This is a genomic window from uncultured Porphyromonas sp. (assembly GCF_947254915.1).
Classification (GTDB): domain Bacteria; phylum Bacteroidota; class Bacteroidia; order Bacteroidales; family Porphyromonadaceae; genus Porphyromonas.
Genome location: NZ_CAMYEZ010000002.1, coordinates 1 through 50,448, shown reverse-complemented (window position 1 = coordinate 50,448; position 50,448 = coordinate 1). Strand labels below are relative to the sequence as shown.

Here is a 50,448-nt window from a genome sequence, read left to right as displayed (position 1 = left end):
ATGGGTGGGGTTGCCGTGGGCTGGTACCAGGGTTGCTCGGCAGAGAGGGCGAGCCGGCGACGGGTGCGGTAGAAGTCGCGCACGGCTCGTAGTACGGCTGTGGCGTGTCGGGGCTGCCCCTTGAGGAGGAAGGTGAGGGCGGCGAGCAGGTCTAGCGGCAGGCGACAGAGGAGGATGCGCCTGCGGGCATGCCGTGTGGGGAGGTTCTTGTAGAGCATGCGGAGGTTGTTGCGAAAGTTGAGGTAGCTCTTCCTCGGGCTCCCCATCTCGAGCGTGGCTCCTCCGAGATGGTAGACGACGCTGTCGGGGGTGTAGCGGAGACGACCGCCTGCAAGCCAGAGCCGCCACGACAGATCAATCTCCTCCATGTGAGCGAAGAAGCTCTCGTCGAAGCCGCCTACCTGCCAAAACGCTTCGCTACTGACGAAGTAGCAGGCGCCTGTCGCCCAGAGTATCTCGCACTCCTCGTCATACTGCCCATGATCCAGCTCGACGGTGTCGAAGAGACGACCCCGACAGAAGGGATAACCCCAGCGATCTAGCTCACCACCAGCAGCGCCGGCGTACTCAAACGCTTCGGGCTGGCGGTCACTGCGTAGCTTGGGTTGTACGGCAGCGGAACCCTTCCTCAGCAAAGCTAGCGGACGGTCGCACCAGTGGGGTGAGACACGTACGTCGCTATTGAGGAGACAATAATAAGAGTAGTCGAGCTGGCGAAGCCCTCGGTTGTAGCCTCCTGCGAAGCCGTAGTTTTCGGATAGACGAACGAGCTTGACTTGCGGGAAAGCCTCCTGCAGGTAAGCGAGCGAGTCGTCTGTCGAACCGTTGTCTATGACCACGAGGTCGGCCTGCTCAGGCGGTGTGTGCGCCACGAGGGGCGGAATGTACTCCTCGAGGAGCTTGCGCCCGTTCCAGTTGAGGACGACGATGGCTAGGTCGGGACGGCTCATGGCTTGGTGGTGAAGGTTTGTCGCCGCACGCTCCAATGCGCTAGCTGTGCGGGGGTGATGGCTCCGACGAGCTCGGGGTCGTACGGCTGGGTGACGCGTATATAGTTGTCGGTGAAGCCCTCCATCATCTCGCCGTGGCGTGTTTCCTCCCAGAGAACGGGGCGGACGGAGCCAGCGAAGGGGGCGCAGAAAGCGTTGTGCCGTTCGCTGGAGAGAGCGAGGAGCTCTTTCGTGCGGAGCTTCTTTTCGGTTGTGGGTACAGCGGGCTTGATCTCTAGAGCTTTGGTGCCTTTGCGCTCGCTATAGGGGAAGACGTGCAGCTGGCTCCACGGTTGCGTTTTGAGGAAAGCCAAGGTCTCGGTATGATGCTCGGGCAGTTCGCCTCGCATGCCTGCAATGACATCAATACCGACGAAAGCATCGGGGATCAGCTCGTAGATGAGCTTGAGCCGCTCGGCAAAGAGCGCCGTGTCGTAGTGCCGCCGCATCAGGCGTAGCACGTGGTCGGAGCCAGACTGAAGGGGGATGTGGAAGTGTGGCATGAACTGCGCTGTCTCAGCGACGAACTGAATGATCTCTGGGGTCAGCAGCTCTGGCTCGATGGAGCCGATGCGGTAGCGGGCGATGCCTGCGACTTGCGTCAGTTGGTGGAGTAGCTCTAGGAGCGTTTCGCCTGTGGAGCGTCCGAAGTCGCCGATGTTGACACCGGTCAAGATGATTTCCCTGCCACCTAGCTCAGCGACACGCTCCGCCTGCGCCACCAGTGAGGCGATGGATCCGTTGCGGCTGACGCCACGTGCGGCGGGTATGGTGCAGTAGGTGCAGTAGTAGTTGCAGCCGTCCTGCACCTTGAGGAAGTGGCGCGTGCGGTCGTCCGAAGAGACGCTCGACTCGAAGTGTTGTAGCTCTCGGCGGGCGGTGACGTGTGGCGTAGCTGCTTTCGGCTGGGTGCGCTTTTGGTAAAGCTCGGTGAGGAGCGCGACGATTTCGCTTTTGCGCCCTGACCCGACGACGAGGTCTACACCTGGCATCTGTGCGATCTGCTCGCCTTGTAGCTGGGCGTAGCAACCAGTCACGACGATGAGCGCCTCGGGGTACTCACGGTGCAGACGATTGATGAGACTGCGGCACTTTTTGTCCGCCGTGTCGGTCACCGAGCAACTGTTGACGATGCAGATGTCAGGGAGTACCTCCGTCGTGTGGTGGTGCTCGTCAGAGATGCGCTCCACGCCCACGGTCGCTAGCTGGCGAGCGATGGTCGAGGTCTCGGCATAGTTGAGGCGACAGCCTAGCGTGTAGAAGGCAGCTCGCTTGCCAACGAGTGGATGGAGTCGGGGAGTGATCATAGCGAGTAGAGTAAAACGCCAGCAATGCCCGCCAGGATTATGAGCAGGATCGGGTGAACCCACTTCTTGTACAGAACGAGTCCCGTCACGGCAAAGATGAGGAAGCTGCGGTAGTCGATGAAGTTCTCCGTGACGATGACATTGTCCACCGTGATCGGCGTACCAGCGGGGAGCGTGAGGAGCGTCCAAAGCCCTGGCTGTATCATCAGCATCAGAGCGGCGGCTGCAATGAGTCCGACACTGGCGGGGCGTATGCCGAGGAAGGCGGCATCGACGTAGCGATTGCTCCTAAAAGCTTGGAAGCTTCGGGAGATAATGAGGCAGAGAATGAAGGAGGGAAGCATTACGGCGGTGGTTGCGAGGAGCGAGCCGAGGATGCTGCCACCCGTGACGGAGTAGCCGATGTAGGTAGCGCTGTTGATCCCAATGGGTCCTGGGGTTACTTGGCTGACGGCTACGATGTCGGTGAACTGCTGATTCGTGAGCCAGCCATACTTGTAGACCACTTCGTTTTGGATTAGCGAAAGCATCGCATAGCCCCCACCGAAGCCGAAGATTCCGATCTGAATGTAGACCCAAAAGAGCTGTAAGTAGATCATTGCCTTGCCGTCCTAGTTCCTTCTCATGACACTATAGATGATCCCTCCGAGGGCAGAGCCGAGGATAATCCAGACGGGCGAGACGCCCATGAGCCAGACCAGTAGAGCGGATAGGATCGGTATCCAGACCATCCGCCAGGTGCCTTTCATCGCCCGCCACGTGGTGATGACAGGGATCGCAATCATCGCCACAACTGCGGGACGTATGCCGTACATGACCCGCTGTACCCAGACGTTGTCATTGACCTCTTGGTAAAACATCGCCAAGAGCAGGATGATGATAAAGGAGGGCAAGGTCGCACCAATAGCACAAGTCACCGCTCCGAGATAGCCTTTCAGCCGATAACCGATGAAGATCGACATATTGACCGCAAAGACCCCTGGTAGCGACTGCGACACGGCAAAGAGGTCGATAAACTCCTCGTCGGTCATCCAGTGGTTCTTCTCCACGACGTCATGCTGTATGAGCGAAAGCATAGCGTAGCCTCCCCCGAAGGTAAAGCCCCCGATGCGAACGAATGTGATGAAGAGTCTCCAGAGCATCCTATCCTGTCTCGTCTATAGTCGATTACGTCGTGCGAAGTAGAGGACGAAGAGCAAGTTGAGCACGAGCAAGCCACCGCCTCCGAGGAGGACGTAGAGCTTGGCTCCATCAGCGACGGATAGTGCTACGATCATCCCTACGATGACGAGGAGCATCAGGACGAAGAGTGTCTTATCGAGCCAGTTGAGTGGCTTCTTTTTATTGCGTTTCATAGAGGTTAGCGGTTAGAAGAGTGAGAGCTTGACGTACTTCTTGGGGTTTGCCTTGATGTCTCGGATTAGCGCATCAAGACTAGTCGTGACGCTGTCGATGCGGTTGTAGAGTCCGTCCTCGTTGAGGAGCCTGCCCACGGTACCGTTGGACTGGTTGAGTCGCTGGGTGAAGCTTTTGAGCTCACGAGAGGTGCTCTCTAGATTATTTATCGTCTCCTGCAGGCGTAGCGAGTCAAGCCTAGAGGCAAAGTTCTCCACATTTGCTGAGGTGTGGTCAATGCGCTCCATAATGGTGGGGAGCGAACGAAGCGACTGCTGTAGCTGCGCTGACGAAGCGTTGATATGCTGTGCCGACTGACGCACATCGGCGAGCGTCGGCTCTATGTTTGGATTAGAGAGGATCGTGTTGGCTTGTAGCAAGACGCTATCCATACGGCTAAGGGTGGCAGAGATACGCGGTACGAACTCGCTCTGTAGTTGCTCTAAGCTCACTGCCGATCGCTCAGTGGACATCGGGATGGTGTCTTTTGCATTAATGTAGGCACCCGTCTCTAGCTCTGGTAGTAACAAGTTGACGATAGCCCCGCTGAGAAGTGTCTGGGCGACCTGTACTGTGGTGCCTTGGGGTAGCTGTACCTTGGGATCCAGGGTGAGCGTGAGGACAGCCTGACCATTGTGTGCGTAGTCATACTCAATCTTGCGTACGGAGCCCACCTTGTAGCCATTGACGAAGACCCGCGTAGCCACGTTGACCCCCGTCACATCGTTCATAGCGACATAGTAAGTCTTAGAACGAGCTGAGATGGAGAGTCCCTTGAGGTAAGTAATCCCTAGGTATAGTATGAGTATCGCTAAGAGGGTGAAGAACCCTATCTTGACCGTCTGTCGTGTGAGTCTTTTCTGTGGCATAGTACTCTGAGTCTCTTAGTAAATCTCCTTATCTCTTACGCCCTTGCGGTAGCGTACGATGTAGCAGTCTGGATAGCGCTTGGCTAGTCGCTGCTGAGCTTGGCGCGCCTCGCTGAGAGAGTTGCACTGCTCAGCTGTGTAAATGTAAAGCTTGCCACGCTGCTCCCGCTGTACATCGGTCACATTGCGAAAGTAAGGGTCGCTCGTCTCTAGCGGTTGGCGAGAGGAGGCTATCTGTATGCGGTAGTACTCCTCACTGTCTGAGGACGTGGTACTTTGCTGTGCTGTAGACCCCTCGTCAGGTGCTGACTCGGTAGTCTCCCTTTGGTTCTTTTGCTTCTTGGGACTGGTCGCACGGATATACTTTTTGTAGTATCGAGAGAAGCCGTCGGTGATGCCTTTGGCCAGTTGCTCACGTCCGCTCTGACTGACGAGGTAGTCCGACTCTGCCTTGTTTGTGATGAAGCCTAGCTCTATGAGGATGCTCGGCATGGCGGTCTCTCGTATTACGAGGAAGGGACCTTGCCGCACACTGCGATTGCCTCGTCCTAGCTTGACAAACGACTTCTGCACCTCGCTCGCTATATTGATGCTAGAGGTGAGGTGGACGTTTTGCATAAACTCAAAGATGATGTAGCTCTCCGTGCTGTTTGGGTCAAAGCCCTCGTACGTCTCCTTGTAGTCTTTCTCTAGGAGGATTACTTGGTTCTCTCGCTTGGAGACTGCTAGGTTATCATTAGCACGACGCAATCCCAGTACGTAGGTCTCTGTGCCAGAGGCACTAGGGCTCTGCGCTGAGTTGGTATGGATGCTGATGAAGAGGTCTGCTTTCTTCCTATTGGCAAAGTTGGCTCGCTCTCGTAGCCCAACGAAGACATCTGTTGATCGTGTCATATAGACCCTTATCTCGGGGTGAGCCTGCTCAATATACTTACGAGTCAGAAGTGCTACGGCTAGATTGATATCCTTCTCCTTGCGTCCGAAGGCGCAGGCACCAGCGTCATGCCCACCGTGACCAGGGTCGATCACGACTGTATAAGCTTTACGCTGTGCTAGCAAGCCCAGGGGGCAGACTATCGTGGCAAGAAGTATAGCGAGGGCGAGTTTGACCAAAGACTTCATGAGGTGGCAAATAACTACTGAGAGCAAAGGTAAGAAATATAGCGCAAAGCAGCAGAATCACTATCGACTCCTCATAGACTCTCGACCCACGGGATGCTATGTCTAGAGCTATAAAACAAAAAAGCCTCTCAGTAGTTACCGAGAGACCATCCGAAGTGTTGTATCACTATAAAGTGCTAGGCGATCGTTCGTGAGCCGCATGGGGCTCGAACCCATGACCCCAACATTAAAAGTGTTGTGCTCTACCAACTGAGCTAGCGGCTCGCCCTCACTCTGAGATTATAACGTATGTGCTAATCTCTCTTTGGGCTAAAACGTGGTGCAAAGGTACGAAAAATATAGATACGGCAACAATCCTCCTCATGCGGAGCAGGGCTGACGCATTATAATCTTGCTACTCCACGAACTATGCTTGACAATAAGTCTGGAATATGAGGATTGAGTTTGACTGTGTAGCGCTATAATTGCTGCTACATTTTCGCAAAGTCCGATATCTCCCGAGGAATTTCCCCAATAACTCACGAGAAAATGAAGATTCTCTACGGAGGGACGAAATAAAACTTCGGAAGAATGAAATGAAACTTCGGAAGAAAGATTTCAAAGTTCCGAAGAATTTTTCGTTTCCTCGCTGGATAATCCAGAATATCTACGGATGAATTTCCCGATTTCCTCCACCTTCCGGTTCCTTTCATAGAGGAGTAGATGTATAATGCGTCAGCCTAGATGCGGAGCAGGGCTGACGATAAAGCACCTCAAAATAGAAATTAGTCGCTGTTTTGACGGCAAGGCTTTTTTTAGTAGCTTTGTCACGTCGTAGTAACGATGACGTAATATGCGTAGGGTACTTTTGCATTGCGTCTTGGTAGAGGCGCACGAAGGGCTCCACGAGCTGTTGCTACGGCATCACATATTTCTAGTTAACCTGACACAACTAATCTATGGCAAATAGGACTTATCGTCTACTCTTCACACTAATGGCTCTCTCGTGGGGGCTACTCTTGACAGCGTCTTGCCAGCCGGCGGGTCGGCAGGGAGATGCGGAGCATCCTCAGGCGGATATCCATCAAACTTTCCTCGCCTCACAGCAGGACTACGACCTGCGTGTCGCTGGCACCGCTTGGGAGGCTGGCGACCAGATCGGTATCTATGTACGTCGCACGGCGCAGAATACCACTTGGTCGGCTGAGCAACTACTGCATAACAACCTGCACTACAAGACTACTCGTGGCGGAGGGCTTGCGACCTTCGACCCAGCTGATGAGCAGCAGAAGGTGCAGTGGGACTCTTCGATGAAGTATGACATCCTCGCTTACTACCCCTACAATGCTCAGACGCAGGAGGGCAAGATCGCTTACAGTGTCGCTAATCAGACTACGCTCAAGCCACTCCTTATCTCGGACAATCTCTCCGCCATTGCGTCCGATAATGCAAAGCAACTCGTCTTTCGTCAGGCACTCGCCTCGCTTCGCTTTGAGATGCGCAGTGAGGATGGAGGCTCTCTAGAGGGTGTCACGGTGCGCATCGTCGGTATGCCGACAACAGGTTCGCTGGATCTCTATAGTCGTCAGTGGCAGGTCAATGCTAGCTCTACGGGCGAGATCTCCGTGCCAGTCACCGTCTCGGGTGCTACCGCTAAGGCTACCGCTCTGATCCTACCTATCAAGACGACCACGAGCGAGATGAAGGTACTCTTCACGCTTCCCAACGGACGTACCTACACCTGGCCACTACGTGAGGGTCAGAGCCTCGTCATGGGACAGCAACGCACCCACACCATCACGCTCAAGGACACGGGCACGGGCAAGGTCGCAGAGGTTGGCCGATACTTAGAGCTACCCGCCAAGAAGAATATTCCCAACACGCTGGAGGTACAGCACAACCTCCCGAGCAATCCCTCGGCACGCAACTACTTCCTGCTATATAATACGAAGCTACACCTAGCTCACTATGTGGCTTATCCACTCTACAAGGACCTAACAGATAAAAAAGTTGATCGTACTAATGCTTGGGGCTATGATCCGAACATCTCTAAGGCGTATCAACCAAACTTGAAGAGGTCTTATGTAGAAGACTACTCAAAGGGGCACCAAATCCCTAGCGGGGATCGACTCTCCTCTCGGGCGGATAACGCCAGCACGTTCTACTATTCCAATATGGTACCCCAAAGGCAACCCCATAATGGTGGCATTTGGCAACAGCTAGAGACACATGTTCGCACGCTTGCTGGCGGTGTCGACACGCTCTATGTAGTGACAGGCGTAGGTTTTGACAATACAAACTATAAGTATGCTCATGACACAGAGGGTATGGCTTGCCCGATACCTGATTACTTCTATAAGGTAGTCGTATGGCGAGACAAGCAGCAGCGCTGGCACTCCAAGGCGTGGTGCATACCGCACGAGGGATATTCAGGCGGATATGACGACTACAAGACGACGCTCAAAAAGATGGAGGAGAAGACTGGCTTTGACTTCTTCCCTGCGCTCAACGATGTCAACGTACTTGATAACTAATCCGCAGCCGACCTACTATTATGAATAAGCTACTTACGACAATCTCTATACTACTCGCGACGCTACTCCTCGCTACCTCTTGTACCAAGGAGCAGTCTCGCTGCTCCACTTGCCCCGATGAAGACGGAGCGCAAGCTAAGGACTACATAGTCTTCAAGAGCAACATACGTCTTGGCGACAAGGAGGTGCGCGCCACGGACGAACGCTTTGACGTGAGCGACCAGATCGGTGTCTATGCGCGTGGAGCGGAGGAGCGCAATAACCTGCACTACCACGCCATCCCTGGGGGGCATATAGCGATCTTTCACCCTACGACGATGTCTGATCGCATCTATCCCAGCACTGTCAAGGAGCTTGACTTCTACGCTTACGCTCCGTACCGCACAGACGTTCAGAAGGGGATCATACACTTGAATCTGATCAAGGAGCCGATCGACCTCCTCTGGGCTCATCACCGTGAGGTGGCTCCTCGTGTAGAGAAGAAGGAGTACACGCTCCTCTTCGGGCACGTCCTTTCACGCATCGTCTTCACGCTGCAGGGACTCCCCGCAGGAGTGACACTACAATCAATGAAGCTACAAGGCATGGTCCTCGAGGGCGACTTTGACGTCCTCACGGGCGAACTACGCACACCGTATAGTTCGAAGGAGACCCTCCCGCTAGCGATTAGTGCAGACAAGCACTCCGCCTCGTCTCTCGTCCTCCCGAAGGATGTTGTAGACGCACAGCTACAGCTCACGCTCAGCAATGGGCGCACATACACCAAGGAGATCAAGCAGCTGGGCATCATCAGCAACAAGATCTACTACTATAATATCTCCCTCGATGGACAGGACAAGATCTCCATAGACCTTGTCAATGGACAAATCGTAGACTGGGAGGACGATGGCTCCGTGTCCAACATCGTTGCCACTCCCACCAAATAGCAAATAATCAATAAACACCTAAATAGAACAAGACATGAAGAAACTACTTGTCGGTGCACTAGCACTACTCGCACTCACTGCCTGCAACAAGGACAACAAAGGTGAGTGCCTACAGCAGGAGGCGATGCAGTTTGGGTCAAACATCCCAGCGCTCAACCTCCGTATGGCCGGCAATGCCTTCGAGGCAAACGATGCCATCGGCATCTCTATGACTGGTGACGCTACCGCTACCAACGTAGAGTACAAGACCACCGCAGGAGGCGCTACCGCCACCTTTGCACCCGCCGCTACTGGACTAACCTTTGCCGATGGGCAGACGGTCAACTTCGTTAGCTACTATCCTTATAGCGCTAGCGCTACGACCGATCTAGCTATCGACCTGACCAACAATCAGACCGACGTCCTCTACTCCAACAACCTGACGGGCATCAAGACCGCTAAGGCTACTAATGGAGCTAACCACGTACTGCAGTTTACGCACAAGCTAGCTCTCGTGAGCTTCACCATGACTGGTCTACCCGCTGGTACGACTATCACCTTAGCACAGCTAGAGGGCATCGTCACCACCAGCTCGATGAAGATTGCTGATGGTACGCTCACCAATGGCACGGCAACGGCTACGCAAAAACTACAGCTCGCTGCTGGCACCTTCGCACCAACGATCGTCATCCCTGCTACCAATGCTAATGCTAAGCTCGTCATCAAGCTGAGCGATGGCAAGAGCTACAGCTACACCTTCGCTAGCCTCGCTCTCCAGTCTGGCAAGAACCACAAGTTCAACGTCACCCTCGCATCTGGCGCCATCACAGTAGATCAGGTCAATGGTCAGATCTCTAACTGGGATGTCGTAGATGGTGGCAACGTAACCGTTACTCCCGACAACAATGGTGGTGGCTCGGAGCCAACCCCTCCAGTACCTCCTACGCCACAGCCTCAGCCTGGCAATGCTGAGTTACTCTTCCCAGGAGCTAACTTCGAGGACTTCGCTGCCTTCAAGGGTACGCTAAACAAATTCGGTCTGAAGAACTATGCAACTGAAGCTACTGGTGCTGGTCGCAACGGTAGTAAAGCTCTCCACATCAAGGGTACGCCTAAAGACAATGACTATGTCTTTACCGCTACAAATAAGGAGGGCAAAGACTTCAATGGCAAGACTAAGATCTCATTCTACATCAAGGGTACAGCTGCTGGTAAGAGCATCTCTTGCAATGTCTACACGGGAGGAAGGGCTTATAAGGCCTTTAATATAGGAGATGTCAACAATGCTGATGTCAACGTATCTGTAGCTGCAAACAATCAATACGCAGGTAGCATTACTGCCAACGATTGGGTTAAGGTCACGCTTGACATAACGGGCATCACTCCTGCCAAAACGGGCAATTTATTTGCCTTCAAGGTCGGTAAGGAAGTCGCTTGGGACCTCTACATCGATGACATTACGATCGAGTAGTCAGTCACACCAGCGAGCCTTCGTCGCCTAGCGCGAGAGGTAGCCCGCTAACGAATAAACGTAGGGACGTACGGCATTGCGCTGTATGTCCCTACGTTCGTTTTATCCCGAGGAAATCGGAAAGCGCCACGGAGCAAACGAACATTCCCCACGGAGCTGGGATATAAAAGTTCGGAAGAATGAAATGAAACTTCGGAAGAAAGACAGGGCTGACGCATTATCAGGGATGAGGTCATTGATGGCACTATCAAGGAAATTGAGCAATTCCTCGGTAGGAAATCGGAAATATCCAGCGAGGAAACGAAAAATTCATCGGAAGTTTCATTTCATTCTTCCGAAGTTTTATTTCATTCTTCCGAAGTTTTATTTCGTTCCTCCGTGGAGAATTCTCGTTTTCTCCCTGGAGATTTTCAATTTCCTCGGTAGAAATTGGAATCAACAGAGCTGTAAGAGTAGCTATAGAGTGGCTCTATACCGCTTTGTAGCGAGGATTTAGCCCTATATTCCTCGAAGATCATCAAAGAAGAGTGGATTATAATGCGTCAGTCCTGGTTAGACCACATTGCCACCTAGGTGAAAATGGATTTTTCATAGGGGAGAAAATCCATTTTCATAGGGAGGAAAATCCATTTTCATAGGGAGGAAAATCCATTTTCATAGGGGAGAAACTAGAGTTTCATCGGTGAGAAACTGTTCGTTTAGCGGGAATTTAACCGTCGTTCAGCGGTTAATTCGTATCTTAGCAACGCAGAGAGGGTTATCCTCAGCGCCACTTGTCACGTGACCACCGAGGCGCTAGCGCTGATCGGGAGTAGGGGAGTGGTGGTGTCGTTGCTTCCAAGTAATTTACTATCTATGAGTTATCTCAAGTTTGACCGTACAACACTTTCTAACCTAGACCGCTCGCTACAGCTGGAGCATATACGCTCGAACCGTGGGGGCGCCTTCAACTGTACGACCCTCGTGGGGTGCAACACGCGCAAGTATCACGGTCTGCTCGTGGTGCCGTTGCCTCACCTGAGCCGTCACAATCATGTCCTCCTCTCGTCGCTAGACGCTACGGTGATACAGCATGGAGCGGAGTTTAACCTCGGGGTGCATCTCTACGGTGATGGCACGGTCTATCCCAATGGGCACAAGTACATACGAGAGTACAACATAGACAAGATGCCCCGCACGATATACCGTGTGGGCGGGGTGCTCCTACAGCGGGAGTCGATCTTCTGCCACTACAAGAATCAGGTGATTATCAAGTTTACGCTCCTCGACAGCCACAGCGAGACCACGCTGCGGTTGCGCCCTGTGGTCGCCTTTAGGGATGTGATCCTCCTATCGCACGAGAACGATACCGCCGACACGACCGTCCACCCAGTCGGCACGACGGGCGTGCGCACCTGTCTCTATGAGGGTTATCCCGATCTATACATGCAGGTGGATGCTCCCTCGCATTGGGTCGATGAGGGCTACTGGATCAAGAATCTGCACTATCCTAAGGAGCAGATACGAGGGTACGAAAGCTGCGAAGACCTCTATTCGCCTGGCTACTTCGAGATGGATCTGCGCAATGGTGAGTCGGTCTACTTCACCGCACAGCTAGAGGAGGTGGACGTGACTACGTTGCCGGCGCTCTTTGACTCAGAGGTGGCGCATCGCAAGGCGCGGGTAGATCTGCAGAGCTGTCTGCGCAACGCTTGTAGCCAGTTTTACTACAAGCCAGAATCCAATAGACACTACATCCTCGCGGGCTTCCCCTGGTATGGGGTTCGAGCGAGGGACGAGATGGTCGCTTTGCCTGGTTGCTCGATCTATAGCGATCATCCGGAGCGCTTTCACAATGTGATGAGCACCTTCATACGGAGCAGTATCAACTTCATCCAGCAGATAGCGCTCCCACTAGATATGGAGGGAGTGCGCGACCCAGACGTGGGGCTCTGGGCGATACGTGCTATACAGCTCTTTCTCGCTGAGTATCCAGACGACAGCCACCGCACCTTCTACCTAGACTTCGTGGGGCGCATCATCGACTACTACCTGAGCGACCGCCATCCGATCCTGCGCATCGAGCCTAATGGACTGCTCTATGCCGAGGGGAGTGGCACGCCTCCAGTCACCTGGATGGACTCAACGATAGCGGGGCAAGCAGTCGTGCCACGACGGGGCTATCTGGTGGAGGTAAACGGCTTGTGGTACAATGCGCTCTGCTTCTACCGTGAGGCTCGTGGCGTGGGCTTTCCCGAGGAGCTTGCGAGCGTGATCGAGCGCCTAGAGCCAGCCTTCGAGCAGACCTTTGTCAATCCCTATGGCTACCTATATGACTACGTGACCAAGGAGGGGTATCGTGAGCGGGCTGTCCGTCCTGATATGCTGATAGCTATCTCGCTGCCGTTCTGCCCGCTGAGTCGTGCTAAGCAGCGACAAGTGCTAGGGATCGTAACCTCTGAGCTACTCACGCCAAAGGGTATTCGCTCGCTGAGCCCCCGCAGTGAGGGTTATGTGGAGCAGTGCAGCGGGCTTCAGGAGCAGCGGGAGCATGCTTACTACAATGGCTCCGCTTGGCCGTGGCTACTGGGTGCCTACACGGATGCCTATCTGAAGATCAATGGGCGTAGCGGTGTGACTCACCTGGCGCGCCTGCTCGGGGATATACAGGATGAGCTACAGCATCACGGTATCTCGACACTGAGCGAACTGTACGATGGCAACCCGCCCTACGATAGTCACGGCGGTATCTCCTTTGCGATGAGCTGTGCGGAGGTCTTGCGCGCCTTGGTGACCCTGGAGCGGTACAACAGCGAGGAGACCCCTCTGGCTAACTACCTATACTATACAACCAGCAACGAAGAGCGTCCTACAAGATGAGAGTATTGATGTACGGGTGGGAGTTTCCCCCACACATTTTAGGCGGGCTAGGCACGGCTAGCTACGGCTTGACCAATGGTATGGCCGAGCAGAGCGATATGGATATAACCTTTGTCGTGCCTAAGCTGTATGGCGATGAGGACACTTCGCACATTACGCTGGTTGGCGCTGACCGCACGCCGATCGTTTACCATGATCATAGTGCCGAGTACCTGCGCTCACGGCTACACAATGAGGCGGAGGTGAGCTTTTATCAAGCTGCGAGAGAGCATATTTACGATGACTTCCGCTATCGCTGTCCCAATGACTTGGGCTGTCTGGAGTTTAGCGGAGCTTACCCAGACAACCTGCTGGAGGAGATCAACAATTACTCGATTGTGGCGGGCGTCATAGCGCGGACGGTGCCGTGCGACATCATTCACTCGCACGACTGGCTCACCTACCCAGCGGGGATCCATACGAAGATGGTGACGGGGCGGCCACTGGTGATCCATGTGCATGCGACCGACTTCGACCGCAGTCGTGGCAATGTCAATCCGCAGGTCTATGCGATCGAGCGGCAGGGAATGGACTACGCGGACGCTATCGTCTGTGTGAGCAACCTGACCCGACGAACTGTCATCGACAAGTATGGTCAGAGCCCTGACAAGGTTTTTACCGTCCACAATGCTGTCGAGCCGCTTAGTCCTGAGCTATTAGCGTTGCCCAATAAGCAGCATACGGGCGACAAGGTGATTACCTTCCTGGGGCGCATCACCATGCAAAAGGGACCTGAGTACTTCGTCGAGGCAGCCCACAAGGTGCTACAGCATACCGATGGGATCCGCTTTGTGATGGCGGGCAATGGCGATATGATGGACAAGATGATCGACCTCGTGGCTCGCAAACGTATAGCCGACCGCTTTCACTTCACGGGCTTCCTGCGAGGACAGCAGGTCTATGAGATGCTGCGCTCGAGTGATGTCTACGTGATGCCCTCGGTGTCGGAGCCTTTTGGCATCTCGCCACTAGAAGCTATGCAGTGTGGCGTGCCGAGCATTATCTCCAAGCAGAGTGGCTGTGCCGAGATCCTGCGCTACGCGATCAAGACTGACTACTGGGACGTGGACGCTATGGCCGACGCTATGCACGCCCTCGTCTCCTATCCGACGCTCCACGAGCATCTCAAGCAAAAGGGTATTGAGGAGGTCAACAATATCGTCTGGAGCAAAGCTGGACTGCGCCTCAGAGCTATCTATGACCGACTTGTATAACCCTTTGACAAACGACTTCTCCACCTTCCTATGATACAGATTATACTTCACTTCTACCTACACCAACCGTTTAGGCTCAAGAGCTACCCATTCTTCAATATCGGTAGCGACCACTACTATTACGACGACTTTGCCAATGAGGAGATACTGCGTCAAGTGGTAGACCGCTCCTATAGACCAGCCCTCGAACTGATCGAGCAATTGATTGAGGCGCATCCCGACTTTAGAGTTGCTCTCACGCTCTCAGGCTCGGTGCTCACGCAGATGGAGCTGTACACGCCGGACATGATCCAGCTACTCAAGCGACTGGTCAAGAGCGGGCGCATCGAGATACTTGGCGAACCGATCTCGCACGGGCTCTGCGGGCTGTATGATGAGGAGGAGTATGCGAACCAATTGCGCATGTACCGCACCCGTATCAGTTCGCTCCTTGGGGTCTCTCCCGTGACGCTCTCCAATCCTGAGCTAATCTACAGCGACCGCATCGCACAGATAGCCCACAGCCAAGGGTACAAAGCGATCGTCACCGAGGGCGCCAAGCACCTCCTAGCGTGGAAGAGTCCTAACTACCTGTACAACGCTACGACCGAGGGCATGGCTCTCCTGATGCGTCACGCAGAGCTCTCGGATGCGATCGCCCACGACTTCGCACGGTACGATAGTCCGCTCTATCCCTACACGACGGAGCGCTTCTTTGCGACGCTGGAGGCTGAGCAGGGCGACTATGCTTTGGTCTCTCTGCCACTGGAGACGCTTGGATCGGTATGGAGCCGTGAGACCGGCATCTTTGAGTTCCTCCGAGCTCTTCCCGAGCAGGGCTATAAGCGTGGCTTCACCTTTACCACACCCCAAGAGATTGCTACGCACTGCACCCCGCAGGACACGATCCAGGCGACCTATCCAGTGAGCCGTATGGGCGAAGAGCGAGACACCTCGCTATGGACGGGCAATGAGCTACAGCAATGTGTCATACAGAAGCTCGAGGAGTGGGGCGAGCGCATCCGTCTCTCACGAGACCAGCGACTACTGGAGGACTGGATCAACTTGCAGGGCTCCGATCACCTCTTTTACATGACCACTAAGTTGGGCGGGCCGGGGGCTTTCTCGCCATACGAGACGCCTTATGCCGCTTTTACCAACTATATGAACGTCCTGAGCGACTTCCTCCTCCGTGTCTCTGCCGAGTATCCCACCTCTATGGGCAATGAAGAGCTCAGCGCGCTCCTGCAGACGATCGAAAATCAAAACAAAAAGATAGCTCAGCTGGAAGCTCAGCTGGCTAAGTAAACCAAATCAACCCGACTGACTCCTTATATATATGACTGCAAACACGCCTCAGGCGACAGCACTGCTAAGTAACCTCTTTACCGCTCCTCAGACTCCGTACGGGAGCTTCCCCTTTGACCAGTTCTTTGATCTCTCCTCCGCCACTGCCACAGAGCAGACGATGGCGACCTTCCGCACAGCTATGCAGGAGGCGATCACGCTACATCGTGCAGAGATCGATGCAATCACGGCACAGCGTGAGCCAGCCACCTTTGACAATACGATTCGTCGCTTCGAGGAGAGTGGGGAGGCGCTGGAGGCGGTCACGGGAGCCTTTTACAATCTGCTCTCCGCTTACTCTTGTCCCGAGATGATGCAGCTCTCGGAGACTTTCTCGGACTGGCTCAGCAAGCTGTCGACGGATACGCTGCTCAACGAAGCGCTCTTCGCCCGCATTCGCTCCGTCTATGACCAGAGGGAGGAGCTGCACCTGGACGAGATAGACCTGCGCCTCCTGACCGAGAGCTACGAGGGCTTTGCGGACAACGGAGCTCTGCTCGTTGGTGCCGAGCGGGAGCGCTTTAGAGAGATCAATGAGCAGCTCAGTCAGTTGACCACACGCTTTGCGCAAAACAAACTTTGCGATGAGGAGTCCTGGACACTCTTCGTGCCTGCTGACGAAAGCGACCGCCTACGTGGCTTGCCTCAGCAGATCCTAGACGATGCTCGAGAGAAAGCACGCACTGTCTCCGAAGCGCATGGCGAGGGCTACCTCTTTGATCTGTCGGCTCCGCATGTGGGTGCCATCATGAAGCATTGTGCCGACAGAGAGCTACGCTACAAGATGTACTTAGGACGGGGTAGCGTGGGCAATCGTGACAACGAGCAGAACAATTGCCAGATCGTTCGTCAGATAGCTACGCTTCGTGGCGATCTGGCACGACTACTGGGACATCCCAACTATGCGACCTACCGCCTCAAGCATCGTATGTGCAACAGCCCCGAGCAGGTGGAGCAACTCCTCGACGACCTGACGAAGTATTACCGACAGACCGCCCTCGATGAGCTCGACGAGCTGGACCGTGAGGCGGGCTTCGAGCTAGAGTCGTGGGATCTCTCCTATTATATGGAGCGGCACAGCGAGCAGACCTTTGGGGTCAAGGAGGAGGAGCTACGTCCCTACTTCCCGCTCTCGCAGGTCATCTCGGGCGTCTTTGCCATTGCCACACGGCTCTACGGCATTACTTTCGCACCTGCTGAGGAGATCGCCGTCTACCATCCCGATGTGCGCCCTTACCAAGTGCTAGACCGTGACGGAGCGCATCTCGGACTGCTCTACCTCGACTTCTTCCCCCGCAAGGGCAAGCGCAGCGGTGCCTGGATGAACAACCTCCGGGAGTGGACGCCCACGCAGCGACCCCACATCCTCCTCGTGATGAACTTCACCCCGCCGACGGCTGGCAAGGAGGCAATGCTCACCCTCTCGGAGGTGCACACGCTCCTCCACGAGTTCGGTCACTCGCTCCACGGCTTGCTCACGCAGACACGCTACAGCTCCATGTCGGGGACCAATGTGGAGCGCGACTTTGTAGAGCTCCCCAGCCAGTTTATGGAAAACTATCTCCTCCAGCCCGAGGTGGTCACCGAGCTACTCTCTAAGCACTACCAGACGGGCGAACCGCTCCCCGCTAAGCTCCTCAACAAAGCGATCCAAGCGACTCAGTACCCCGTCGGTTACAGTACTATCCGACAGGTTATCTTTGGCAAGCTGGATATGGCTTACCACACTTTAGTCGAGGGCGAGAGCCTGCCCGACGACCTCTACACCTACGAGCGTGAGACCCTCCGAGGCACCACCCTGCGAGACAGAAAGCGTGACCCACAGCATCCGAAGCATATCGTCGCCACCGCTTTCAGTCACATCTTCGCGGGAGGTTACGCTGCTGGTTACTACGGATATAAGTGGAGCGAGATGCTCGCCACGGACGCTTTTGAGCGCTTTAGTAAGGAGGGTATTTTCTCTCCGACGGTCGCCTCCGATTTCCGGCATCAGATCTTGGAGCGGGGTGACGAGCTTGACCCGATGGAGCTCTACGTACGGTTCCGAGGGCGCAAGCCTACGCTCGCTGCGATGCTCAAGCGCGACGGCATTACAGCTAACTAAAGGAGAGAAGCTATGCGCCTTCGCTGGATCTGGTTCGTACTCGTCTTAAGCTTGCTCAGCCGTTGGCCTGTCGTGGGGCAGTGGCAGGCGCATTTTGCCGATAGCGTGGCGCTCTCGCCAGCTGTGTGGCAGGGGACGCTGGACAAGTTTCGCTGTCATACCAGTAGAGGGTTACAACTATACGATGATAAGGCTAGAGGTATAACAAACTACGCTTACATCAAGACCAACGTCCCCCTCAGTAAGCAGATGACCTGGCATGGCAAGGTGCGACTGGACTACACTCCATCGACAGTATCCAATGTAAAGCTTCCGCTCTACTGCTACGAAGTTCTAGATGACGGAACTTCCAACTATGTGGTGCTTAAGATGGAGGATAACCAATACTTGCGTCTAGCTGAGTGTCGTCTTATACTACAGAAGAATGGTCGAGTAAATACCTCCTTGACCAGCGAAATCTTGACCTACGACTACTTTAACGAGATGCGCCAAGAGGGTGGGGTCATCGACTTTGTCCTGCAGTACAATCCGACAGCCGAGAGGCGTTGGTCTCTGTGGGTCAGGCATCGAGACAGCGACCCCTATAAGTTTGTGGGCAGTGCAGGTAGCACGACTCCGCTCTCTAGCAAGACCAAGAGCTACCCGCTCTTCTTCGCTTGCCAGTATAGCAAGTCCCGGTCGCAGCACAGTTCGCTGGAGTTCCTAGACATTTACCCTTCACTGGTCTCGCCTGACGAGCTACTCGGCGAGCGCAACGTGGTGCCTGCGAAAGACTTCTACAAGGCGTTCAACCAAAGAGACCCGCACACCGTCGAGGTGCTTTGCGCCGAACCTGCCGACCTCTCTACGGCGACCATTGCCGTGGCGCCTTCGTGGGGCAAGCTCACCACTTCTGCTGAGGGCAAGAGCATCTATATAAGGAGTGAGGCGGCGATTCCTGAGGGTGAGTATGCGGTCTCCCTACGAGGCGTACGCACTGCCAGCGGGCTTAAGGTGGAGAATGCGATCTACACGATAGCCGTCAACTATGACCAACCAAAGCCTCAGAGAGACCAATTTGCACTCACCTTTAGCGAGTTTATGGCTAATCCGCTAAAGGGTGCCTCCGAGTACCTTGAGCTACACAATCCCTCTGGTCAAACACTCGATGCGAGTGACTACTCGGTCGGTGTACAGCGACGAGGCAAGGTGTCCACGTGGTATCCGCTGAGTAGTCGCTCCTGTCCGATTCCAGCGGGCGGGTACCACGCCTTCACCACTTCGGTAGAGGGGATTACCGCTTTCTATGAGGCGCCGCGTGATAGTCTGACTCAGAGTGCGAGCTTGCCACAGCTTGCCAATAAAGGTTTCACCATCGAGTTGCTCCGCCATGCCGACTCAACGGTCGTGGAGACCTTTCGCTATGATCCAGCCCTCCTGGGTAAACTGCGTAGTCAGCGTGGCGTAGCCCTCGAGCGATACATCTCACCCTCGGGCGACAAGAGCCAAGAGTTTTGGGGCGCTGCCATCCAGTCGGCACACTTCGCTACGCCTGGCCAGCGCAATAGCATTCGCCCCTCGGGCGGTTCGCCTAGTGACACGACCCACACCAGCGCTCTGCTGCCGCTCTACATTACCGAGATTATGGCTCGTCCTACGGTCGACGGCTCCGAGTACATCGAGCTCTACAACCCCAACGACACCACGGTCAATACTGACCACCTCGGACTGGTCATCGCACGCTCTGGTCACCCCTCCAAGGTTTATCCGCTTCCGCCACACCCCATGGGCGGCATCCCCCCGCAGGGCTATCTGGCGCTCACACCTAGCACGCATCCGCTGGAGCGACTTTACTATGCGAAGCCTGACAGTCTGCTTCTCTTCCCCGAGATGCCTCAGCTCCCTGACAGCGAGTGCGCTATACGGCTCGTTCAGTTGGCAAATGATAGCATCGTTGAGGAGGTTTACTACGATATTAACACCTTCCCAAAAGCACTGCAAAAGGTCAAAGGCGTAGCTCAGGAACGCATCATACCAGACAAGCAATCGCAAGACTTGAGCAACTGGACGGCTGCCGAGGCGTGGGCTAACTACGGGACGCCTGGTCGGCAAAACAGTGTCTACGGGCGCTCCTCCGCTTCTGGCGAAAGCCTTGACCTGCCGAAGCAACGTACGCTCCTATCTCTACCTCAGCTTGCCCGACTGGTGCTGCAGGAGATATCAGACGGTGAGACCACCTGCACAGCAACGCTATACGCCGTGGCGGGCTATCCGCTTGCTCAGTATGACCACGCCAGCACGGAGATCCTCTGCCGAGCCATCGTAGAGCGACAGAGCCTGGCGGAGCTTTTGCCCGCAACCTACGCTATGCGCGCCCTCCTCCTCGTGGAGCTACGGCACCCCGACCGCAAGCGCACCTATCCACTCGTCAGCATCATCGTCCATTGAGATTTGCGGAGTTAGGTGACGGCGAAAGGCAGGAACCATCGCTCAATACGTATGTCACTACACGGGGGTACTCGTCCGATGGCTCCGATAGCTCCGACGCACACCGATGACACCAACACCATACCCTCAAGGAAATCATCCATTACCTCGCTAGGAATTTTTAATCCTTCACGGAGGAATGAAAAAATTCTTCGGACTTATGATTTCATTCTTCCGAAGTTTCATTTCATTCTTCTGAACTTTTATTTCGCCCCTCGGTGGAGAATTTTTGTTTGCTCGCTGGAGCTTTTCGATTTCTTCGGGAGAAATCGAAATTAACGGAGATGTAGGCGAAGTCTGCTCAAGGGGGACACTCTCGACTTTAGTACTTTAGCGCAAAGATCTGCGTTAGGAGGTCTAGGTAGATGGTGCGTGCCGAGGCATTGACCCCATGGGCACCCTTGGCGTCACCGTCGGCACGTCGTATGGCGGAGATGATGTTGAGCGTTTGCTGCTTGGAGTAGAGACGCATGGCCGACTGGTACATTCGAGCCATTGACTCATACTTCAGGTTGAGCGCCTCCTGTATATTTTTCTGACTGTTGGACGGGAGGTAGTGCGCTACCATCAGATTGGCAAAGAAGCCGTAGAGCGAAGCAATGATCTGGGGAACGGGGTATCGCTTTTCGTCCTCCGCCATGGAGAGTGCTATCTGTAGCGCCTCGTCATCTCGGCGCCGCTGCACCGCATTGAGCAGGTCGTAGGGCCCGTACTTACGTGACTTGCTCACCACCTGCTGCACCATGGCACGAGAGACGAGTCCGCCAGCGCCCTTGGCAGGTATGGAGAGCTTTTGCAGCTCCGAGTAGAGCGTCTCTAGATCGTATCCGACACGCTCGATCAGCGTTGAGATCGCTTGCGGAGCCAACTCCAAGTCTAGCCCCTTAGCCATCTGAATCATCGCCTCTCTTAGTTCGTTGTCACGCCTGACGGGTGCCGACTCGATGAGCGCCACCTGCGACTTGAGCGCCTGCGCATTCTTCTTGGCAGTTGCGGGGAGCGCGTCGTGGTATAATATAAGGAGTGTGGTGCCCTCGGCAAAAGTCGTCGCATCGCGTATCAGCTCAGCAATGCCATACGGCTTCTTGAGGACGGAGCTCTTCTTGAGATCCTGCGCATCACGCAAGACGATCAGACGCTTTGGGGCAAACATGGAGAAGGTCTGCGCCTGCTGAAGGACCTCGGGAGCGGTCGTCTCGGAGCCGAAGTAGACGACGAGCTGGGTCGTGCGCTCCTCCTTAGGGATATAGTTCTCGACGACCAGTTCCTCTAGGCGATTGATATAGTAGCTCTCCTCTCCGTAGCCAAGCACGAGAGGTGGGAGCGGTTGCCCCGACCGGATCTGGTCACTAATCTGTACGAGTTCAGTCATAGCGGTTTGGAGTCTCTATTACCAGTCAAAGACAATGCTCTTCATCTCCTCGGGAGATTGGAGGAGGCTCTCGACGGTGCGGATGCCGAGCTGGAGATGCTGCTCGGCGAAGTGTGCCGTCACGTAGCTATCGCTCTCGTCGCTCTTGACCCCCTCGGGTGTCATCGGCATATCGCTCACCATCAGGAGAGCGCCCGTCGGGATGCGGTTCGCATAGCCCACCGTAAAGAGCGTAGCCGTCTCCATATCTATCGCGTCCGCATGGGTCGTGCGAAGGTACTCCTTGAAGTGCTCGTCATGCTCCCAGAGCCGTCTATTCGTCGTGTAGACCGTCCCTGGCGCATACGATATGCCCGCCTCAAGGAGCGCATTGCTACAAGCTTTGAGCACATTAAAGGAAGGGAGCGACGGCACCTCACGAGGCATATAGTCATCGCTCGTCCCCTCGCCACGTATCGCCGCAATCGGGAGGACGTAGTCCCCGAGCGTCAGCTGCGACTTGAGCCCGCCACACTTACCGAGGAAGACCACCGCCCGTGGCTCAATGGCCGAGAGCAGATCCATGATCGTCGCCGCATTCGGACTCCCCATGCCAATGTGTATCATCGTCATCTCCGCATTGCCACAGTTTGGCATCGAGGCGCTCTCGCCTAGGATCGGCTCGCCGATCTTCTTGGCAAAAGCTTGCAGGTAGCTCGTGAAGTTGGTTAGGAGTATGTGTGGTGCAAACTCCGAGAGGCTCCGTGTGGTGTACCTCGTTAACCAATTGGTAGCAATCTCTTTCTTTGTTTTCATTGGTGGAAATGGTAACTTTGCACCGTCTAATAGTAGCAGTGCGAAGCAAAGTTAATGAAACCCCTCCACTTACCCTCTTATCCTGCTCTCATTGAGGAGCAGTCAGGGCGTTCGGTCATATACGACGTTTACCGTCAGAGTATGGTTGCGCTAACCCCTGAGGAGTGGGTGCGTCAGCATTTCTTGCACTATCTCTCGGATCATCTAGGCTACCCGCGTCTCTCCATACAGGTGGAGAGCCTTGTCGCCAGCTCCATACGTCAAGACCGCTTTGACGCAATGATCTACGGTCCTGGTGGACGAGTCCTCGCTCTCATCGAGTGCAAGGCGCCCGAAGTGTCGCTCTCTCAGGAGACGGTCAACCAGATCTCTCGCTACAATGCGCACTACCACGCACCCCTCCTGATGATGACCAACGGGCTCTCCCACCTCGTCCTGCAGATAGACTACGCCACCGCCACGGCAAAACCGCTCGCCGAGATACCCTCCTACCAGCGAGCCCTCGACATACTCCAAACCTCAAATCTCTAAAGTCTAAAGTCTCATGCCATACTTACTAGAAGCAGAGCATATCGTCAAGCGCTACAAGAACCACCTCGCCCTCGACGATGTCTCCATACAGGTACAGCCCAACAGCGTCTTCGGACTCCTCGGTCCCAACGGAGCTGGCAAGAGTACCCTCATCAAGATCATCAACAAAATCCTCCTCGCCGACAGCGGTACCGTACTGCTCAACGGCAAGGAGATGACTTACGAAGATATACGCCATATCGGCTACCTGCCCGAGGAGCGTGGGCTCTATAAGAAGATGAAGGTCGGCGACCAAGCCATCTACCTCGCTCGTCTGCACGGACTCTCCCGACAGGAGGCGCAGCAGGAGCTGAAGCACTGGTTTGAGAAGTTTGACATCATGCCCTGGTGGCGCCGTAAGGTTGAGGAGCTGTCTAAGGGAATGCAGCAGAAGGTCCAGTTCATCTGCACCGTCATTCACCGTCCCAAGCTACTCATCTTCGACGAACCCTTTAGTGGTTTTGATCCTGTCAATGCCGAGCTCCTCAAGCGTGAGATCCTAGAGCTACGAGACAACGGCTGTGCCGTCATCTTCTCCACGCACAACATGCAGTCCGTTGAGGAGATCTGCGACGACATCGCCCTCATCAACCAAAGCAAGGTAGTGCTACGTGGCAACGTGACCGAAGTCAAGCGAAGCCACTTTGAGGGCATAGCTTCGCTACTTATATCAGGCGAAGGGTATCGGCCTGACTGGGTTGAGCCTTTGACCCAGCAACAGATTGAGCTACTCGAGATCAAGCGTGAGGGACACGATATGCGCGTTCGCCTCAAAGACCCGCAGCAGCGTGACGTACGTGCTCTCGCTGAGCTGGTACCCACCGACCTGCACCTCCTAGAGGTAGCGCAGGAGATACCCTCTATGCAAGACATCTTCATCCGTACCACCACGGCTCAGCCCGCTGAGCCCACCTTTTAATAAGCCCCACTCTTATGAACAAGAAATCACCCTCCAAGCTCTCCATACTCATCGAGCGAGAATATATGGTGCGTGTCAAGAAGAAGTCCTTCATCGTCACCACCCTCCTCGTCCCGATTATCCTATTTGCGATCTTCTTTATCGTTATCTACATCAGTATGAGTTCGCTCAGTGACGAGCGTGTCGCCGTCATTGACGAGACGGGACTCTATAGCGATGTGTTGGTTGATGACGAATACTACACCTTCATCCCAAGCTCCGAGCCTCTTGAGGCTTATACTGACAAGGCAAAGCTCGAGGAGGAGGGAATCACAGCGGTTCTCTATATAAAAGACACGCTGATGAACAATCCCAACGGCTGGAGCCTTTACTCCTACAAGAAGCTCCCCAGTGGCATCGTCAGCTACATCGAAGATGCTTTTACCGAGCGGCTCAAAGAGCAACGCATCGCTCAGTACGATATAGAGGGACTGCCCGAAATAATCAAAGATGTAGAGACCACCATCTCCGTACCCACCTATCAGTGGGATGCCAAGGGCGAGGAGGCTAAGTCTAGTGGCTCGCTAGCTGGTATCATCGGTATGATTCTCTCCGTGATCATCCTCAGCTTTATGTCCAACTATGCGGGGCAGGTGATGAGTAGCGTCTTAGAGGAAAAGAAGAACCGCATCATAGAGGTCATCGTCAGCACCGTACGACCTATTGATATGATGATCTCAAAGATTATTGGAGCGTTCCTCGTTGGACTGACACAGGTCGCTATATGGCTGGTCTTCGGAGGGATTATCTTTGTCGTTGGTTCTTTGGTCGCCGTGGGTGGCATCTACGACCTCTCGGCACTCTCGCAGCTAGACCCCGCACAGATGGGAGGTCTCGCTGGCGGTATGAGTATGGACTCCGTCACCGAGATGCAGTCCAGCCTAGAGGTGCTACAGAGTATCAACTTCGCACAGCTCATCATCATGCTCCTCGTTTACTTCATCGGGGGGTACCTCCTCTACGCTTCGCTCTTTGCAGCGATCGGGTCGAGTGTCTCAAGCGACGAAGACGCTAGCCAGTTTATGATGCCGTTTCTCCTGGTTATGATGCTCGGCTTCTACATTGCTATGGGTAGTATGGACAATCCCGACGGCACGATGGCCTTCTGGGGCAGTATCGTCCCCTTCTCCTCGCCCTTCGTGATGATGGTTCGACTACCCTATGGGGTCACCACGTGGGAGCTCATCCTCAGCATCTCACTCCTGTACCTCACAGCCTTTGGCATCGTCTGGCTAGCCGCACGTATCTACCGTGTCGGCATCCTCTTCACGGGCAAGAAACCCTCCCTGCGTGACCTATGGAGCTGGCTCCGCATCTAGTATGTAGCCGAAGCTGTCAAGTAACATATAGCAGTAGTCATCACACCGCTTTGTAGGAGCGGTGTGATGAAAAAGCGAGAGGGGTGCTACCATCACGGTAACACCCCTCCCTATCACATACACTAAACAAATTAATGTCTCTTCAATTCGTCGCTATCGGTTTAGACGAAGTGTACTCTTTGCGGAGTGTCTTATCGTCTGTCGCTAGAGGTGGACGAATTGAGTTATCTCTTCAGACCCGACTTATTCGTGGTCATGATCGTGGTCATGATCGTGGCCGTGGTCGTGGTCGTGGTCGTGGTGATGATCGTCAGGAGCGTCCTTGGAGAGGATGACGGTGCGAGCTACCATTGACTCATTACCCGAGCGGTCCACGCAGTAGACGAGGAGGTGGTACTCACCTGGTGTTGCGTCTGCTGGGATCTTGATGTCGTGGTGGTGAATCGATGCGTTGCGCTGGTTGACCGTGTACTCCTTGTTGAAGCTAAAGGGCTTCGTCTGGTCATCACCGTGACGTAGATCGCGGGTGTGCGAGTGCCCATCAAAGTTGTTGTGGACGTCGATCTTGTACGACTTGACGAGATCGTTGTCCGAGAGCTTCATCTCGAAGTGTACGCCATGCTCACCTCCGATGAGGAGCTTATCATGATCCTCTGGTTCGATTAGCTCGATGACTGGCTTTGTCGTGTCGACAGTTGGTTGATTCTTGGGCTCCTCTTTACATGCGGTGAAGGCTGTCGCTAGAGCAAGACAGCTAAGGAGCGTGATTGATGTGAAGATTGTTCTTTTCATCATAGTATTGAAGATTAAAATGATAGATTGATTGTTAGCAATAGGGTTCGTCCAGCCTCAGGGAGATTAACTCTCCTGTAGTAACTCATATGGTCATAGTAGCGGCTGTCCAGTAGGTTTTGGATAGCAAGAGAGATGCGGTAGTTGCTCTGTCTGAGCTGTCCATCGTAGGTCACAGCTAGGTCTAGTAGCGAAGCTGTGCCAGGTGTCGGCTCCTCATTGCGTGCTATGCGATGCTGAGGAGCGATGATGCGATGCTTGAGCGAGAGCGCCCAGTGCTTAGGGTGCCAGGTCAAGTCGTGGCTCAAGCGTGCTGGTGGCGAGTAGGGGAGAGCTAGGCGGTCTGTCATATTATAGGTGTAGACGTAGTCACCCTGCAGATGATAGTCCCACTGCGGATGCAGATGCCAAGTGCCCTCCAGCTCGACGCCTGTAAAGAGCGCTCGTGTGGACTGGTAGCGGTATATCTGTCCCGAGTGGGGCAGTATGGACCACTCGCCCGAGGGCTGCAGGAAGATGTAGTTGGTAAAGTAGGTTACAAAAGGCGCTACCGTACAGCTCCACACTTCATTATGAAAGCCTACCTCACTATCTAGTAGCCAGCCCTGCTCACTACTCAGCGAAGGGTCGCCCACCTCGTGGCGGAAGGTGCCGTGGTGGATACCATTTGCTGCAAGCTCGTAGATGCCTGGTAGGCGAAAGCTTCTGCCCAGATTGACCTTCCAGAGCCAATGCCGATCGATCTGCCAAGCTAAGCCGACACTCCCCGAGAGGTCGTGCCAACGACGCTCGCCCTCCTGACTGCTGTAGTAGTACTGCGCTAGGGTTGCCGATGACTCGCCACGCTCCTTGAGGTAGTCAGCTAGATAGGGATCGTGGTAGGGGCTCATTGAGATGTATCCTAGATCGTAGCGCAGACCACTGGTGAGGTGTAGTCCCTGAGCTATGCGTCCTTGATAGGTTAGGCTCATACCGCTCGTTGCTCGCTGGTAGTCTGGTAGGAGGAAGCCGTAGCCTCTCCGCTTGTGCCACTGGTACTGACCATCAGTAGCCAAGGTCCACTTGCCACCCCAGGGAGCGTAGTAGCTAGCCTGCAAGCGTGCGGAGATGGTCTTGAGGTCAAACTCAAACTCCAAGTCTGCATCCTGCTCGGGTCGCTGCATCGTCCCATAGTGCGTGTGGAAGGCGCTAAGCTCACGGCGCAGGTTCTGCTGCCAGCCTAGCTCGCCGACCAATTGCCACTGCGGAGAGATCCGCCACTGCATAGAGCCCTGCGTAGAGAGCTGACGCACGGTGCTGTAGGGTAGCTCAATGTTGTAGCGGCTATTGTCCGGTAGCACACGCTTTAAGTCTGGTACGCCGTGCGCTCCAGGGAAGAAGCCACTACGCTCGCCATTGACTGAGGCTTGTAGCGAAGCTTTGATCTGCTCTCCCAGCCACTCGTAGCGTAGTTGCGAGGCATAGGTCTGTGTGGCACTATTCTTTAGCCTACGATTATGTATAGGTATCCAGCGGGTGAGGTAGGTAATGCTGTCCGCTGTCACATTGCGGTCGCCATGATACTGACCACTCACGCGAAGACGGATATGATGCGCTCCGTGCAGGTAGCCCATCATGAGACTACCGCCACCGCCCATCGTACTGCTCTGTCCCAGCAAGGTGCAGGAGCCGTAGAGTCCCTGCTTGTGCGGAGGCGTAGCCGATTGTCTAACGATGACTCCGCCTAGGGCGTCGCTGCCGTAGAGGAGCGAGCCCGCCCCTTTGATTACTTGGACAGGGTCTTGGTCGAAGGCATCTACCTCCAGCCCATGGTCGGCGCCCCACTGCTGTCCCTCTTGCTTGAGCCCGCCATCGACATAGGCGATGCGGTTGAAGCCTAGACCACGGATCACAGGCTTGCCGTAGCCAGAGCCGATCGTGATCACATTGACCCCAGGCAGCGTGCTGAGGGTCGCTGCAAAGTTGCCCGTAAAGTGTTTCGTCAGATAAGTGCTGTCGAGCCATTCAATCGTCTGACCGAGACGCGCTGTCTGGAGCCTCTGACTATTGGCTCTGACGACCACCGTCTGGAGTGTCTCGTCAAAGGGGTGAGGCTCTAGCGCTACGCTGTCTGGTCTCGATAGGGATGACTCAGCTAGAGCAACTATCGGGACGAAATATAATAATAGATGGCAAATGTATCTGCAATACATTGCAAAAATGATTTGAACCAGTGAAATGTAAGGAGAGACAGTGCCACTACGCCGGTAGCTTCGCTCGCACACTACGGAGGAGCAGGCGTACGTAAGTGGTTGTGTTACATAGATATTGTCTAGCTACGCTAGTGCGGGTAGGGGAGCGACACGACGGTCACTCACACTGTGGCAAGAAGCCAAAGCAAGCGCATACGGCGGAGCATCAGCATAGAGCTAATCCGCCTATAGCCACGTAGTAGAATAGGTGTGGCTAGCAGTATCTCACTGGTGGGGCTCTTAGAGCTTTGCCCTCTCTCAGGGCTAGGTGTACAGCTTCGGGCTGTAGCTCTGGAGCGGGGGTGTCCCACTCATCCACCGCAAAGGATGGCGCTACGGCACACTGGTCTGTGATACCGAGATGAAACTCGCAGACGGGGCAGGTGACCTTATTAACTAGGTATACCTCGGAGCTTGCTTCACTCTTCTTATTATCGTCACTCTGGTGGCCATTGGCATCAGAGATCAGACCATAGTAAGTCGACGAAAAGATCTCCGCATCGTGCTGGTGCATAGCTTGTCCCATCAGAGCCAGTATGTACACTAGCCCCAATAGCAAAGCCGTCATTCGCGTCGGCATATCGATATGCGTGAGTCTCTTCATATGCTGTATCGCTGGCAAAGATAGTGAAAAGTTTTCTTCTCGCAATAGATGCCTGTTCAAATTTAATGTGGCGAAGTGGAATTTGAGGAGTCAAGATGACCGACGAAACACCCGAAAATCCAATTCCTCCGAAGAAATTCTCAAATTGCTCGGAGGAAAGTCGCTATTTCTTCCGAAGTTTGAAATGAAACTTCGGAAGTCTGAAATGAAACTTCGGAAGAAAGATTTTGAAGTTCGGAAGAATTTGCCGTTTCTCCCGTGGAAAACTAGAACTTCCTCAGTAGAAAGTCGGATAAAATGGGAATTAGCCCATAAATGTCGCCGGTGAAGAAAATTTAGAAGGGATAGCCTACGGCAAAGTGGTATCCGAGCGAATTGGCAAACTTAGGCAGGTTGTAGTAGCCCTGGCGCGTGGTCTCAAAGGGTAGGTGCAGACCCACGCCGACATCAAAGCGGATGACTAGGAAGTTGAGGTCGTAGCGTAGTCCTACGCCAGAACCGAGGGCGAGCTGCTGGAAGAAGTCTTTAGCCCCAGTAATCTCTTGGAGTGATGCTCCAGGGCGGTTTTCGTCGGGACGAAGCAACCATATATTGCCTGAGTCGAGGAAGAGTGCACCGTGCAGATCGCCTGCAAGACGGAAGCGGTACTCAGCGTTCATCTCTAGCTTGAACTCTCCCGTCTGATCCATAAAGGCGTAGCGACTATTGCGTGGCACAAAGCGCCCTGGGCCGATACTGCGCACGGTGAAGGCGCGGATGCTGTTGGCACCACCGACGTAAAACTGCTCACTATACGGTGCCACGGTCATATTGCCGTAGCTGTAGATAGCTCCGACGCCAGCTCTCAGGGCTAAGCTCTGGTTACGATCGATGCCGTAGGTATAGCGTAGCTCGGCGGTACCCTTGACAAACTGTGCGAAGGGGACACCGAGGAGCTTTTTCGTCTCGTGGTAGTTGCGTCCAGCTAGCGAGTAGATGCCGTTGAGGAGATTGCCCGCCTGAGAGATGCCTAGGTCGATGTGCAGGTGATGGCTGCCTAGTCCCGTGAAGATGTTGTCAAAGGTGTACTGGTAGCTCATCTGCGGGATTAGTTGGCTCCGCAAGCTCAGCCCTAGGATGGGGTTGTCGGTGATGACCTTTTGAAATATCTCGGACTGGCGTGATAGGCGGTTGTAGTGTATCCGCAGAGGTGTGATCATGTGCTGATGCTGCGTATTGCGTACGCTATAGCTGGCGGTGAGTCCTAGAGAGGTGATCTGGAAGTAGCGAGCACGATTGAGCATGGAGGCGGATAGGGTATAGGTGGTCTGCACGTCGTGTGTGAGGTGCAGATCGTAGAGCCACGGTAGTAGGATGCGTGGAGCCTGTAGGTTGAGGTTGGACCCGACCTCGTAGCTGTTGATGTCGGATATGGATACGTTCTGATTGCTCCGTGTACGATTGGTCTGCCACTCATAGGAGCCGTAGAGATCGAGTGAGAGGCGCTCTCCACCTCCGAATACGTTGCGACGTCCGAGTGATAAGGTGAGTCCCGGACCGATGAAGTTGTTGGACTTGGTCGTGAAGACGGCAGAGAGCGAGGAGTCCCACGGTTTGTCTAGCTCGGCGGTGATGTAGAGGTCGAGGAGGTTGTGCAGCGTATCACTAGCGACAAACTGCATGTCGACATAGGAGAAGGCGCCTAACCCTAGCAAGGACTGACGTGTAGCCTGCTCGCGAGACTGCGAGTAGAGTTCGCCTGAACGTAACTGTATCCTATTGGCAAAGACTGAGGGACGTACGCTCGGGTGCTCACGGTAGTGTAGGGTGATGCCCTTGAACTGCATAGTGTCTGTGAGCGAGAGGCGACTGTCTTCAGTGAGTAAAACGTGGATGGAGCCTATGCGCCACGGCTCAAAGGTATAGTTCGGGTAGCCACTTTGCTCTCGCACCTGCATATAGACTTTGCCTGGAGTGAGTAGCGTGTCTACCTGATAGACGATTAGGTCTGGAGCGTAGAAGTAGTACCCACGGTCTCTCAGGTTCGTGACCAGCATGTTGCGGTCTTGGAGGATCTGTGAGAAGTTGAACTGATCTCCCTTGTGTATCTTAGACAGCTCGGCATGGTTGAGTATTTCGCCACTACCTAGGAGCCACGGCTCCATATAGCTGATGCTGTCGTAGAGGTAAGGCGCTCCGAGATCGGCCTTGTAGTAGACACGTGCCTGCAGCGAGTCACTGGAGGAGCGTGCTATACTATCGGTTACGACAGCATTGAAGTAGCCGTGCTCGTGGAGGATGAACTGGGACTGCTTGGCACGCACGTCGGGGCGCACATCGCTGATGAGTTTGGGTTCCTCGGCAAAGAGCTTGTAAAGGCGCTTGCCCACCCACGTGCTGTCATTGACAAAGCCGTTGTAAAACCAAAGTCCGATGGGTATGCGAAAGCGAGAGCGTGCACTGCCGAAGAAGGCGTCATTGGGCGGTACATTGAGCACTTTCTCCATATTAGCGATAGCGCGATCAGCAGCGTCACTGCCATCATCCCCCTGGACGCGTGTCTTGCCGATACCTATATATAGTAGCTCACCCTCGGGTATGTGTTGCGTCACCGAGCAACTACTCAGAGCTAGTATGGTGCCGAGTAGTAGGAGTAGCGCATGAGCTATGGTTGGTCTGTAACGATAACGGGTCATAGCTGTGGAGTCTGTGAGGTTGAGGTTACGGTGTCAGGGGCGATAGGCGTAGTGTGTGATAGACTATCTGTGATGAAACGGTCACGGGACTTCCTAGGCTCGGAAGGCTTTTCAGGTTTCTTCTTTTGCCACCACATATAGTTGCGCGGATCAAGGAGATCAATGAAGCGACGCGTCTTGAGCTTGACTAGATAGCCGATGCCTGTCTCGGTCACTACACCCTCAAGCATATTGTCGTTGTTACGCTTGTGGAAGAGCGTCACATACTGCTGTCCAGCCTCGTCAAGACGATACTCAAAGGTGACGTTGTCAATGAAGGTCTGCTCGTAGTTGGTGGGTAGATTGCCCGAAGCCACACGCCCTCCGATGACGAAGCGTATTCGGTCGTTGAGGAAGCGACGACTGAAACTGTAGGTATAGTTCGTCTGTTGTAGCTGCGACTGGTTGTATCCGCCCAGCTCCATGCCGAGGGAGAGGTTCGTCCCCTGGAGGAGTTTGCCCGTTAGATTGTTGAGCTCGCTCATGGCGACGTTGCTGAGTACTTTCTCCATTGATATCTGCCCTAGGTCGGAGGCGAGGTAGGTGCCTGATACGAGCATGGCTACGGCCTGCTTGCCTCGCTCCTCTTCGCTCATAGCGGAGAGCTGCGTCTGCGTCTCTAGGTCTTCGGGGGCTGCTAGGTCAAAGGCGAGTGACATGTCCTTTAAGTTTTCATCAGCCTTGATGGATACCTCAAAGTCTACCTTATTGGTTGTCTCGCCTCTGGTCACGTCGGCGCGTAGCTTTTGCGAAGCGATGAAGTGTAGGTAAGGATCTAGCGGATCGCCACTCCAGACGAGGTAGCTCTCGGGTTCTATGTTGAAGTGGCGTCGCCCTACGACTGGGAACTCATACTGTACCTCGCCACCACTGAAGTCGTACCGCCCGACGAGGCTCATTGTGCCGAGTGGCGGGTACTTCAGACGGAGGTCGCCACCGCCCTGTATGCGTACGTAGTCTTGTCCTCGTGAGGAGAGGTCTATGCCGATCTGTACTGCGGGCTCGATGTGAAGCGCCACGGCTAGATTCATACGACCGAGGGACTGAGAGCGCTCTTTCTGAGGCTCCTCAACAATCGTGGTGTCAGATACGTTGACAAACTCTACAACGCCTGACATGTTGTCCTGCGCCTTGATGGCTGCTTGCGACATAACGTAGGTCGCATTGGTCCCTCCATGTAGTGTGACTGATCCGAGTAGCTGAGGCGCTGTCAGGTAGCCCTGCAGGCGTAAGTCAGCAGAGAGGATAGCTCGTCCATAGATCGACTGCTTGTTGTGGTACTTGCTGTCAATCACCTGTGCATGGTCGGCGTAGAGGCGGAGGTCGCTCTTGAGCGCCTCAGGACCGAAGAGCTTTAGCCAGCCATCAAGGTAGAGCGAGGTCTCCTTGCCTTGTAGCGTTAGCTTGTAGTCTTGGAGATTTAGTCGGCTCTGCTCAATAGTCAGCGGACGACTGTCAAGGGTGTACTTATTGCCCGTCAAGGATAGTGCGACCAATCCATCGGTAATGTGTGGCGCTCCATTGAGAATCGGACTCTTTGGCGTACCCGTCACAGCAAGTGAACCGTTGAGTGCACCTTCTAGACTGATTAGATTACCACCCATAAAGGGGTTAGCCAGACGTAGCGGGAAGGATTCAAATGATGCCTTCATATCCAGTGCCTCTTCGCCCTTACGGCTGTGGTAGATACCGTCTACCGTGAGCGCAAGGTTACCATTGCTACTCACCTGTGCGGTGACATATTGCGATGCATTGTCACGAGGCTCGTAGAAGAAGGCGACACTCACGTTGCCTAGATCCCCATCCATATAAGTCATGTCGTTGACCGAGAGGTCGCCTGTGGCACGGTAGACGTTGTCCACGCGCTCGATGCGCAGATCCATAAAGGTGCGTCCACTCATATCGGGGAGGCGTAGGATGCGTGCCAGGTCGCTCAGCTCTAGTCGCTGTACGTTGCAGAGCAAGCTCTGTACATTGCTCGGCTCGTCTAGATCGCTGTGGATAGAGAGCTTGGCGCCGTGCGGATTCGTTAGCTCGAGATTGGCAAAGATCTGGTTGTCCTTATGGAAGTAGAAGAGCGCATTGTCCTCATTCGCACGGAGTCGCTCGCCAGCAAGGTAGATATCCTTGTTGGATAAGCTCACGCCAAAGCCCTGCGCATTGTAATACCCGCTAGCACCCAAGCTATAGTACAGCTCGTGATCACGTAGCCAGTCAAAGTCAAGATTCATAGCTACAAGGTCCGTCTGAGCCGATCCGATGATCTTGTACGGTGGACGCTTGTCCTGTCGCTCACCATCAAGGCTGAGATCTATCTGTAGCAATGGGTGTACGTATCGCTGGGTAAGATCGTCAGAGCTAAACTGATCGGAGAGGTCTGACAGAAGCAGTGGACGCATAGCCTCGGAGGGCAATTGCTGGCTCACGTGGGTTAGATGATCTAGGAGTATGGGGCGACTCGGAGAGAGCGTCGTCAGCTGGAGGAGTGCGTTGTCACACTGTATCGTGTCGTACTGTAGCTGGTGCAGCTCGATGCGTCCATTGATCCCTAGATTAGGACTGGTCAGCAGATCAGCGTCAAGAGACTCTACGGATACATTGTACTTCTCCAGTAGTGAGCGGAGCGGGTGACGCGATCCCATGTGCAGTGCTATCTGAGCATTGGGCAGGACGCTGATTAGGTCGCTGTAGGCGGTCAGACGTGGCTTGTCAAATTGGTATTCTCCCGCCCACTTGGAGAGTCCAGATATAGAAGCCAAGAGTTTGTTTAGTCCCTCCTGCGTTGTGACGCTCAAGTCTATGTCGCTGGCTCCTAACTGTGCTATCACTTGCGACGTATCACTAGCTAGACGCAGGTCAATCTGCTCGTTATCTATTCGCTGTGAGCCGACAGCTAGGTGCAGACCAGACAATTGTCCATCCACCATGTGGGTCTCGGCAAAGTCGCTATAGAGATCTGCCGTAAGTCTCATGCGCCCCTCCATAATGCTATCGCTTAGTCCTAGAGCTTGGAGGTCAAGGTGAGAGACATCTAGGTCTATCTTACCTCCGAAGGAGGGAAGCTTTCCAGCCGTGATGAGTGTCCCCGCAATATCCCCAGATAACTGTGCCGAGGGATCGTACGACTGCAGAGAGACAGACACGGAGTCCCCTCGTAGGAAGCCGTCGAGCGAGAGGTTGCGGAGCTTATAGTTCTTATAGTTGACTTCGTCTAGGGCTACTGCGACGAGTCCATTCTTGTTTCTAGTCTTTAGAGAAAAGCCTGCGCCGTCTGCTTTGATTGACCCAGAGATTACTCCGATGGAGTCACGAGGCATAAACTGAGCGACATCAAGTCCGTTAAGGTGACCGTCCAGCTTATAGCGTTGCTGACGCAGGGCGTACAGACCGTTGAGCGTGAGCGAACCTCTAGGTGTGCCAAGATGCAGATCCGCTGTAATCTGGTCGCCGTGGAGCGTACCATCTAGGTCAAGGTCCATCTTCGCTGGTAGTGTCACAGATCCTGACGCTTTGTCTATCCCAGCCATGGCTAGGAGTAGCTTAGCGGCAGGGCCTGTCTGTATGCTACTTCGCAGGGAGGCTGTGCGCTTGTGTTCGTCAAGGATGTGCGTGGCTGTGCCACTGGCCGTGAGTGCGATGAAGCCCTCTTGTCGCAACTCTAGATTGTATATCTCCAGGGCACTCAGCGAACCTCGCGAACGCAAGTCTACGGACAGCGGTACATCGGCCAGCTGCTTGTGACCGCCAGGGCTATAGAGCATACTGTCCAGACTAATGCGTGTGTAGTAGTATAGGTCTTGCGGAGCTAAGGTACCCTTGAGTTCGGCCGTGACGATAGCCTCCTCATCGCCCGAGAAGAGACTTAGGGGAAGAATCAGATCCCCCGTCAGCTGGCTCTTAGGGGTAGCGAGCATGAAGTTGCGCATGTTGACCACTTTGTCCTCAAGCTTGAAGTACCCCTGGAAGTGCTCCAGCTGAGCTCCACACTGCTCACGTAGACTCAACTGGTTAATGTCCATCTGCACCAGCCCCTTACTATTGATGGAGAGCCCATCTATATCGGCATGCGCATCGTGGTAAGACATATGACTGTAGTCCACGTAGGGAAGTCGTACCTTGGCTGTATCTGTTGCATAGCTTGCCCTAGTCAGGTCTACATTGATATGCTCTACGAGTAGGTTAAAGTCTGGTATCTCTACCATCACCTTGTCAACAGCGCCACGATCTATCACCGCATCTGTGTGTACGCCCGAAGGATAGAGGTGTATGTAACTAGCAAAGCGTGTAAGATCCACCCGATTGATATTGATGCTCATAGGCGGTCCAGGCTCGCTCGTCTCGGTCGTATCAGTCTGGGTATAAGCAAAGAACCCGTCTGCTAGGGAGACCGCAGCGATATCAATATCCATCGAGCTTAAGTCTACCTGCACATGTCCCGCCTCCATATTGCCCAAGCGGGCATCGATGCGACTACGGTTGAGACTATCTAGAGGCATCGCCACGAGCGCATCTCGTAGATTCAGTTGAGGAACCTCTATACGCTTGTTAAAGAGAGGCATCAGAGGCAGACTGGTGCGAAGTTCATTGACCCAAATAACCGTATCCCCCTGCTCCGTAGCGAGCAGTTTGTCGACCTGCACTCGCAGAGGAAAGCTAATGCGCATCTCCTCGACTGTAATCTTCCACCCTGTCTGCTCCTCAAGCGTATGGATGAGACGTCCTACTGCCCAGCGCTGTACACTAGGTAGGTAGATTGATCCTATCAGTAGCAGTAGTACTGTCAGTGGGGTGAGGAGTAGGATCCAAAAGAGTTTACGACGTCTTCGTACGGGGTTCATGAAGTAGGTTTGGAGCCATCTGAGTAAGCCGAGGGGCCCTCGGTGTGAGCTCTGAGCGGAGTATCCCTAAGGCGAAACGGCTAAATGCGTACAAAGATACGAATTTAGCGCCAAGATCTTATGCTTCTTGTCGATGGAGTTACGGCTTCTTCTCCTTTGGCGGAGCGATAGCTTCGTAGGCTCCTATGGTATAGCCTCCCAGCTTATTCTTGCGTCGTGGCAGACCCGTACGATCTAGGGCGCACGCAGTAGGAGCTAAAGGCGAAAGCTCTTGCAGACCAGCCGTTTCTACAGGGTGAAAGTCAAAGTGGAAGTGATACTTAGCCTGTCTATTGCTACGATCCTTGTAATCCTTGCCCAGCATCCAGTAGCTATCCACAAAGGGGGCAGTAGCTCGATGACAAGTAGGGAAAAGCTTCTCCACGAGTCGCTTAGCTGCGATAGAGTCCTGCTCCAGCCGTAGGTAGCAATGCTGCAGATCCAGCTGCGCCTGAGCCGAGGGGTGCCACGCTAGTTCGCCTGAGCGACGTAGCGTATCGCTCTGTAGAGCAATAGTTTGCCTACCATCCACGATACTATTGATCATCTGTAGCTTACCCTCCTTACCTACATAGAGTACAGGGCTGCGCCTGTGGTCAAATAGGTAGTCGCACACCACCGTCATCTGCTCTGCCTGTACGGTAGCTTTTTGTATGGATAGGCAGGAGCCACCCACATTGCTTAGTTCGCTGTTTCGTAGCATATAGCTACCCCCTGCGAGGGTCAAGCCATCTCCGCCCATATTGGTAATGGTACTTGACTCTAGGAGTAGCCGCTTCGCTAGAGGATCATTTCCAGGGGCAAAGGTTATCCCCTCTCGTCCATTGCGAATGGTCGTATAGCGTATCTCATTGCCCTGGCTCTCTGCCGTAAACTGTATGTAGTCCCACTGATTCGGTAGCAAGCGATAGGAGACATCTGTCGTGAGATTGTCTCGTCGGATCCCTTCTATGAGGATAGGATTGGTCGCTGAGCCCGCTAGAGTGAAGGCTCCTCGTACGATGATCCGCCCTCCTTGAGGTAGTAACAGGTGCCCCCCTTCGGCAATCGTTAGCCGTGCGCCTGGCTCTATCGTGATGCTATCGGTTATTAGGTAAGGACGCTCGCTACGCCAGAGGGTGTCCTTTGCTATGTGACAGTTGGCGGGTAGGGTAAAGACATTTTGCCGATAACCCTCAATGCGCGTATAGTGTGTGATCCCATTGCAGCGCCACAGAAGCGAATCGGTCACTAGCGTCGGAAGGTCTGAGTCCCCAGCCACAAAGGTCGCCTCCACAAAGACAAAGATACTATCACGCGGTGGCAGCGTCACATCTCGTATCTCCGAGCCACTACGTCCGTCCACGTTGATGCGGTACCCCTTATTGCCACCGCTCAGGAGTGACACCTCATCAAGGAGTAGCGGATGGTCGTGCGGGTTATAGATCATCGCCACGTGAGTCGCCGAGGAGAGTGCGCTGTAGAGCGTGTCCAGTCGTATCGTGTCAACGGAGAGGTGGGGCTGGCTACCCTCCGAGCGGTCATACTGCCAGGGTGATCGCACGCATGCCACCAGCAAGAGAGCTACGCAGAGTGCTATGCTAGTCAGTTGTGACAGAGCTCTGATGAATCTTCTTATTTCGTTCATTGAGTGTTAATCAGGTATGGAAAGTATGGAGCAAAGCAACTTCTTGGTCACCGAGCCCATTGCGGGGCATACTTCTCTTAGCAAAAGTACTGAAAATAGCGATTGGCGCAACTCCTATTGGCTAGCCCCACAGGAGTGACGCATTACAACCCAGTGTTTTAGGGGTTACGCCAGACGATGTCTAGTGGATATGTGTAGAGCATCGCTACGTAGCACTATACACTCACGCTATAACAACTCCTGCATCTCCGATAATGTCAATATCTCCCGAGGAAATTCCCGATATCTCCCGAGAAAATGAAAATCCTCCACGGAGGGGCGAAATAAAAGTTCGGAAGAATGAAATGAAACTTCGGAAGAAAGAAATAAAAGTTCGGAAGAATTTTTTCGTTCTTCGCTGGATAATGAAAAATCTCCACAGAGAAAACTCTCAATTCCTCTGTGGAGATTTGAAACAACCAGTTGACTATAGGCTGTTAGCCCTAACTACATATGGCTATAAAACAATCGGATGGTAACGAATCGCCCAGACTACTCCGAGATCTCCGATACCATCCGACTGCCTAACTATGTGTCGCCGATTTTTTGCTAGCTAGCGACTACCTGTCTCGCGCTTTGCTTACGTCTCTGATAGCGCTCGCACTGCTGACAAGTGTCGTAGCCGAGTAGGGTGCCGAGGATAAAGTCTTCCTCAGGCGAGAGCATCGTCAAGGACCGCCCTCTCACCATCTCAGAGATAATGGCGATACATAGCTCCTTGCCAAAGAAGAGATTGACACGCGGTGACACACTAGAGATCTCCTCTAGATGGTAAGCTATGCCAGCACGCTCCAAGCGTCTCATCAGGAGAGGTGCCACTTCTCTGCTTACAGTGCAGAGAAACAGAGGACGTATTCCTTTCTGAAACTCGTAAACCTTGTCACTCAGCATCACCCACTCGGTCGACATACACACTTAACTAACAGAAAAAAAAGAATTATGAAAGAGGCTCGCTTACGTGCGTTATGCCTTTTTGATAGCTTGTACCCAAGTATCGAGACGGTCGTCTGTCTCATCACTCTCGTTGTCTTCGTCTAGACAGCAGCCGATGAGCTGACCGTCCTCCTCACAGCGTGTAGCATCGTAGCTATAGCCATCAGCGGGGATCTGCCCGATGAGGGTAGCACCAGCAGCTTTGACCTGCTCTGCGATCTCTGCCATAGCATCGCAGAAAGTGTCAGAGTAGCTACTTGAGTCACCACAGCCGAAGACGGCAAACTGCTTGCCAGATAGATCTTGCTTAGCGAGCTTGGGTAGGAAGCCCTCCCAGTCGTCCTGCAGGTCGCCATAGCCCCATGTAGAGGAGCCGAGGATGAGGAGATCGTACTCCATAGCTGACTCTGGCGTAGCATTAGCTACGTTGTGTACGTCTGCTGCGTCAATCCCTAGTAGCTGGGCAACCTTGTCTGCGATGCCCTCAACGTGCCCCGTAGAGGAGCCGAAGTATAGTCCAGTTTTCTTCATTTGCTTTGAAACGTTATGTTGGTATTTCTATTTGCAAAGGTAGGTGCTATCTTTGCGCCAGTCAATACCTTAACCTAGGTAAAATAACTCGCTTGCCAGACTATAATATAAGAGAGTCTCTACCATCTGAGTGGCAGAGACTCTCTCTAAGTAACTATGTAAGCTGACTACTGTGCAGACTGCTTCTGACGAGCTTCATACTCCTTGAGTCCACCCTTGAGGAAGTCGATATACTTACTGATATCGGTGTCATGGGCATATGAGGGGCTCAGAGGATTGCCCGCAGGATCAATGGCGATGTAGTATGGCTGTGCATTGGCGGCAAACTTACTACGCTGTAGGTAGCTCCACTTATCACCGACGGTGCGAAGCTTCTTGATGGAGCCGTTTTCCTCTACCTCAATGACCTTAGGCAGAGCGGTCTTGTCATCAACCATGAGGGTGATGAGGATGTAGTCATTTTCGAGGAGCCCCTTGACGGTTGGATCGATCCAGACGGAGTTTTCCATCTCACGGCAGTTGACACAGCCGAAGCCTGAGAAGTCTAGTAGCACAGGCTTGCCACTCTCCTGAGCGTAGCGCATACCAGCGTCAAAGTCGTCAAACTGAGCATGTACCTCGCCGTCGTATAGGTTGAAGTCTTGCGTGTAGAGTGGCGGAGCAAAGGCGGTAATAGACTTGAGCGGAGCTCCCCACAGACCAGGAATCATATAGACGGAGAAGGCCAGGGAGATGATTGCTAGGAAGAGACGAGAGACACTAACCTTCTCCAGTGGCGTATCGTGCGGTAGGCGTATCTTGCCGAGGAGATAGAAGCCTAGCAGTGCGAAGATGATGATCCAGAGTGCGAGGAATGTCTCACGGTCTAGGATGCCCCAGCCGTAAGCGAGGTCAGCGACGGAGAGGAACTTGAGCGAGAGCGCTAGCTCGAGGAAGCCTAGAACCACCTTGACTGAGTTGAGCCAGCCTCCACTCTTCGGCATGTTTTGTAGCATGTTGGGGAAGATGGCAAAGAGCGAGAAGGGTAGTGCCAGTGCTAGCGCAAAGCCTACCATGCCGATGGCGGGCGCAATAACCTCGCCTGAGGTGCCAGCCTGTACGAGTAGGGTACCGATGATAGGACCTGTACAGGAGAAGGATACCAACACTAGGGTAAACGCCATGAAGAAGATGGAGAGTAGACCCGTGGTGCTGTCTGCCTTGGAGTCCATCTTGTTGGTCCACTTAGACGGTAGGACTAGCTCGAAGGCGCCAAAGAAGGAGACGGCAAAGAGAACGAGTATAAGGAAGAAGATGATGTTAAAGACAGCATTGGTCGCTAGATCGTTTAGCTTGTTAGCTCCGTAGATACCCGTGATGATCAGACCTAGAGCTACGTATATGACGATGATAGAGAGTCCGTAGATCATCGCATCTCGTATAGCTGCCTTGCGAGACTTGGTGCGCTTGAGGAAGAAGCTCACTGTCATCGGGATCATAGGCCATACGCAGGGCGTGATCAGAGCAATGAGTCCACCGAGGAAGCCGTAGATGAAGATGTACAGAAGACTCGCGTTGGACTGCTTTTGGTTACTATCTCCGTAATCTTTGAGCTGCTCCACAACGGGCGCCCAGTAGCTTGCCTCTGAGATGCTCTCCCCAGTGGCTCCAGCGGAGAGCGTGTCGGTTACTGCAAGTGCTGTCGTCTCGGTACTATCGGTCTCTGCCTCTGTGGTAGTCGTTTCCTCCGATGGGATGGCCGCTGTCAGGGCGAGCAGTGCCTTGGAGAGCTGCTTGGAGCTAAAGTTGAAGTCGTAGTCTACCTGCACGCAGTTGTCTTGGCAAGCCTGCCCCTTGAGGTAGCCTTCATAAGCAAAGGCTTTGGCATCGGTTATCTCAAGTCGCTGGGAGAAAGTGACGCTACCCTCAAACTCGCGAACCTCTATATTGAAGATGTCATCGATGTAGCTTTTGGGCTGTTTGTTTGCCTTGAAGCCTCCGAGAGCCTTAGCACCGACGAGCTTGTCCGTATGAAACGAGAGCGGAACGGGTCCGCCCTTGGGTAGGTTCTGATCATAGAGGTGCCATCCGCTGTTGATGCGGGCGGTGATGGAGACTGTGACTATCTTCTTGCCGTCATCGGTAATCTGTTGCGAAAACTTGACGGGGTTGACCATTCCTCCCATCTGTGCAACGAGGGTGGAGCCTGTGGCAAAGAGAATGCTAAAGAGTAGGGTTAAATACGTGATACATTGCTTCATAACCTTTTGTTTGATGCTGGTTTATAGGTGTTTATGAGGTTGCTTTTTCTCTTGATGTGATACGGTCTCTTCTAAGACGAGAGCCTCCTTTTGGGCGACAGTGAGACGTGTTTGGGCGATCCTATCTAGGTTGACAAGGGGAGTCTCTATGGTAAACAGCATCATCTGTTGCTTGATGGGGTGGAAGATGGTTAGCTCGGTGGCTCTTAGCGCTAGGTACTTGCTGAGGTCTGGAGCGATGGAGTCGCTGGCTCGGTGATCCCCGAGGAGCGGGTGCCCTATGCTGGCGAGCGTGGAGCGAATACTGTTATTGCGTGTGAGTAGGGAGAGACTGACTCTCGTGATGTAAGGACCAGTGGAGAGTACTTCGTAGCTAGCTCTAAAGGTGGCAGGCTTCTTATCTTTACTAGATGAGGCGGAGGAGCGACGCTTGTCCGAGCCTCTCTTCTTATCCTTCGTAGGGCGGGTCGTTAGCTCTCCACTGCTGGTGTCGAGAGTACCAAGGACGACCGCCTCGAAGCTGTTGGAGAGGACGAAGCTACGCCATTCGGCTAGTAGGTCTTGCTGTAGCTGTCGATCGCGCGCTACGATGATGATTCCTTCGGTGTCTCGATCAAGACGGTTTAGGAGGAAGATCTTCTCGTTGGAATTGACCTTCTTAAGATGATGCGTCACTACCTGAAAGAGGCTGCTCTTGCTAGCGCCTCCCACGGAGATGGTGGGGATGCCTGGGCGCTTGTGCAGGACGATGAACTGCTCGTCACGGTAGAGCTCCTCAATGAGTGGGTGCTGTAGCTCCTCGGCGGTACCTATATTGTAAATCTCTATGGAATCTCCGATGGCAACGGGTGTGTCAAACTGTGTGGTCGTCACCCCAGCCAGCAAGACGCAACGATTGCGTAGGAACTGCTTGACCGTCGTGCGACTTAACTGTGGAAGTAGCTGGAAGAGTAGCTCAAGGAGTGCGCCAGGCTCTGTCGCTGTGAAGCTGTAGATACGCTCACGCTGGGGAGCTTTGCGGATATTCTTGGTGGGTCTGGGGGGCATAGTGAGTGATTAGTCAGCTTGGTTATCCTTTGGCGCCTGAGGCTTGTGGTACAGGAGCACTGTATTGGAGTAGAGTAGTAGGACTGATGCAATCATAAGTACGAGTCGCCAGTATGACTGCTCTACGATAAAGAGGTAGGAGCCTGAGACAAAGAGTATCCCTGCTAGGAGAGCTATGCCTCGTAGTCGCTTCGTGCGCAGGTCTACGCCACGCTTGTCGACGAGCGCCTGACTGATGGTGTAGAGCAGCGCTCCCGTCATGAGAAGATAGCCAAAGAGCACGCTCGGATAGAAGAGGTGCAGGAGCAGGCTCCCAAACAGAAGGATGAGTCCAAGCTTATAGCAGATATTGATTGCCCGTTGACGAGAGGTTGATGGTTGAGACATAGGGTGCTTTTAGAAAAGTGTGTGTCAAGATGGATAAGCTAGCTCATTTGCCCTCACTATCCTCCGATTCGGGTCTATCCTTGATGAGAAAGACGACTTCGTCAGGGCGTTGCATCCGGTACTCCTCACGAGCGATACGCTCTAGCGAAGCTTTGTCCTGCTTATAGCTGTCTATCTTCAGGCTGTCGCTCTGGTATGCTTCCTTAAGTCGCTTACACTCATTGGTGAGCGACTGAATGCGATGCGAGTAGCGGAGCTGCTTGCCGAGGTTGGAGTCACTGATGACGAAAGTGTAGAGCCCCATCCCCAAGACAATCAAGCCACAGAGGATAGCTTGCGCACGCTTTGGGTGCTCTGCACTAAAGCTTTTGATCTGACCAGTGATACGCTCTACGAACCGACGGATAGAGGACATAGTATATGAGGTGTAGGTTAGCGTATCTCAATGGATGAGGAGCGGTCGCTCTGCGAGTCGAGGACCTTCGGCGAACCGTAGATGGTGAGTTCAGAGGCACCAGCTAGCTTGTAGCGTAGGTTGCCACTGTTGCGAATCTCGGCCGAGGAGGCTCCTGCGAGGAATATGTCTAGGTCTGATACGGTCAGCTCTTCACCATCGATCTCAGAGGCACCAGCTAGCGTAGCTTGCAGATTGGTGACAGCTCCTTTTATCTCTGCCTCCGAGCTACCTGCGAGTTGCATCGTCATTTGGCTTAGCTGATTGGCTAGGAGGTCAAGATCTGAGGCACCCGATAGATTGACCATAGCTCGTGTGGCCTGTACGGTGCCTGACACTTCACTAGCGCCTGTCGCCTCGATGCTCACCTCGTCTGCTACGACGGTAAGATCCTCTATATTAGAAGAACCCGATAGGTGAGCTATGAACTGCGGTGTCTCAAAGCGTCCAAGAAAGCAAGCCTCAGCAGCACCCGCTAGATCTATCTGCGAGATGTATGGCATCGTGATGTGTACGGTGATATCATCGGTGTCGAGGAGTCGCTTGCCTTTGTTGACCAAGCTGACGTAGAGTGTCTCGCCTTCCTGCTCTATCTTGAGATCGTCCATATAGTTCTCAGGGGCAGAGACAGACACCGAGTACTCTGCGCCTTGAGTGATCTCAAGCTCGATGCCATGATTCGCATTGATCGTCGTAAAGTCCTTAAAATTGAGCTCTTGCTGCGCCATCGTAGTGGAGCCCTTCTTGTAAGTGCAACTAGAGATGCCACATCCCAAGAGGATGGCGAGCGCTAGTAATGAGCTGGTTAGGACAGATTTATAAGTCATAGTATGATTCGTCAGTCAGATTGATATGAGGTACTTCAATTAGTTGTATCTTTGTCTAGTACTTCATGTCGGTTGACAAAGGTAACAAATACTCTCATAAGACACCCCATTTGCAACTATGAAATGTTTCTCTAAGCTCTTCATCATATCGCTGATTCCCCTCCTGTTGCTATCAACTAAGGCTCTGCGGGGGAGTGATTTATCTCCGATTTATAACAGTGTCGGAAAGCCTCTCGTGCAAGCTCCAGATACGCTTGCCGAGGAGGATCTCGTTGGCATCCTGCTCCCCGAGATACATGTCTCGGGTACTCCGCACAAGCCTCTCTCGAAGACTGAGCGCTATGCCTACTGGCGACGCGTACGAGACGTCAAGAAGGTCCTACCCATCGCGGAGGAGCTCAGCCGAACGATTACCGAGACGTACGAATATGCCGAGACGCTACCCACCAAGCGTGAGCGCCGGGCACATCTAGCTCGTGTTAAGAAGGAACTGATCCGAGATTACACCCCACGGATGAAAGATCTGACGCTCGGACAGGGACTGCTCCTCATCAAGCTGGTCAATAGACAGACGGGCTCTACGGGGTATGAGATTGTTAAGTCGATCTACGGAGGACTTACTGCGACGTGGTACAACCTCTTTGCGAAGATCTATGGAGGCGACCTAGACGTTAAGTTTGACCCTGAACATGTTGAGGACGATGCGGTCACCGAGCGCATCATATACTTGTGGAGATATGGCTTGCTCTAGCACGCTCCCCCTCAGGGCTGACGCACTATGACCACTCTGCTAGGAGCTGCTCAGGACGATAACCGAGAAATGTGTGGCCTGAGCAGCGCTACGTAGCGCTACGACTGGACTCTGAGTACTCCTATAGTCACGATGATTCGGATCTCTCCCGAGGAAATCCCAAATAGCTTCGTGGAAAACAGAAATCCTTCACCGAGGCGAGAAATGAAACTTCGGAAGAATGAAATGAAACTTCGGAAGAAAGATTTCGAAGTTCCGAAGAGTTTTTTCGTCCCTCACTGGAAAAGCAAAGATTTCCTCGGAGGAATTCACAATTTCCCCCATAGGGGCTAGTTCATTTTTATGATGCGTCAGCTCTACTCTCCCCCTTTTACAAACTCTTAAGTAGTCGTAGCACTCGGTCTCGCTGATAAGTGACTGGCTGATGCCCATCGATCCAGTGTATCGGTAGGCCACGACGACTCATGCCTCGGAACCAAGTCATCTGCCGCTTGGCAAACTGATGAATGGCTGTCGCTAGTTGCTCCTCCATCTCGGAGTAGCTAAGCTGCCCTTGCAAATAGAAGGTGATGAAGCGGTACTCCAGACCGTACGCAATGAGCACCTCTGCGGGAACCTGCTGGTCAAGCAGTCGCTCCACCTCTGCAACCATACCCTCCTCCAGTCTGCTCCGCAGTCGCTGGTCTATGCGTCGTATGATCTCTTGGCGGGATAAGCGTAGTCCGATGATGAGCGGAGGCTTCTGTCGCTTCGCCTCACGGAGTGCCTGCTGATAAGCTTGGTAAGCCTCGGGATGCTGAGCGTAGTGCCTCGCTATCTCAATGGCTCGTATACACTTACGTGCCGAGCTTGGGTCCACGCGATCTATGCGTGGATAGCGACTGAGGATGGCTCTCAGGTCGTCTAGGCTGAGTAGCTCTAGCTCCTCTCTCAGAGTGTCGTCGGGCGGTACTTGGTGCATGGGTCTCGTCTGCAGAATCTGCTCGACATAGAGCCCTGACCCGCCGACGAAGATCGGCTTGAGTTGCTGTGCGACCACCTCGTGATACGCCTTGTCAAAGAGCCGTACATACTCAAAGAGATTGAACGGCTGCCCTGCTGGGACGATATCAATCAGGTAATGGGGGATAGTGCCGCACTCCGTGGTGTAGGAGTCTAGATCCTTGCCAGTGCCTATGTCCATACCGACGAAAACCTGCCGGCTATCGCCACTAAGGATGGCTCCGTGAAGCTCCTCCGCTAGAGCCACACCGAGCGCTGTCTTACCGCAAGCGGTCGGACCTACGACTGTGAGTAACTCGGGGTAGTACACTAAATAGGATACTTCGGCGAGGCGAAACTATCTCTCAATCAGAGAGCCTACGCTCTGCTGATCAAAGAGCCTGCGCATTAGGTGCGATCCTTGCGAATGACATCGTGTGCGCCTCCCTCAATGATAGAGGTCGAGGAGACGAGCGTTAGCTTAGCATTTTCACGGAGAGTCTTCAGGTCAACGGTGCCACAGCTACTCATCGTAGCTTTGATCTTGCTGAGCGTTTGGTCTAGCGTGTCCTTCATCGGTCCAGCATAGGGGACATAACTGTCCACACCTTCCTCAAACTTCATCACCGTCGCTACACCTCCGCCATCATAGCGCTGCCAGTTGTGCGCACGGTTGGAGCCCTCGCCCCAATACTCCTTGACAATGTTATTGCCGATACGAAGCTTCTCCGTGGGTGACTCATCAAAGCGAGCGAAGTAACGTCCCATCATGAGGAAGTCGGCACCCATAGCCAGAGCCAGCGTCATATGGTAGTCATGCACGATACCTCCATCGCTACAGATAGGCACGTAGATGCCTGTCTCACGATAGTAGTCGTCACGCGCCTTGGCAACGTCAATAACTGCGGTGGCTTGACCACGTCCGATACCTTTCTGCTCACGGGTGATACAGATCGAACCACCTCCGATACCGACCTTGATAAAGTCTGCGCCAGCCTCTACGAGATAGCGGAAGCCATCTTGGTCAACCACATTGCCTGCACCTACGATGACGCTGTCGCCATACTGCTCACGTATCCAAGTGATGGTCTCTTTCTGCCAGACAGAGAAGCCATCAGACGAGTCAATACAGAGTACATCCGCCCCAGCCTCTACCAGTGCAGGCACGCGCTCCTTGTAGTCGCGTGTGTTGATACCAGCACCGACCATGAGCGTTTTGTTGTGTGGGTTCTGTAACTCTAGCGGGTTCTCCTTATGGCTATCGTAGTCCTTGCGGAAGACGAAGTAGCAGAGACGTCGATCCTCGTCAATGATAGGGAGTGCATTCAGCTTGTGAGACCAAATTATATCGTTTGCCTCGCTTAGCGAGATCCCCTTGCGTCCTGTTGTAAGGCGCTCGAAGGGAGTCATAAAGTCGGCCACCTTGCGATCCATCGAGTCGGTCGATAGTCGATAGTCTCTACTCGTGACGATACCGCAGAGCACTCCATCAGGGGTTCCATCATCCGTCACGCCGATAGTGGAGTGTCCCGTGCGTTGTGTGATGGTCAGTACGTCCGCAAGTGTGTCCTTCGGACTGACGTTGGCATCGCTCCGTACGAAGCCCGCCTTAAACTTCTTGACACGAGCGACCATCTCAGCCTCCTCCTCGATCGGTTGTGACCCGAAGATGAAGGATAGACCTCCGTTGCGAGCGAGAGCTATGGCCATCGTGTCGTTGCTGACGCTCTGCATGATAGCAGATACGAAGGGTATATTGAGATTGATGCGTGACTCTTCCTTTGCAGGGTTATACTTAGCCAGCGGAGTGCGTAGAGAGATCTTGTCCACAGTGCACTCGGGCGTTGTCAGTCCTGGGATGAGTAGGTATTCGCCAAAGGTGTGTGACGTGTCAGGGAAGATGATTGCCATAGGAAAGCGAATGAATAGTGGTGGGTGAATGGAGGGGTGCTCTTAGCGTCTGCGGGAGTCTGTCCTAGCGTAGTCTATTGGAGGCACGTACGAGGATGTCGTCCTTGATGATGTTGCGCATAGCCATATACTGGCACAGTAGATTGATGACGGGTAGTACGATCCAAACTCGCATCTTGGTAGTCGCCTGCAAGAGATCAGCCTGTTGCCAAAGCATATAGGCAAAGGCTACAATAGCCGCAACCATCAGGAGGAGCCCGATGATCGTCAGACGTATCTGTAGCTTGCGCCACTTGTAGAGAAAGATGGTCGCAAAGGAGAGAATCGTCACTAGAGAGGTCAGTACGAAAGTAACTAGGTTAAAGTACTTAATACTAGTCCAGCCACTGACGATGAGTCCTGTGAAGTTTGCTGTGTAGAGTACCTCCTGACTAGAAGGGTTCACCGAGAAGAGTGTGACGAGTAGCAGTAGGGTTGCTGTCACCCCACTGAGGAATAGGTATAGAGTCTGTATGCGTTGCCACATAGTAAGCGTTCGATTGTGTGGGTTTGCCCTACTTAGTCTTGCGACTCTTCATTAGGGAGACGGAAGTAGACCTCGCCATTGAGAAACTCGGTGGTAGCTACAAGCGTTGGCTTGGGAAGCTGCTCGTAGTACTTAGAGACTTCGATCTGCTCACTATTTTCTGTAGGCGTCTCGTCAAGAGCGTCCTGATAGTTGGTCACCTCTTGTATCTTCTCTCGTATCTCATCGCGCATCTCTACAGATATTTGGTTAGCGCGCTTGGATATGATACGTACGGTCTCGTAGATATTGCCTGTCTGCTCCCAGAGCTCAGGGAGAGAACGTGTGATTGTGGACTGTGGTACAGGCTGCTTCTTATTGTTTGTTGTCATAATGCGAAGTTGGGGGTCTTAGTATGAGATGATTTTAGGACGAGCGTCTTTGGATTGTCTAGCTCACGATCATACGCTGAGCACGATCACGTAGAGCCTTAGCCCGCTTGAGATGCTTCCCATTGGGGAATGCGTTTTCGTAGTTGTAGTATGCGTCAATGACCTCGCGTAGTCGTCCTTGCTTCTTGCTCTCCACACTGTTGATCGCTTGCTGGTAGGAAGCCTCTACGATGATAAAGAGTAAATCCTCACGATGCTTCGTGTAGGGATAAGCCTTGAGCGCATTGCGAGCCGTGATGATGGCAGAGATATAGTTGTTACCTATATAGGTGCCGAGGTTGTAGTATAGGTCAGCTGTGATTAGCTCCTTCTTAGCTAGGTTGTCCTGTAGGTCAAAGAGCATCTGCTCTACCTCCTTACGGTGTTCGCCCTGAGGATAAGCCTCCAGGAAGCCTTGTAGCTCCTTGAGCGCACTGTAGGTGATAGACTGGTCTAGACGAGGGTCGGGAGCTATGCGGTAGAGTGCTAGTCCAGTCTTGTAGCGAGCCTCTGCGGCTCGTGCGTCCTGAGGGTACTTGCTGTATAGTCTGCGAAAGTACTCAGCAGCACTAGACTCTTGCTTGTTCTGTAGTAGAGCGTCGGCCATGATGTAGAGCGCCTGAGCACCCTCCTGCGTACCCTCGTAGTGAGGCAGGACATCAACCATTAGCTCTGCCACACGGCTATACTTCCCCTCGTTGTAGTACTTCTTGGCATAGGAGTAGCGGAGCGTGGGGTCTTTGGATTTCTGTATACGCATATACTCAGCGCAGCTACTAGTGCATAGGAGCCAGCAGCTGAGTACCAAGATGCGGAGGAGCGTTTGTCTAGTCATACTAAATACCTACAGTTGCACGCAAAGGTACGAAAAAAGAGATTAGAACGAGCTGGCTCAAGGCTGACGCATTATAAATGAATAGCTGATTTTGGTTTTGAGGGGAGAATGAAGAGCCTAAAAAATGAACTCAATATA

39 protein-coding genes and 1 tRNA gene are annotated in these 50,448 nt (G+C 53.6%); 12 read left to right on the top strand and 28 right to left on the bottom strand.

Annotation, left to right across the window (positions count from 1 at the left end; genetic code table 11):
- From Q0X57_RS00380 to Q0X57_RS00345, 8 genes are all read right to left on the bottom strand, one after another.
- Positions 1–950 (bottom strand): glycosyltransferase family 2 protein (locus tag Q0X57_RS00380; protein ID WP_297726004.1); only part of this gene is annotated, 950 nt, incomplete at its 3' end.
- Positions 947–2,296, bottom strand: coding sequence for a tRNA (N(6)-L-threonylcarbamoyladenosine(37)-C(2))-methylthiotransferase MtaB (gene mtaB / locus Q0X57_RS00375; RefSeq protein WP_297726001.1), 1,350 nt, complete (start codon positions 2,294–2,296; stop codon positions 947–949). The genes Q0X57_RS00380 and mtaB, both read right to left, overlap by 4 nt.
- Positions 2,293–2,895: a chromate transporter gene (locus tag Q0X57_RS00370; protein WP_297725998.1), complete on the bottom strand. Its 603-nt coding sequence runs from the start codon at positions 2,893–2,895 to the stop codon at positions 2,293–2,295. The genes mtaB and Q0X57_RS00370 overlap by 4 nt, the downstream gene beginning before the upstream one ends.
- A gap of 12 nt (positions 2,896–2,907) precedes the next feature.
- Positions 2,908–3,438 carry a chromate transporter gene (locus Q0X57_RS00365; protein WP_297725995.1) on the bottom strand — a complete coding sequence of 177 codons (531 nt, stop codon included), beginning with the start codon at positions 3,436–3,438 and terminating at the stop codon, positions 2,908–2,910.
- Positions 3,439–3,453: 15 nt separating this feature from the next.
- The gene (locus tag Q0X57_RS00360; RefSeq protein WP_297725993.1) at positions 3,454–3,651 is read right to left on the bottom strand and encodes a hypothetical protein; all 198 of its coding nucleotides are present in this window, start codon (positions 3,649–3,651) and stop codon (positions 3,454–3,456) included.
- Positions 3,652–3,663: 12 nt separating this feature from the next.
- Positions 3,664–4,560 (bottom strand): MlaD family protein, encoded by an 897-nt coding sequence (locus tag Q0X57_RS00355; protein ID WP_297725991.1) that lies wholly within the window; start codon positions 4,558–4,560, stop codon positions 3,664–3,666.
- A gap of 15 nt (positions 4,561–4,575) precedes the next feature.
- Positions 4,576–5,682, bottom strand: a complete 1,107-nt coding sequence (locus Q0X57_RS00350) for an N-acetylmuramoyl-L-alanine amidase (RefSeq protein ID WP_297725988.1) — start codon at positions 5,680–5,682, stop codon at positions 4,576–4,578.
- A 191-nt stretch (positions 5,683–5,873) separates the two neighbouring features.
- Positions 5,874–5,946, bottom strand: a tRNA-Lys gene (locus Q0X57_RS00345).
- Positions 5,947–6,620: 674 nt separating this feature from the next.
- Here Q0X57_RS00345 and Q0X57_RS00340 point away from each other — a divergent pair.
- The 8 genes from Q0X57_RS00340 to Q0X57_RS00305 all read left to right on the top strand — a co-directional run bounded on the left by Q0X57_RS00340 (position 6,621) and on the right by Q0X57_RS00305 (position 20,540).
- Positions 6,621–8,195, top strand: coding sequence for a DNA/RNA non-specific endonuclease (locus Q0X57_RS00340; RefSeq protein ID WP_297725985.1), 1,575 nt, complete (start codon positions 6,621–6,623; stop codon positions 8,193–8,195).
- A 20-nt stretch (positions 8,196–8,215) separates the two neighbouring features.
- A complete protein-coding gene (locus tag Q0X57_RS00335) occupies positions 8,216–9,121 on the top strand; it encodes a fimbrillin family protein (RefSeq protein WP_297725983.1) in 906 nt (301 codons plus the stop codon).
- Between the two features lie 34 nt (positions 9,122–9,155).
- Positions 9,156–10,571, top strand: coding sequence for a fimbrillin family protein (locus Q0X57_RS00330; RefSeq protein ID WP_297725981.1), 1,416 nt, complete (start codon positions 9,156–9,158; stop codon positions 10,569–10,571).
- An 855-nt stretch (positions 10,572–11,426) separates the two neighbouring features.
- On the top strand, positions 11,427–13,430 hold the full coding sequence (locus Q0X57_RS00325) for a glycogen debranching enzyme N-terminal domain-containing protein (RefSeq protein WP_297725978.1): 2,004 nt from the start codon (positions 11,427–11,429) through the stop codon (positions 13,428–13,430).
- Complete coding sequence (locus tag Q0X57_RS00320) at positions 13,427–14,683, top strand: glycosyltransferase family 4 protein (protein WP_297725975.1); 1,257 nt, start codon at positions 13,427–13,429, stop codon at positions 14,681–14,683. Before Q0X57_RS00325 ends, Q0X57_RS00320 begins: the two co-directional genes overlap by 4 nt.
- Before the next feature lie 30 nt (positions 14,684–14,713).
- Entirely contained in the window at positions 14,714–15,970 is a 1,257-nt protein-coding gene (locus tag Q0X57_RS00315) for a glycoside hydrolase family 57 protein (RefSeq protein WP_297725972.1), read from the top strand.
- A gap of 31 nt (positions 15,971–16,001) precedes the next feature.
- A complete protein-coding gene (locus Q0X57_RS00310; RefSeq protein WP_297725969.1) occupies positions 16,002–18,113 on the top strand; it encodes a M3 family metallopeptidase in 2,112 nt (703 codons plus the stop codon).
- 12 nt (positions 18,114–18,125) lie between these two features.
- On the top strand, positions 18,126–20,540 hold the full coding sequence (locus Q0X57_RS00305) for a lamin tail domain-containing protein (RefSeq protein ID WP_297725967.1): 2,415 nt from the start codon (positions 18,126–18,128) through the stop codon (positions 20,538–20,540).
- 361 nt (positions 20,541–20,901) lie between these two features.
- On the opposite strand, the gene holA is transcribed toward Q0X57_RS00305, so the two are convergent.
- Together holA and Q0X57_RS00295 are read right to left on the bottom strand one after the other, a co-directional pair.
- Positions 20,902–21,951 carry a DNA polymerase III subunit delta gene (gene holA / locus Q0X57_RS00300; RefSeq protein ID WP_297725965.1) on the bottom strand — a complete coding sequence of 350 codons (1,050 nt, stop codon included), beginning with the start codon at positions 21,949–21,951 and terminating at the stop codon, positions 20,902–20,904.
- 18 nt (positions 21,952–21,969) lie between these two features.
- Positions 21,970–22,746 carry an AMP nucleosidase gene (locus Q0X57_RS00295; protein ID WP_004330326.1) on the bottom strand — a complete coding sequence of 259 codons (777 nt, stop codon included), beginning with the start codon at positions 22,744–22,746 and terminating at the stop codon, positions 21,970–21,972.
- A 54-nt stretch (positions 22,747–22,800) separates the two neighbouring features.
- Here Q0X57_RS00295 and Q0X57_RS00290 point away from each other — a divergent pair, with 54 nt between their 5' ends.
- Genes Q0X57_RS00290 through Q0X57_RS00280 form a run of 3 tightly spaced genes read left to right on the top strand, consistent with a single transcriptional unit; the run spans position 22,801 to position 25,593 of the window.
- The gene (locus tag Q0X57_RS00290; protein ID WP_297725959.1) at positions 22,801–23,277 is read left to right on the top strand and encodes a type I restriction enzyme HsdR N-terminal domain-containing protein; all 477 of its coding nucleotides are present in this window, start codon (positions 22,801–22,803) and stop codon (positions 23,275–23,277) included.
- A 13-nt stretch (positions 23,278–23,290) separates the two neighbouring features.
- Positions 23,291–24,235, top strand: coding sequence for an ATP-binding cassette domain-containing protein (locus Q0X57_RS00285; protein WP_297725957.1), 945 nt, complete (start codon positions 23,291–23,293; stop codon positions 24,233–24,235).
- 14 nt (positions 24,236–24,249) lie between these two features.
- The gene (locus tag Q0X57_RS00280; RefSeq protein ID WP_297725954.1) at positions 24,250–25,593 is read left to right on the top strand and encodes an ABC transporter permease; all 1,344 of its coding nucleotides are present in this window, start codon (positions 24,250–24,252) and stop codon (positions 25,591–25,593) included.
- A 243-nt stretch (positions 25,594–25,836) separates the two neighbouring features.
- On the opposite strand, the gene Q0X57_RS00275 is transcribed toward Q0X57_RS00280, so the two are convergent.
- From Q0X57_RS00275 to Q0X57_RS00215, 13 genes are all read right to left on the bottom strand, one after another.
- Positions 25,837–26,385 carry a DUF4625 domain-containing protein gene (locus tag Q0X57_RS00275; RefSeq protein ID WP_297726007.1) on the bottom strand — a complete coding sequence of 183 codons (549 nt, stop codon included), beginning with the start codon at positions 26,383–26,385 and terminating at the stop codon, positions 25,837–25,839.
- A gap of 14 nt (positions 26,386–26,399) precedes the next feature.
- Complete coding sequence (locus tag Q0X57_RS00270; protein ID WP_297725951.1) at positions 26,400–28,577, bottom strand: TonB-dependent receptor; 2,178 nt, start codon at positions 28,575–28,577, stop codon at positions 26,400–26,402.
- A gap of 253 nt (positions 28,578–28,830) precedes the next feature.
- Positions 28,831–29,220 (bottom strand): hypothetical protein, encoded by a 390-nt coding sequence (locus Q0X57_RS00265; protein ID WP_297725947.1) that lies wholly within the window; start codon positions 29,218–29,220, stop codon positions 28,831–28,833.
- Positions 29,221–29,555: 335 nt separating this feature from the next.
- Positions 29,556–31,895, bottom strand: a complete 2,340-nt coding sequence (locus Q0X57_RS00260; RefSeq protein WP_297725944.1) for a BamA/TamA family outer membrane protein — start codon at positions 31,893–31,895, stop codon at positions 29,556–29,558.
- Positions 31,892–36,772: a translocation/assembly module TamB domain-containing protein gene (locus Q0X57_RS00255; RefSeq protein ID WP_297725941.1), complete on the bottom strand. Its 4,881-nt coding sequence runs from the start codon at positions 36,770–36,772 to the stop codon at positions 31,892–31,894. Before Q0X57_RS00255 ends, Q0X57_RS00260 begins: the two co-directional genes overlap by 4 nt.
- A 139-nt stretch (positions 36,773–36,911) precedes the next feature.
- Positions 36,912–38,438: a hypothetical protein gene (locus Q0X57_RS00250; protein ID WP_297725938.1), complete on the bottom strand. Its 1,527-nt coding sequence runs from the start codon at positions 38,436–38,438 to the stop codon at positions 36,912–36,914.
- 588 nt (positions 38,439–39,026) lie between these two features.
- Positions 39,027–39,368: a DUF2023 family protein gene (locus Q0X57_RS00245; RefSeq protein WP_232501394.1), complete on the bottom strand. Its 342-nt coding sequence runs from the start codon at positions 39,366–39,368 to the stop codon at positions 39,027–39,029.
- A gap of 72 nt (positions 39,369–39,440) precedes the next feature.
- Positions 39,441–39,941 (bottom strand): flavodoxin, encoded by a 501-nt coding sequence (locus Q0X57_RS00240; RefSeq protein ID WP_007364819.1) that lies wholly within the window; start codon positions 39,939–39,941, stop codon positions 39,441–39,443.
- 167 nt (positions 39,942–40,108) lie between these two features.
- The gene (locus Q0X57_RS00235) at positions 40,109–42,181 is read right to left on the bottom strand and encodes a cytochrome c biogenesis protein CcdA (RefSeq protein ID WP_297725934.1); all 2,073 of its coding nucleotides are present in this window, start codon (positions 42,179–42,181) and stop codon (positions 40,109–40,111) included.
- A 21-nt stretch (positions 42,182–42,202) separates the two neighbouring features.
- Positions 42,203–43,228, bottom strand: coding sequence for a pseudouridine synthase (locus tag Q0X57_RS00230; protein WP_297725931.1), 1,026 nt, complete (start codon positions 43,226–43,228; stop codon positions 42,203–42,205).
- 9 nt (positions 43,229–43,237) lie between these two features.
- Positions 43,238–43,615 carry a hypothetical protein gene (locus Q0X57_RS00225; protein WP_297725928.1) on the bottom strand — a complete coding sequence of 126 codons (378 nt, stop codon included), beginning with the start codon at positions 43,613–43,615 and terminating at the stop codon, positions 43,238–43,240.
- A gap of 43 nt (positions 43,616–43,658) precedes the next feature.
- The gene (locus Q0X57_RS00220; protein ID WP_297725925.1) at positions 43,659–44,030 is read right to left on the bottom strand and encodes a septum formation initiator family protein; all 372 of its coding nucleotides are present in this window, start codon (positions 44,028–44,030) and stop codon (positions 43,659–43,661) included.
- Positions 44,031–44,047: 17 nt separating this feature from the next.
- On the bottom strand, positions 44,048–44,896 hold the full coding sequence (locus Q0X57_RS00215) for a head GIN domain-containing protein (RefSeq protein WP_297725922.1): 849 nt from the start codon (positions 44,894–44,896) through the stop codon (positions 44,048–44,050).
- A 118-nt stretch (positions 44,897–45,014) separates the two neighbouring features.
- On the opposite strand from Q0X57_RS00215, the gene Q0X57_RS00210 reads away from it, so the two are divergent.
- Positions 45,015–45,647, top strand: coding sequence for a DUF4294 domain-containing protein (locus Q0X57_RS00210; protein WP_297725920.1), 633 nt, complete (start codon positions 45,015–45,017; stop codon positions 45,645–45,647).
- Positions 45,648–46,017: 370 nt separating this feature from the next.
- Here the strand turns inward: Q0X57_RS00210 and miaA are convergent, their stop codons facing one another.
- The 5 genes from miaA to bamD all read right to left on the bottom strand — a co-directional run bounded on the left by miaA (position 46,018) and on the right by bamD (position 50,310).
- Positions 46,018–46,959, bottom strand: a complete 942-nt coding sequence (gene miaA / locus Q0X57_RS00205) for a tRNA (adenosine(37)-N6)-dimethylallyltransferase MiaA (protein WP_297725917.1) — start codon at positions 46,957–46,959, stop codon at positions 46,018–46,020.
- 77 nt (positions 46,960–47,036) lie between these two features.
- Positions 47,037–48,539: an IMP dehydrogenase gene (locus tag Q0X57_RS00200; RefSeq protein ID WP_297725915.1), complete on the bottom strand. Its 1,503-nt coding sequence runs from the start codon at positions 48,537–48,539 to the stop codon at positions 47,037–47,039.
- 64 nt (positions 48,540–48,603) lie between these two features.
- Entirely contained in the window at positions 48,604–49,065 is a 462-nt protein-coding gene (locus tag Q0X57_RS00195) for a DUF4293 domain-containing protein (RefSeq protein WP_297725912.1), read from the bottom strand.
- 32 nt (positions 49,066–49,097) lie between these two features.
- Complete coding sequence (locus Q0X57_RS00190) at positions 49,098–49,436, bottom strand: DNA-directed RNA polymerase subunit omega (protein ID WP_297725909.1); 339 nt, start codon at positions 49,434–49,436, stop codon at positions 49,098–49,100.
- A 58-nt stretch (positions 49,437–49,494) separates the two neighbouring features.
- The gene (gene bamD, locus Q0X57_RS00185; protein ID WP_297725904.1) at positions 49,495–50,310 is read right to left on the bottom strand and encodes an outer membrane protein assembly factor BamD; all 816 of its coding nucleotides are present in this window, start codon (positions 50,308–50,310) and stop codon (positions 49,495–49,497) included.
- Between the last annotated feature and the right edge of the window lie 138 nt (positions 50,311–50,448).

Bases quoted from the DNA above. Each gene is read 5' to 3' on its own strand.
- Q0X57_RS00245 (WP_232501394.1), bottom strand. From the start codon at position 39,368: ATGCTGAGTGACAAGGTTTACGAGTTTCAGAAAGGAATACGTCCTCTG.
- Q0X57_RS00330 (WP_297725981.1), top strand. From the start codon at position 9,156: ATGAAGAAACTACTTGTCGGTGCACTAGCACTACTCGCACTCACTGCC.
- Q0X57_RS00350 (WP_297725988.1), bottom strand. From the start codon at position 5,682: ATGAAGTCTTTGGTCAAACTCGCCCTCGCTATACTTCTTGCCACGATA.
- Q0X57_RS00370 (WP_297725998.1), bottom strand. From the start codon at position 2,895: ATGATCTACTTACAGCTCTTTTGGGTCTACATTCAGATCGGAATCTTC.
- Q0X57_RS00230 (WP_297725931.1), bottom strand. From the start codon at position 43,228: ATGCCCCCCAGACCCACCAAGAATATCCGCAAAGCTCCCCAGCGTGAG.
- Q0X57_RS00365 (WP_297725995.1), bottom strand. From the start codon at position 3,438: ATGCTCTGGAGACTCTTCATCACATTCGTTCGCATCGGGGGCTTTACC.
- Q0X57_RS00305 (WP_297725967.1), top strand. From the start codon at position 18,126: ATGCGCCTTCGCTGGATCTGGTTCGTACTCGTCTTAAGCTTGCTCAGC.
- Q0X57_RS00285 (WP_297725957.1), top strand. From the start codon at position 23,291: ATGCCATACTTACTAGAAGCAGAGCATATCGTCAAGCGCTACAAGAAC.
- Q0X57_RS00315 (WP_297725972.1), top strand. From the start codon at position 14,714: ATGATACAGATTATACTTCACTTCTACCTACACCAACCGTTTAGGCTC.
- Q0X57_RS00240 (WP_007364819.1), bottom strand. From the start codon at position 39,941: ATGAAGAAAACTGGACTATACTTCGGCTCCTCTACGGGGCACGTTGAG.
- Q0X57_RS00255 (WP_297725941.1), bottom strand. From the start codon at position 36,772: ATGAACCCCGTACGAAGACGTCGTAAACTCTTTTGGATCCTACTCCTC.
- Q0X57_RS00235 (WP_297725934.1), bottom strand. From the start codon at position 42,181: ATGAAGCAATGTATCACGTATTTAACCCTACTCTTTAGCATTCTCTTT.
- Q0X57_RS00280 (WP_297725954.1), top strand. From the start codon at position 24,250: ATGAACAAGAAATCACCCTCCAAGCTCTCCATACTCATCGAGCGAGAA.
- Q0X57_RS00200 (WP_297725915.1), bottom strand. From the start codon at position 48,539: ATGGCAATCATCTTCCCTGACACGTCACACACCTTTGGCGAATACCTA.
- Q0X57_RS00270 (WP_297725951.1), bottom strand. From the start codon at position 28,577: ATGTATTGCAGATACATTTGCCATCTATTATTATATTTCGTCCCGATA.
- Q0X57_RS00275 (WP_297726007.1), bottom strand. From the start codon at position 26,385: ATGAAAAGAACAATCTTCACATCAATCACGCTCCTTAGCTGTCTTGCT.
- Q0X57_RS00310 (WP_297725969.1), top strand. From the start codon at position 16,002: ATGACTGCAAACACGCCTCAGGCGACAGCACTGCTAAGTAACCTCTTT.
- Q0X57_RS00340 (WP_297725985.1), top strand. From the start codon at position 6,621: ATGGCAAATAGGACTTATCGTCTACTCTTCACACTAATGGCTCTCTCG.
- Q0X57_RS00290 (WP_297725959.1), top strand. From the start codon at position 22,801: ATGAAACCCCTCCACTTACCCTCTTATCCTGCTCTCATTGAGGAGCAG.
- Q0X57_RS00210 (WP_297725920.1), top strand. From the start codon at position 45,015: ATGAAATGTTTCTCTAAGCTCTTCATCATATCGCTGATTCCCCTCCTG.
- Q0X57_RS00295 (WP_004330326.1), bottom strand. From the start codon at position 22,746: ATGAAAACAAAGAAAGAGATTGCTACCAATTGGTTAACGAGGTACACC.
- Q0X57_RS00215 (WP_297725922.1), bottom strand. From the start codon at position 44,896: ATGACTTATAAATCTGTCCTAACCAGCTCATTACTAGCGCTCGCCATC.
- Q0X57_RS00320 (WP_297725975.1), top strand. From the start codon at position 13,427: ATGAGAGTATTGATGTACGGGTGGGAGTTTCCCCCACACATTTTAGGC.
- mtaB (WP_297726001.1), bottom strand. From the start codon at position 2,296: ATGATCACTCCCCGACTCCATCCACTCGTTGGCAAGCGAGCTGCCTTC.
- holA (WP_297725965.1), bottom strand. From the start codon at position 21,951: ATGACTGAACTCGTACAGATTAGTGACCAGATCCGGTCGGGGCAACCG.
- Q0X57_RS00260 (WP_297725944.1), bottom strand. From the start codon at position 31,895: ATGACCCGTTATCGTTACAGACCAACCATAGCTCATGCGCTACTCCTA.
- Q0X57_RS00360 (WP_297725993.1), bottom strand. From the start codon at position 3,651: ATGAAACGCAATAAAAAGAAGCCACTCAACTGGCTCGATAAGACACTC.
- Q0X57_RS00335 (WP_297725983.1), top strand. From the start codon at position 8,216: ATGAATAAGCTACTTACGACAATCTCTATACTACTCGCGACGCTACTC.
- bamD (WP_297725904.1), bottom strand. From the start codon at position 50,310: ATGACTAGACAAACGCTCCTCCGCATCTTGGTACTCAGCTGCTGGCTC.
- Q0X57_RS00220 (WP_297725925.1), bottom strand. From the start codon at position 44,030: ATGTCCTCTATCCGTCGGTTCGTAGAGCGTATCACTGGTCAGATCAAA.
- Q0X57_RS00225 (WP_297725928.1), bottom strand. From the start codon at position 43,615: ATGTCTCAACCATCAACCTCTCGTCAACGGGCAATCAATATCTGCTAT.
- Q0X57_RS00265 (WP_297725947.1), bottom strand. From the start codon at position 29,220: ATGAAGAGACTCACGCATATCGATATGCCGACGCGAATGACGGCTTTG.
- Q0X57_RS00195 (WP_297725912.1), bottom strand. From the start codon at position 49,065: ATGTGGCAACGCATACAGACTCTATACCTATTCCTCAGTGGGGTGACA.
- Q0X57_RS00190 (WP_297725909.1), bottom strand. From the start codon at position 49,436: ATGACAACAAACAATAAGAAGCAGCCTGTACCACAGTCCACAATCACA.
- Q0X57_RS00250 (WP_297725938.1), bottom strand. From the start codon at position 38,438: ATGAACGAAATAAGAAGATTCATCAGAGCTCTGTCACAACTGACTAGC.
- Q0X57_RS00325 (WP_297725978.1), top strand. From the start codon at position 11,427: ATGAGTTATCTCAAGTTTGACCGTACAACACTTTCTAACCTAGACCGC.
- Q0X57_RS00355 (WP_297725991.1), bottom strand. From the start codon at position 4,560: ATGCCACAGAAAAGACTCACACGACAGACGGTCAAGATAGGGTTCTTC.